The sequence below is a fragment of the Geovibrio ferrireducens genome (assembly GCF_026226615.1).
Taxonomy (GTDB): domain Bacteria; phylum Chrysiogenota; class Deferribacteres; order Deferribacterales; family Geovibrionaceae; genus Geovibrio; species Geovibrio ferrireducens.
On record NZ_JAJAPB010000008.1, the window covers coordinates 1 to 57671 of the forward strand.

The 57671-nt window shown below is 47.8% G+C and carries 47 protein-coding genes (1 of these 47 running past the window's edge); 16 read left to right on the plus strand and 31 right to left on the minus strand.

From position 1 onward, the window contains the following. Nucleotides 1–80 precede the first annotated feature (80 nt). Nucleotides 81–3671 (minus strand): pyruvate:ferredoxin (flavodoxin) oxidoreductase, encoded by a 3591-nt coding sequence (gene nifJ / locus OSQ85_RS09430; protein ID WP_265822667.1) that lies wholly within the window; start codon nucleotides 3669–3671, stop codon nucleotides 81–83. Between the two features lie 229 nt (nucleotides 3672–3900). On the opposite strand from nifJ, the gene OSQ85_RS09435 reads away from it, so the two are divergent. The 7 genes from OSQ85_RS09435 (at nucleotide 3901) to OSQ85_RS09465 (ending at nucleotide 10101) form a co-directional block, all read left to right on the plus strand. Beyond that, a complete protein-coding gene (locus OSQ85_RS09435; RefSeq protein ID WP_265822668.1) occupies nucleotides 3901–4689 on the plus strand; it encodes an MlaE family ABC transporter permease in 789 nt (262 codons plus the stop codon). Continuing rightward, nucleotides 4686–5213 (plus strand): P-loop NTPase family protein, encoded by a 528-nt coding sequence (locus OSQ85_RS09440; protein WP_265822669.1) that lies wholly within the window; start codon nucleotides 4686–4688, stop codon nucleotides 5211–5213. The genes OSQ85_RS09435 and OSQ85_RS09440 overlap by 4 nt, the downstream gene beginning before the upstream one ends. After that, on the plus strand, nucleotides 5174–6157 hold the full coding sequence (locus OSQ85_RS09445) for an MlaD family protein (protein ID WP_265822671.1): 984 nt from the start codon (nucleotides 5174–5176) through the stop codon (nucleotides 6155–6157). Before OSQ85_RS09440 ends, OSQ85_RS09445 begins: the two co-directional genes overlap by 40 nt. Further along, nucleotides 6154–6843: a hypothetical protein gene (locus tag OSQ85_RS09450; RefSeq protein WP_265822672.1), complete on the plus strand. Its 690-nt coding sequence runs from the start codon at nucleotides 6154–6156 to the stop codon at nucleotides 6841–6843. The genes OSQ85_RS09445 and OSQ85_RS09450 overlap by 4 nt, the downstream gene beginning before the upstream one ends. Before the next feature lie 217 nt (nucleotides 6844–7060). Further along, nucleotides 7061–7399 (plus strand): P-II family nitrogen regulator, encoded by a 339-nt coding sequence (locus tag OSQ85_RS09455; RefSeq protein WP_265822673.1) that lies wholly within the window; start codon nucleotides 7061–7063, stop codon nucleotides 7397–7399. 36 nt (nucleotides 7400–7435) lie between these two features. After that, a complete protein-coding gene (gene glnA, locus OSQ85_RS09460) occupies nucleotides 7436–8845 on the plus strand; it encodes a type I glutamate--ammonia ligase (RefSeq protein ID WP_265822675.1) in 1410 nt (469 codons plus the stop codon). Between the two features lie 431 nt (nucleotides 8846–9276). Further along, nucleotides 9277–10101, plus strand: coding sequence for an MBL fold metallo-hydrolase (locus OSQ85_RS09465; RefSeq protein ID WP_265822677.1), 825 nt, complete (start codon nucleotides 9277–9279; stop codon nucleotides 10099–10101). On the opposite strand, the gene OSQ85_RS09470 is transcribed toward OSQ85_RS09465, so the two are convergent. The 8 genes from OSQ85_RS09470 to OSQ85_RS09505 form a co-directional block, all read right to left on the minus strand. After that, on the minus strand, nucleotides 10098–10370 hold the full coding sequence (locus OSQ85_RS09470; RefSeq protein ID WP_265822678.1) for a GSU3529 family protein: 273 nt from the start codon (nucleotides 10368–10370) through the stop codon (nucleotides 10098–10100). The genes OSQ85_RS09465 and OSQ85_RS09470 overlap by 4 nt on opposite strands. Nucleotides 10371–10498: 128 nt before the next feature. Beyond that, entirely contained in the window at nucleotides 10499–12058 is a 1560-nt protein-coding gene (locus tag OSQ85_RS09475) for an ABC1 kinase family protein (protein WP_265822680.1), read from the minus strand. Further along, nucleotides 12059–12337: a phasin family protein gene (locus OSQ85_RS09480; protein ID WP_265822681.1), complete on the minus strand. Its 279-nt coding sequence runs from the start codon at nucleotides 12335–12337 to the stop codon at nucleotides 12059–12061. It lies immediately after the preceding gene. 234 nt (nucleotides 12338–12571) lie between these two features. Beyond that, complete coding sequence (gene cimA / locus OSQ85_RS09485; protein ID WP_265822684.1) at nucleotides 12572–14149, minus strand: citramalate synthase; 1578 nt, start codon at nucleotides 14147–14149, stop codon at nucleotides 12572–12574. Between the two features lies 1 nt (nucleotide 14150). Continuing rightward, nucleotides 14151–15365 carry an aspartate kinase gene (locus OSQ85_RS09490; protein ID WP_265822685.1) on the minus strand — a complete coding sequence of 405 codons (1215 nt, stop codon included), beginning with the start codon at nucleotides 15363–15365 and terminating at the stop codon, nucleotides 14151–14153. Between the two features lie 11 nt (nucleotides 15366–15376). Next, entirely contained in the window at nucleotides 15377–16549 is a 1173-nt protein-coding gene (locus OSQ85_RS09495) for a cofactor-independent phosphoglycerate mutase (protein WP_265822687.1), read from the minus strand. A gap of 92 nt (nucleotides 16550–16641) precedes the next feature. Next, on the minus strand, nucleotides 16642–17964 hold the full coding sequence (locus OSQ85_RS09500; protein WP_265822688.1) for a homoserine dehydrogenase: 1323 nt from the start codon (nucleotides 17962–17964) through the stop codon (nucleotides 16642–16644). A 160-nt stretch (nucleotides 17965–18124) separates the two neighbouring features. Next, nucleotides 18125–20941: a DEAD/DEAH box helicase gene (locus OSQ85_RS09505; protein WP_265822690.1), complete on the minus strand. Its 2817-nt coding sequence runs from the start codon at nucleotides 20939–20941 to the stop codon at nucleotides 18125–18127. Nucleotides 20942–21051: 110 nt separating this feature from the next. Between OSQ85_RS09505 and OSQ85_RS09510 the strand changes: the two genes are divergently transcribed. After that, on the plus strand, nucleotides 21052–23511 hold the full coding sequence (locus tag OSQ85_RS09510; RefSeq protein WP_265822691.1) for a cache domain-containing protein: 2460 nt from the start codon (nucleotides 21052–21054) through the stop codon (nucleotides 23509–23511). A gap of 72 nt (nucleotides 23512–23583) precedes the next feature. Here OSQ85_RS09510 and OSQ85_RS09515 read toward each other — a convergent pair whose 3' ends face one another. Next, nucleotides 23584–27204 (minus strand): beta strand repeat-containing protein, encoded by a 3621-nt coding sequence (locus OSQ85_RS09515; protein WP_265822693.1) that lies wholly within the window; start codon nucleotides 27202–27204, stop codon nucleotides 23584–23586. 131 nt (nucleotides 27205–27335) lie between these two features. On the opposite strand from OSQ85_RS09515, the gene OSQ85_RS09520 reads away from it, so the two are divergent. Further along, nucleotides 27336–27761, plus strand: coding sequence for an ATP-binding protein (locus tag OSQ85_RS09520; RefSeq protein WP_265822694.1), 426 nt, complete (start codon nucleotides 27336–27338; stop codon nucleotides 27759–27761). 129 nt (nucleotides 27762–27890) lie between these two features. Here OSQ85_RS09520 and OSQ85_RS09525 read toward each other — a convergent pair whose 3' ends face one another. Continuing rightward, nucleotides 27891–28262 carry a hypothetical protein gene (locus tag OSQ85_RS09525; protein WP_265822696.1) on the minus strand — a complete coding sequence of 124 codons (372 nt, stop codon included), beginning with the start codon at nucleotides 28260–28262 and terminating at the stop codon, nucleotides 27891–27893. A 312-nt stretch (nucleotides 28263–28574) separates the two neighbouring features. Between OSQ85_RS09525 and OSQ85_RS09530 the strand changes: the two genes are divergently transcribed. After that, nucleotides 28575–29969 (plus strand): sigma-54-dependent transcriptional regulator, encoded by a 1395-nt coding sequence (locus OSQ85_RS09530; RefSeq protein ID WP_265822698.1) that lies wholly within the window; start codon nucleotides 28575–28577, stop codon nucleotides 29967–29969. 2 nt (nucleotides 29970–29971) lie between these two features. On the opposite strand, the gene OSQ85_RS09535 is transcribed toward OSQ85_RS09530, so the two are convergent. The 3 genes from OSQ85_RS09535 to OSQ85_RS09545 all read right to left on the minus strand — a co-directional run bounded on the left by OSQ85_RS09535 (nucleotide 29972) and on the right by OSQ85_RS09545 (nucleotide 31982). Next, nucleotides 29972–30397, minus strand: coding sequence for a PAS domain S-box protein (locus OSQ85_RS09535; RefSeq protein ID WP_265822699.1), 426 nt, complete (start codon nucleotides 30395–30397; stop codon nucleotides 29972–29974). 78 nt (nucleotides 30398–30475) lie between these two features. Then, nucleotides 30476–31489 carry a hypothetical protein gene (locus tag OSQ85_RS09540; RefSeq protein ID WP_265822701.1) on the minus strand — a complete coding sequence of 338 codons (1014 nt, stop codon included), beginning with the start codon at nucleotides 31487–31489 and terminating at the stop codon, nucleotides 30476–30478. 151 nt (nucleotides 31490–31640) lie between these two features. Beyond that, nucleotides 31641–31982, minus strand: coding sequence for an ArsR/SmtB family transcription factor (locus OSQ85_RS09545; RefSeq protein ID WP_265822702.1), 342 nt, complete (start codon nucleotides 31980–31982; stop codon nucleotides 31641–31643). 68 nt (nucleotides 31983–32050) lie between these two features. On the opposite strand from OSQ85_RS09545, the gene OSQ85_RS09550 reads away from it, so the two are divergent. Genes OSQ85_RS09550 through OSQ85_RS09560 form a run of 3 tightly spaced genes read left to right on the plus strand, consistent with a single transcriptional unit; the run spans nucleotide 32051 to nucleotide 33945 of the window. Next, nucleotides 32051–33211, plus strand: a complete 1161-nt coding sequence (locus tag OSQ85_RS09550; protein ID WP_265822704.1) for a permease — start codon at nucleotides 32051–32053, stop codon at nucleotides 33209–33211. 10 nt (nucleotides 33212–33221) lie between these two features. Beyond that, the gene (locus OSQ85_RS09555; protein WP_265822706.1) at nucleotides 33222–33521 is read left to right on the plus strand and encodes a thioredoxin family protein; all 300 of its coding nucleotides are present in this window, start codon (nucleotides 33222–33224) and stop codon (nucleotides 33519–33521) included. 1 nt (nucleotide 33522) lies between these two features. Further along, nucleotides 33523–33945, plus strand: coding sequence for an arsenate reductase ArsC (locus OSQ85_RS09560; RefSeq protein ID WP_265822708.1), 423 nt, complete (start codon nucleotides 33523–33525; stop codon nucleotides 33943–33945). Here the strand turns inward: OSQ85_RS09560 and OSQ85_RS09565 are convergent. The 8 genes from OSQ85_RS09565 to OSQ85_RS09600 all read right to left on the minus strand — a co-directional run bounded on the left by OSQ85_RS09565 (nucleotide 33942) and on the right by OSQ85_RS09600 (nucleotide 45213). Then, nucleotides 33942–37529, minus strand: coding sequence for a response regulator (locus OSQ85_RS09565; protein ID WP_265822709.1), 3588 nt, complete (start codon nucleotides 37527–37529; stop codon nucleotides 33942–33944). The two genes, OSQ85_RS09560 and OSQ85_RS09565, sit on opposite strands and share 4 nt — an antisense overlap. A 2-nt stretch (nucleotides 37530–37531) precedes the next feature. Next, complete coding sequence (locus OSQ85_RS09570) at nucleotides 37532–38557, minus strand: HD-GYP domain-containing protein (RefSeq protein WP_265822710.1); 1026 nt, start codon at nucleotides 38555–38557, stop codon at nucleotides 37532–37534. 138 nt (nucleotides 38558–38695) lie between these two features. After that, nucleotides 38696–39409 carry a FadR/GntR family transcriptional regulator gene (locus tag OSQ85_RS09575; protein WP_265822711.1) on the minus strand — a complete coding sequence of 238 codons (714 nt, stop codon included), beginning with the start codon at nucleotides 39407–39409 and terminating at the stop codon, nucleotides 38696–38698. A gap of 83 nt (nucleotides 39410–39492) precedes the next feature. Beyond that, complete coding sequence (locus tag OSQ85_RS09580) at nucleotides 39493–40728, minus strand: (Fe-S)-binding protein (RefSeq protein ID WP_265822713.1); 1236 nt, start codon at nucleotides 40726–40728, stop codon at nucleotides 39493–39495. Further along, nucleotides 40729–42102: an FAD-binding oxidoreductase gene (locus tag OSQ85_RS09585; protein ID WP_265822714.1), complete on the minus strand. Its 1374-nt coding sequence runs from the start codon at nucleotides 42100–42102 to the stop codon at nucleotides 40729–40731. It lies immediately after the preceding gene. A gap of 13 nt (nucleotides 42103–42115) precedes the next feature. Continuing rightward, a complete protein-coding gene (locus tag OSQ85_RS09590) occupies nucleotides 42116–43441 on the minus strand; it encodes a TRAP transporter large permease (protein ID WP_265822716.1) in 1326 nt (441 codons plus the stop codon). Then, entirely contained in the window at nucleotides 43438–43938 is a 501-nt protein-coding gene (locus OSQ85_RS09595) for a TRAP transporter small permease subunit (RefSeq protein ID WP_265822717.1), read from the minus strand. The genes OSQ85_RS09590 and OSQ85_RS09595 overlap by 4 nt, the downstream gene beginning before the upstream one ends. A 138-nt stretch (nucleotides 43939–44076) precedes the next feature. After that, a complete protein-coding gene (locus OSQ85_RS09600; RefSeq protein WP_265822718.1) occupies nucleotides 44077–45213 on the minus strand; it encodes a TRAP transporter substrate-binding protein in 1137 nt (378 codons plus the stop codon). Nucleotides 45214–45500: 287 nt separating this feature from the next. On the opposite strand from OSQ85_RS09600, the gene OSQ85_RS09605 reads away from it, so the two are divergent. The 3 genes from OSQ85_RS09605 (at nucleotide 45501) to OSQ85_RS09615 (ending at nucleotide 49663) form a co-directional block, all read left to right on the plus strand. Continuing rightward, the gene (locus tag OSQ85_RS09605; RefSeq protein WP_265822719.1) at nucleotides 45501–45980 is read left to right on the plus strand and encodes a LutC/YkgG family protein; all 480 of its coding nucleotides are present in this window, start codon (nucleotides 45501–45503) and stop codon (nucleotides 45978–45980) included. Nucleotides 45981–45986: 6 nt separating this feature from the next. Next, complete coding sequence (ldhH, locus tag OSQ85_RS09610; protein WP_265822721.1) at nucleotides 45987–48095, plus strand: L-lactate dehydrogenase (quinone) large subunit LdhH; 2109 nt, start codon at nucleotides 45987–45989, stop codon at nucleotides 48093–48095. A 224-nt stretch (nucleotides 48096–48319) separates the two neighbouring features. Further along, nucleotides 48320–49663, plus strand: coding sequence for an alanine/glycine:cation symporter family protein (locus tag OSQ85_RS09615; RefSeq protein ID WP_265822723.1), 1344 nt, complete (start codon nucleotides 48320–48322; stop codon nucleotides 49661–49663). Nucleotides 49664–49833: 170 nt separating this feature from the next. On the opposite strand, the gene OSQ85_RS09620 is transcribed toward OSQ85_RS09615, so the two are convergent. The 9 genes from OSQ85_RS09620 to hutW all read right to left on the minus strand — a co-directional run. After that, on the minus strand, nucleotides 49834–51186 hold the full coding sequence (locus tag OSQ85_RS09620) for a radical SAM protein (protein WP_265822725.1): 1353 nt from the start codon (nucleotides 51184–51186) through the stop codon (nucleotides 49834–49836). 80 nt (nucleotides 51187–51266) lie between these two features. Beyond that, nucleotides 51267–51413, minus strand: coding sequence for a Com family DNA-binding transcriptional regulator (locus OSQ85_RS09625; protein ID WP_265822726.1), 147 nt, complete (start codon nucleotides 51411–51413; stop codon nucleotides 51267–51269). A gap of 133 nt (nucleotides 51414–51546) precedes the next feature. Beyond that, on the minus strand, nucleotides 51547–52308 hold the full coding sequence (locus OSQ85_RS09630) for an ABC transporter permease (RefSeq protein WP_265822727.1): 762 nt from the start codon (nucleotides 52306–52308) through the stop codon (nucleotides 51547–51549). Beyond that, complete coding sequence (locus OSQ85_RS09635; protein WP_265822729.1) at nucleotides 52292–53137, minus strand: ABC transporter ATP-binding protein; 846 nt, start codon at nucleotides 53135–53137, stop codon at nucleotides 52292–52294. The genes OSQ85_RS09630 and OSQ85_RS09635 overlap by 17 nt, the downstream gene beginning before the upstream one ends. After that, entirely contained in the window at nucleotides 53134–53931 is a 798-nt protein-coding gene (locus OSQ85_RS09640; protein WP_265822731.1) for an ABC transporter ATP-binding protein, read from the minus strand. The genes OSQ85_RS09635 and OSQ85_RS09640 overlap by 4 nt, the downstream gene beginning before the upstream one ends. Continuing rightward, nucleotides 53928–54935 (minus strand): FecCD family ABC transporter permease, encoded by a 1008-nt coding sequence (locus tag OSQ85_RS09645; protein WP_265822732.1) that lies wholly within the window; start codon nucleotides 54933–54935, stop codon nucleotides 53928–53930. The genes OSQ85_RS09640 and OSQ85_RS09645 overlap by 4 nt, the downstream gene beginning before the upstream one ends. Continuing rightward, entirely contained in the window at nucleotides 54932–55846 is a 915-nt protein-coding gene (locus tag OSQ85_RS09650; protein WP_265822734.1) for an ABC transporter substrate-binding protein, read from the minus strand. The genes OSQ85_RS09645 and OSQ85_RS09650 overlap by 4 nt, the downstream gene beginning before the upstream one ends. Beyond that, complete coding sequence (gene hutX, locus OSQ85_RS09655; RefSeq protein WP_265822735.1) at nucleotides 55843–56340, minus strand: heme utilization cystosolic carrier protein HutX; 498 nt, start codon at nucleotides 56338–56340, stop codon at nucleotides 55843–55845. Before hutX ends, OSQ85_RS09650 begins: the two co-directional genes overlap by 4 nt. A gap of 9 nt (nucleotides 56341–56349) precedes the next feature. Beyond that, on the minus strand, nucleotides 56350–57671 hold the 3' portion of the coding sequence (hutW, locus tag OSQ85_RS09660) for a heme anaerobic degradation radical SAM methyltransferase ChuW/HutW (protein ID WP_265822736.1). It continues 76 nt past the right edge of the window; the window shows 1322 of its 1398 coding nt (coding positions 77–1398); the start codon falls outside the window, past its right edge; the stop codon is at nucleotides 56350–56352.

A 57671-nucleotide genomic window follows, 5' to 3' on the forward strand; every position in this document is an offset into this window, starting at 1 on the left:
GCAAAGCGACGCGGCAGTCTCAGTTTTATTGTCCCTGATAAAAAAAGCCCTCCGTTTCCGGAGGGCTCTGTAATCGGTTATTATTTGCTGCAGTCCATCTTATCAGCAAGCTGTTTGTAGATGGAGAATCTGCGTTTTACTTTCTCGTCCGCGATTTCTGCGAGTTCTTTCGCTTTTTCGGGGAACATTTTCTGAACAACTTTGAACCTGTTCTCTGTAGCCATGAATTCTTTCAGGCTCATTGAAGGATCTTTGCTGTCGAAAGTAAGGGGGTTTTCTCCCGCCGCGAACTTGTCGGGGTGGAAGCGGAACAGAGGCCAGTAGCCGGAGTTTACAGCCCTTTTCTGAGCGTCAACGCCGCTGGTCATATCTATGCCGTGCGCAATGCAGTGTGAGTAAGCAATGATGATAGAGGGACCGTTATACTGCTCGGCCTCAACAAATGCTTTGATACACTGTGCAGGGTTAGCGAGAGAAACTTTCGCTACGTATATGTGGCCGTATGTCATGGCTATCATGCCGAGGTCTTTTTTCTCAGGCACTTTACCGGAGAAGGCGAACTTCGCGGCAGCGCCGATAGGCGTTGATTTTGAAGCCTGACCGCCTGTGTTTGAGTAAACCTCAGTATCAAGAACCAGAACGTTGATGTTCTCTGTTGCCGCAAGAACATGGTCAAGACCGCCGTAACCTATGTCATATGCCCATCCGTCACCGCCGAGAATCCATACGGATTTCTTAACGAGGTAATCAGCAAGGGATATAAGGTTTTTGGATTCTTCCGTACCAATCTTCTCAGCCTGAGCTTTAAGTTTTGCAACCCTTTCTCTCTGCTGTTCGATCTGGAGCTGGTCTTTCTGCTCTGCGTTCAGGATTTCAGCAATAAGAGCCTTGTCCAGCTTACCGCTGAGTTTTTCCATAAGCTCTTTCGCCTGAAGCTCAAACTGATCAACAGTAAGTCTCATGCCGTAACCGAACTCAGCGTTGTCCTCGAACAGGGAGTTTGACCATGCGGGTCCTCTGCCGTCGCACCTGACAGTGTAGGGTGTGGTGGGCAGGTTGCCTCCGTAAATGGATGAGCAGCCTGTGGCGTTGGCTATGATAGCTCTGTCACCGAAAAGCTGTGCAAGCAGTTTTACATAAGGAGTTTCGCCGCAGCCTGCGCATGCGCCGGAGAACTCAAACATATGGGGAGAAAGCTGGCTGCCTTTGAGTGAGTTTTTGTTATATTTATCAACAGGAAGCTCAGGAATAGTGAGGAAGAATGCGAAATTTTCCGCTTCCTGCTCTCTGATTTCGTGCTGAGGTTTCATGTTGATAGCTTTTATTGAAGGATCGGTTTTGCTTTTCGCAGGGCAGTTGTGTACGCAAGCGCCGCAGCCTGTGCAGTCCTCAGGAGCAAGCTGTACAGTGAACTTCATTCCTGCGAACTCTTTTCCTCTTGCATCGCCGGATTTAAAAGTTTTGGGAGCTTTGTCAAGTATGGCAGGCTCGTAAACCATTGTCCTGATCGCAGCGTGGGGGCATACGAATGAGCAGATAGCACACTGGATGCAGAGCTCTTCTTCCCACACGGGAGCGTTGATTGCGATGTTGCGTTTTTCAAACTTAGCTGTTCCTGTGGGGAAAGTTCCGTCAATAGGAAGCTTGGAAACAGGAACCTCGTCCCCTCTGTTGGCGACAAGCACGCTTGTAACCTCTTTAACAAAAGGAGTCGCGTCTTTATCTGTCACACAGTTGTTGACGATGGGGAAAGGGATAACTTCGTTTTCTTTAACGCCGAGTTTGTCCTCTTTTGAGTAATCAACTTCGAAAAGCTCCGTGGAACCGGCTTCAACAGACTTAAGGTTCATGTTGACGACTTTCTCGCCGTATCTGCCGTATGATTTTTTAATTGCATCGCTGATCGCTTCCACTGCCTTATCAAAGGGAAGAATGCCTGATTCCTTGAAGAATGCAGTCTGGAGGATAACATTGTATCTTGAGCCCAGACCTATTCTCTCAGCAGCATCAACAGCGTTGATTACAAAGAACTTAGCCTTTTTAGCGATTATCTGCTTTTTGACTACCTCAGGCAGATGGCTCCATACAGTGTCCTTGTCAAACTGGCTGTTGAGAAGGAATGTTCCGCCGGGTCTGAGGTATTTAAGCATCTCATATTTATCGAGGAATGAGAAGTTGTGGCATGCCACGAAATCAGCTTCCTGAACAAGATATGAGCTTTTTATATCCTTTTTGCCGAAACGCAGGTGTGATGTGGTCATTGAGCCTGCTTTCTTTGAGTCATAAACGAAATACGCCTGAACATTGTTGTCAGTGTATTCGCCGATGATTTTGGCTGAGTTTTTGTTAGCGCCCACAGTACCGTCTGAGCCGAGACCGAAGAACATAGCGTTGTAAACGCCGTCTCTGGGAGTAAGCCAGTTAGGATCGTAAGCAAGGCTTGTTTTGTTGAGGTCGTCCTCTATACCTACGGAGAAGCCGTTCATAGGCTCGTCTTTATCGAGGTTGTCAAAAACAGCTTTAACCATGGAAGGCGTAAACTCTTTTGAACCGAGGCCGTATCTTCCGCCGACTATCACGGGGTAGCCGTCGAACTTGAACATTTTCTTCTGCATAGCTTCGCCGATAGCAGTGCGGACATCAAGGTACATAGGCTCGCCTATTGAACCGGGTTCCTTCGTTCTGTCAAGAACTGCTATCTTTTTCACTGTTTTGGGAAGTGAGCTGATGAAATCAGCAAGGGGGAAAGGCCTGTACAGTCTGATTTTTACTATACCTACTTTCTCGCCGAGTGATGTCATGTACTCAACTGTTTCCTCAGCGACATCAGCACCGGAACCCATGATGATGATTACTTTCTCAGCATCAGGAGCGCCGAAATAGTCAATGAGTTTATATTGTCTGCCCGTAAGGTCGGCAAATTTGTTCATCTGATTCTGCATAATGGCGGGGAAGTCGGTGTAGAATCTGTTTGCAGTTTCGCGGCTCTGGAAGAATACGTCAGGGTTCTGCGCAGTGCCTTTAATAGTGGGACAGTCAGGGGTAAGAGCTCTGGCTCTGTGGTTGCGCACAAGCTCATCACTGATCATTGATCTCATATCTTCGAGAGTAAGCTCTTCGGTTGTGCGGATTTCGTGTGAAGTCCTGAAACCGTCGAAGTAATGGAGAACAGGAATTCTGCCCTCAAGTGTGGCAGCCTGAGATATGAGAGCGAAGTCCATAACCTCCTGAGGGTTATTGGAACAGAGCATTGCCCAGCCAGTCTGGCGGCAGCTCATAACGTCAGAGTGATCGCCGAAGATGGAAAGAGCGTGTGAAGCTATGGCTCTGGCGCTTACATGGAAAACAGTGGGAGTAAGCTCACCGGCTATTTTCAGCATGTTGGGAATCATAAGAAGAAGGCCCTGCGAAGCAGTGAAGGTTGTAGTGAGTGCTCCGGTCGAAAGTGCTCCGTGAACAGTGCCTGAGGCTCCGCCTTCGGATTGAAGCTCAACAACTCTGGGAACAGTGCCCCATATGTTAACTTCGCCTACGGCGCTTTTCTCGTCTGCAATTTCGCCCATTACGGAAGACGGAGTTATGGGGTAAATCGCTATGACTTCATTGGTTGCATGGGCAACATGGGCGGCAGCGGTATTACCGTCGATGTTGACTTTTCTTCTGGTAGCCATTATTCCTCCTTGGTTTTGAGTATTAGACAAGATCCTTACGGTTGCAGAATATAGAACCTGAATAATAGACCTGATTTAAATCTTCTAAAGTTTATAACAATAATTCAAAAACGCGTCAACCGTTTTATAATCACGCTTCCAGTTGGTTTTTTATAAAAAAAATTAATGGTGAATTAAAACGTTTTGATGATATTGGTTGATTTTCGCAGCAGATTTTATATAATTTTGTATGGAAAGTTTTATAAGAAAATTAGGCCGTAATTTTATTGATCTTGCCGTTTTTTTTCACGGTTTCACAATCTTCTCAAACAAGGTTATAAAAACCTTTTTTAAGCTTAAGTTATTTAATCCTGCTGTAGCTTTGGTCTTTGTCAGGCAGATATATTTTACGGGCGTTCAAATCCTTCCTGTTTATATTGTATTATCGCTCATAATCGGCGTTGCCATGGTGGGTTCGCTGATGCAGGCTGCGGATCTTGTCGGCGGTATAGACCAACTAGGAAGAATAATGGTGGTAATATCCTTCAATCAGATAGCCCCTCTTGTTACATCAATACTACTTGCCCTCAGGTCGGCTACTGCTGTCACTGCGGAAATATCATTAATGAAGATGAACAGAGAGATAGACACCCTAAAGTCGCTCTCGATAGATCCTTTTGAATATCTCTACCTGCCCCGCATAGCCGCTGGAGTTATATGTATGATGGCGCTCTCCACTATATTTGTATGTGTGTCTCTGCTCGGCGGTTACTTCATTCTCAGCTTCCTCCAGGACATGTCGCTGGACTACATGCTTACCACTATATTTGATAATCTGGAACTTTTTGATATTATCGCCTTTCTTATAAAGGTATTCTTCCTCGGCTTCGCCCTGATGAGTATACCTATATACACCGCACTTGAAACCAAAGAGGCCGTCACGGAAATACCCATCGCCCTCCTCAGAGGAATGATGAGGCTGTTTTACGCCTTCATAATCATACAGATATTCACCGTTATGCTGGGGATGTACATATGACAAGCACATTTATATATTACACCAGCGAACAGCAGAAGGAACAATGGCTGGCGAAAATCCTTGAGTTCACCGAACACGAACGGATAGGCATAGTCACAGGCAGGCTCCCCGTAATAGGAAACCTTTCCGTTTTCGAAAACATCATGCTTCCTGCCAGCTACCACTTCAACCTCAGCCTCAGGGAAGGCAGAAAGATGATCGAAAACGACCTCAAGCGTCTGGGCATTTCCCATGTGATAGACACAAGGCCTGACTTTCTCACTGATTATGAAAGGCTTCTGGTAAAATATCTGCAAGTTACATACCTGCAGCCTAAGTGGATAATCATAGTCAGCCCTAGAAGAATGTACGCCGCAGAATACGAAGAGAAGTTCAAAGATTTTTTGCGTTGTGAAACAAGGGATAATTCGGTTATTATCGATCATATAAACCACAGATATCTGTTTCAGGATCTCGAAAACTACACGGAGCTGGATTTTGAATTATGGCTGGAAATAAATTTGCGAACCTCGAACTCAAAGTAGGGCTTTTTGTTATTATATCAATCGCCCTTATGGCAGCGATAATTTTAACCTTTGCCATAAAGAAAAAACTGTTCATGCCAAAGATAAATGTCTCCATCCTTACGGATTCGGGTGACGGAATAACCAAAAGCATGCCTGTTAAATACGCCGGGTTCACTATTTCAAGGGTATACGAGGTGGAGCTTATGGATGACGGCAACGTTGTGCTCCACACCAGAATCCCCAAGCAGTACACCAAATGGATCAGGCAGGACTCCGTTGCCAAGCTTACATCCCAGAACATCATCGGTTCCAGCTTCATAGTTTTCAGCGGCGGTTCCGCGAACTCACTGGAAATAACCGACGGAACATCCTTCAACCTCACCCGTGAAGGCGGGCTGGCCGCACTGATGGAACAGGCTCAGCCTGTTATTGAGGATATTAAAGAGATCGTGAACAATGTTGCGAACATTACGCAGACAATTGAGGATCAAAGCGAAAATATAAACAGATTTTTCGGCGGTCTGGGTGATGTCGGGGACGATCTGCATAATAAAACGGGCTCTGTAGGCTACCTCGTCCGCAGCGACTATATAAAGGATGAGGTTAAAAATATTGTCGGGCGCATAGAAGTTCTCCAGATGCAGCTGAACGAAATAGCGGACAATGTGAATCTAAAAGTTGAACGCACGGATGAATCCATAGACAAGCTCAACAGCGCCCTCCAAGCCTTTAAGGAAGGGGTGCAGTCGATTGAGAAAGCTGTGGAAAGCGCTCAGCCAACCATAGACAATGCCAATAAAATATCGGGCGATGTTGCGGAGGCGACAGACAACATAACCGAGATTAAAAATCAGGCGGATTCCATACTCAAAACCTCAGACAGAATCCTCTACAACCTTGAGCAGAGGTGGCCTTTTAATGACGGTTCAGTGATTACCGGGGAAAAGGTGAAACTGCCATGAGAAAGCTTGTAATCTTAACAGCCCTTTTCATAGCAGTGACAGCATGCGGGCAAAAACAGAAAAGCTCCTCCGAATACATATATGCGGCCTCGCTGCATAAAAATTACTCGTCATATTACTACAAGGGGCAGCAGAAAATGGCTGACATCACCTTTTATAAAGCTCAGGATGCTTTTCAGCGCATGGATTCCGTGTGCAACGTATCACGCCTTTATATAACCAGATATGCGCTGGCGGAACAGGATGCCCTGCCTGCTGACCTCGCCAAGGCATCGGCTTATGCCGAACTGGGTGACTGCCCTGATGAAAAGCTCATCACAGCCTTTCTCTCCGGGGATAACCTGACCGACACGGGCAGTCTGGAAAAGCCGTTTTCCCTGATCGCAGAGTTTAAAAGGACAGGCAAATATTCAGCCCTTATCTCATACGCAGAGGACGGGGACACCATGAGCGACTCAACGGTCAGACTTTACAGACTGGTGGCCGCTGCGATAACCGATACCGAACCGGAAAAAGCCTATGAACTTGCGGAAAAAGCAAGGGTCATTGACAGTACATACGGATGGACACTGGGGCTCTCCAGAGACCTTGACATAATGATTAAAGCTTACGGAAAACTTGGCAGGGACACTTCCGCTCTCATTGAGAGAAAAAGGCTCATAGACGCAAAACTGACTAACAATTAATCACTTCTTGGTCAGTTTTTAACCGCTTCTAACCTGTTCAGCAGCTTAAAAGTGCTTTTTTATGAGTGATTGAGGGAGATTTTCAAAAACACTCTTCCCTCGCAAACCGAGACCAGCAAGGCTCATTTTGTCTGAAACCTTACAAAAAGAAATAAATGCAGGCGCTCTGCACCTTTTGGCACTGCAATTGCTTTAATTAAATGCGCGGAGGTTGAACTTGAAAAAGATTGAAGCAATCATCAAACCATTCAAACTTGACGATGTAAAAGAAAAGCTCACTGAAGTAGGAATCAGAGGCATCACTATCTCCGAAGTAAAAGGATTCGGCAGGCAGAAAGGCCACACTGAACTGTACAGAGGTGCAGAGTACGTAATTGATTTTATCCCTAAAATCAAAATTGAAGTTGTGCTCCCTGATGAAATGGTGGACGACGCGGTTAATATCATTATGGAATCCGCCAAAACAGGACGCATCGGTGATGGTAAAATTTTTGTCACCACAATTGATCAGATCGTAAGAATAAGAACCGGAGAAACAGGAGAGGAAGCCCTTTAACCAAGGGATTCTCTTCCATAGAATTTAGGAGGCAACATGACAGCTAAGGAATTGCTTAAAGTAATTAAAGAGCAGGAGATCAGACTGATCGACATCAGATTCTGCGATTTCCTCGGAACGTGGCAGCACACTACCATCCCCAGCCACCAGTTCACAGAAGACTTCTTCGAAGAAGGTCTCGGATTTGACGGTTCAAGTATCAGAGGATGGCAGGCCATCAACAACAGTGATATGATTCTGCTTCCTGATGCCTCAACCGCTTTCATAGATCCGTTTATGGATATTCCCACTATGGTTGTAACATGCAACGTTTTCGATCCCATCAGCAAAGAACGTTACACCAGAGACCCCAGAAACATCGCCATTAAGGCAATAAACTACCTTAAAGGCACAGGCATAGCCGACACTTCATACTTCGGACCCGAAGCTGAATTTTTCGTATTCGACAACATTCAGTATTCTTCCGGCAAAAATGAAGGCTTCTACTTCATCGACTCTGATGAAGGCGACTGGAACTCAGGAAGAGACGAAGGCAATAACCTTGGCTACAAAGTTAGACCGAAAGAAGGCTACTTCCCCTGCCAGCCCACTGACACCCTTGCAAACCTCAGAGCCGAAATGGTTCTGAAAATGGAAGAACTCGGCCTCACTATCGAAAACAGCCACCACGAAGTTGCAACAGGCGGCCAGTGTGAAATCGATATGAAGTTCTCTCCCATGGTTGAAATGGCTGACATGCTCATGAAATACAAATATGTAGTTAAAAACGTTGCCCGTCAGTACGGCAAAACAGCTACATTCATGCCCAAACCCCTCTTCGGAGACAACGGTTCAGGCATGCACTGCCACCAGTCTCTCTGGAAAGACGGTAAACCCCTCTTCGCCGGCGATTCTTACGCAGGCCTCAGCGAAATGGGTCTGTACTACATAGGCGGTATCATTAAACACGCCAAAGCTATAGCTGCTTTCACCAACCCCGGAACAAACTCCTACAAACGTCTTGTTCCCGGATTTGAAGCTCCTGTAAGCCTTGCTTACTCTTCAAGAAACAGATCAGCTTCCATAAGAATACCCATGTACTCCGCTTCTCCCAAAGCAAAAAGGATCGAAGTACGCTTCCCCGACCCCACATGCAACCCCTACCTCGCATTCACAGTAATGCTTCTTGCAGGTCTGGACGGCATACAGAACAAAATTGATCCGGGCGAGCCCATGGATAAAAACCTTTATGATCTTGATCCTATCGAGCTTTCAGCTATTCCCCAGATGCCCGCATCTCTCGGCGAAGCGCTTGACGCACTTGAAAAAGATCACGAATTCCTTCTTAAAGGAGATGTTTTCACTGAAGACGTTATCTCCTCATGGATCGAATGGAAAAGGGAAGAAATCACTGCTGTTAACAGCAGACCCCACCCCCACGAATTCTTCCTGTACTACGACGCGTAAAAAGTCAACTTCCGCAAGACTTTTCACGGGGCGCCCTGTTTTCGGGGCGCTCTTTTTTTATAATAGTTCAGAAAAACCTGCATCCATGCAGTTTTTCTTCACTCGCAGCCTGTGCGGTGAAACCGCTTGCTGCTCTGGTTACGCTTGCGCTCCTCGCATTCGCTGCGGTACGCGCTCCACGGGCACATCCTTCTTACAATAGTTCGCAGAAACATACCTCCTGTAGTTTCTGCTTTATAGGCTCCGCTTCGCACGGCGCAGTTCCGTCCTTGGAACTGTTTGCGTCATTGCGAACTCCGCAGGAGTGAAGCAATCTCTCAGTATATCCAGGGACTGCTTCGTTGCAGTGACATAGCAATGCGTCATTCTGAGGCTTTAGCCGAAGAATCCCTTTCTCTTCTATCTTCTTCAAAAATCAGCTATAGTAAAATATGATAAAACTTACAGTGGTTGCCGACAACTATACAGATTCGCTCAGCCTGTGCGCCGAACACGGATTTTCCTGCGTGCTGGAAACAGAGAAGCTCAGCATTCTGCTGGACACAGGTCAGGGAATGGCACTTAAAAACAATCTGTCAGCTCTGGGCTTCAATAACAGGTTTGACATAGCCGTCATAACCCACGGGCATTATGATCACACAGGAGGCCTCACCGAAGCCCTTAAAAACGGTGTTGCCCTTGCAGACAGGCTCTATGTCCATGAAAACATATTTGCCGGGCATATGAAGAAAAATCCCGACGGCACGTTCAGCTTCATAGGTGTGGATGCGGACGAAAATAACCTCGGAAACCTCTACTCCCTTACAAAAGTTAAGGGTAAAACGGAGATAGCCGAAAACATATTCCTTTGCGGCGAAATTCCCCGGTACACCGATTTTTCAGCCGATGAGAACCTGTATATCCAGACTCCCGCTGGCTGTGTGAAAGATCCTTTTGATGATGAGATTTTCCTTGTAATAATAGATGATGAAAGCCTTGTTGTGGTCACAGGCTGCTCCCACTGCGGAATAATGAATATAATCGAACATACGGAAAAGCTGTTCCCTGACTATAAAATACGCTCTCTTATAGGCGGATTTCACCTTTTCAGGGCTGATGAATCACAGACATCGCAGGTGGCGGATTATCTTCAGCGGAAAAACATATCCAACCTGCTGACAGGGCACTGCACCGGGATTGACGCATTCATGACAATTAAAAACACGCTGGGAAGCAGTGTGAATATGACCAAGGCAGGTCTGAAACGCCTTGTTTAGCTCCCCTTCACGCTTGATTTGATGTAGCCGACAACGTACTGAATATCGCTGGCAGATGCACCCAGCCTCTCACAGCAAGCTTCCGCATAGGTGTGATAATCCAGCACCATCTCAGCAAGGTCGCCCACTATTTTTGCTTTTGAGGCGAAAAAAGTAGGTCTGGAGGCTATCTCCATAACAGAATCCGCAATGTGATCCGGCAGGTCAAGCTCGTTCTGAGCTTTTATAACGGCTGATTTCAATCTCTCAAAAACATCGTTCTGTTCCATACTCTCACCGCAGCACTGCATAAAAACCCCGCACAAAACTAACGCATCAGAAAGGCGCTTATAGCTCACATTATAGCACAGTGTTCTCTTATTGCAAGAAGGCTGTTGTAAAGAAAGGCAAAGGGAGTCTAGATTGTAAAAATAACCTTAATCAAACCCGCTCCGAAGACTATACTGCCTATGAACGGGCTGTGCTCAAAGCCGAGGAATACTATAAAAAATCCCGTTATCATTGTGAGAATGCCGTATGCGAGGGGACGGTAATATATCCGTGAGCGTTCCCTTATGTAGTCTATGCTCTCACGCGAAAGCTTTATTTCCAGAGAATCATCGCTCATGCTGTTGATGATTTTCCTGATCTTCCTGTAGGTCATGGGGATTTCCATAACCTCGCCCTTGATCTGATCAAACATCCTTCCATCAAGCCCCAACGCCCGCGGAAGGTTCTCTTTAAGAATGGGGAGAATATCCTTTATCCCGTTGAAATTGCTTATATACGTGGTTCCGAGCCCCTCTATTATGGAGCTTACCCGCATAATATATATTGCCTCCTGCGGAAGCTTAAAGGGCATTGTCTTCACTGTGTTAAGCACCTCAAAAGCCAGAACCTGCATGCTTTTGGCATCGAGAGTTTCGTCAGAGAAAATATCAAACATCCTCTCCGCGGCTTCCTGAAGCAGGGCATCAGGGGCATCCGCTGCAACTATGCCCAGTTTCTTACAGGCACGGACATATGTCTCAAAGTCTCTCTCGTTGGCTGATTTGATAAGCTCTATTATTGAGCGTCTAGTGTATTCGCTGATCCTTTTCACCATGCCGAAATCAAGGAGAATAAGCTCCCCTTCCGCGGTAACAAGCAGGTTGCCGGGGTGCGGATCAGCATGGAAAAAGCCCTTCACAAGCATCTGCTGGGTATAGAAATATATCAGCTTGCCCATAATATCCTTTATGCTGATATTCAGACGGGTGAGAACCTTTCTGTCATCAAACCTGTAGCCGTGCTCAAAGCTCATGACAAGGGCATCGGATGAGCAGTATTTTTCATATGGGGTCGGAAACCTTATGCCGCTGTCCGGATAAATGGCTATGAATTTCTTGAGGTTGAGAAGCTCAGTATAGAGATCCACCTCTTTGCGGATCATGTCTGTAAATTCAGCTATCACCGCTTCCACAGAGTTTTTTGTGTATTCAGAGAACAGCGGCTTGAAAAGTCCGTTGAAGAAACTCAGTATTCGTATGTCCGCATTAACTACCTTCTCAATATTCAGCCTTCTCAGCTTAACGGCCACTTCCGTTCCGTCCATAAGCACAGCGTGGTGCACCTGCCCTATGGAGGCGCTGGCGATCGGGGTTTCCAGAAAGGTGACAAAGTGCTTATTATCACCGAAAGCGCGCCTGTAAACAGCGTCAAAATCGCTCTTGCTCATTTTCGGAATGTCGTCATGCAGATCCTTAAGCTCTTCTAGGTAGTCCTCCGTGAAGAAATCCGCTCTGGTGGCCAGAACCTGAGCCAGCTTGATGAAACTGGCTCCGAGGGCATAGATATACTGCTTAAGCCTCACAGGGTTAAGAGGTTTCATCAGCAGAAAGCTTTTTCTGTCCTTAATGATCAGAAAAACGGTGAGAAGCACCATGAAAACACGGTAAATTCTCACCGGGGAGTACAGGCTGAAAAAAGATGATCTCACTTATTTTTTCTCTTCAATAAGCTTTTTCAGCTCTTCCAGATCCTCTTTTGTGGCTACGCCAAGTTCGGAAAGTATTTTTTTTATCTTTTCTTTCAGCTTTTTATCAAACTCATCTTCAAAAGACTTGGCTTTTGCCTTCGCCTCTTCATATTTCTGCTTAAATTCTTCCTTTCCGCCCTTGCCTTTCTCTTTCAGTTCCTCAAGTTCCTTTTCCATCTTTTCCTTGGCGGTGAGTGCAGCCCCCAGACCTGCGTAAAAAAAGTCTTTGATTTCGTCCATGGAAAGCCTCCTTAAGTTAAAGCACACTGAATTGTCATATGATAACAAAATACACCCTGAGAGAGTAAATTGCCACGGATTGATTGATAAAGGATAAAAAAAATCCCGGCTATATGCTTTAAGGGGGGAGGAGGGATAAAGCATAGAGATAGCCGGGCAAGATTCTATTTAACTTTTACTTGTTACTAACTTAACAACCCTATTATACAGCAAAAAATTCAAGTTTCAAGTGTTTTACACATTCTCTCTGTCTTTCAGGAGTTTATACTCAATGGAGTCGATCAGCGCCTGATAGCTCGCCTCAATAATGTTGTGAGCCACGCCGACTGTACCCCATGTGTCACGCTCGTCCTTGGATTCGATAAGAACCCTTGTCAGCGCCTGAGTGCCTGTTCCAGCTGTGAGGATGCGCACTTTGTAATCCACCAGAGTCATGCTGTTTAAGTTAGGATAAAATCTGGAGAGAGCCTTTCTTATGGCGTTGTCCAGCGCGTTCACGGGGCCGTTGCCTGATGCCGCGGTGTGTTCCGTTTCGCCCTGAACCTCGATCATAACAGTTGCTTCCGCCGCTGAGCTGTCATCATTGTCCTTCATTTCATCAATAACCCTGAAGCTCATTGAATCGAAGAAGGGCTCAAACCTGCCCATAGCCTTGCGCATAAGCAGTTCAAAGGAGGCTTCTGCCCCTTCGTACTGGAAGCCTTTGTTCTCAAGCTCTTTCAGTTTCTCCACCACTTCGGTTATGGCCGGATCATTGCTGTCAATATCCAGACCGAAATCCTTTGCCTTGTAGATAAGGTTGCTCTTGCCCGAAAGGTCGGAAACCAGAACACGCTGGGTGTTGCCCACGAGTTCCGGTTCTATGTGCTCATAAGTGCGTGAGTTTTTCATAATAGCGCTTACATGCACTCCGCCCTTGTGAGCGAAAGCTGAGCGCCCTACATAAGGCTGATGGATGTTGTGCTTAAGGTTGCCGAGTTCGTTTACCAGACGGGAAAGCACCCTGAGTTTTTTCAGGTTTGCCGCCGGAACGCACTCAAAACCGTATTTAAGCTGTAAGTTGGGGATCACGGATGCGAGGTTGGCGTTTCCGCATCTCTCTCCGTAACCGTTCATTGTTCCCTGAACCTGCGTAATGCCGTGCTTCACCGCAAGTGTGGAGTTGGCAACTGCGCAGTCACTGTCATTATGGCAGTGTATTCCCAGCGGATAAGCGCCTACGTGTTTTTTCACGTCCTCGATTATCTCAACCAGACTGTCCGGCAGTGTACCGCCGTTGGTATCACAGAGAACAAGGCAGTCAGCGCCCGCATCTTTCGCGGCGAGAAGGGTTTTAATGGCGTATTCACTGTTGGCCTTGTAGCCGTCAAAGAAATGCTCAGCATCATAAAAAACCCTGTCCACCTTGCTCTTGAGATAGCTCACGGAGCTGTGGATAAGGTCAAGGTTTTCCTCAAGGGAGAGCTTAAGGGCTTCCCTTACATGGAGATCCCATGTTTTGCCGAAAATAGTGAGGTTCGGAACCTCCGCTTCAAGGAGAGCCTGAAGGTTTTCATCGGTCTCGCAGCTTCTCTTCGCCCTTCTGGTGCTGCCGAATGCGGCAATATTGTCAATGGGCGCGGAAGAGCTTTTGATAGCCTTAAAAAACTCAATATCTCTGGGGTTGGAACCGGGCCAGCCCCCTTCTATGAAACGTATTCCGAAATCGCAGAAAGTCTCTGCGAGCCTTACCTTATCCTTTACCGTGAAATTGACATCCTCAGCCTGAGTTCCGTCCCTCAGGAGGGTGTCATATATATCGACTTTAGTCATTCTAATCCTCTACAAAAGCCTCGTGGAGAACTCTAACCGCGAGTTCCGCAAATTTTTCATCAACAACACATGATACCTTGATTTCGCTTGTGGTTATCATCTGAATGTTAATGCTGTTTGCGGCAAGGACTTCAAACATCTTCGCGGCAACACCGGCGTGGCTTCTCATGCCTACGCCCACTATTGAAACTTTTGCGATGTCTTCGTCCGCCAGAACCTCCTTCGCTCCTATCTCTTTTGCAGTTTCTTTGCAAACCGTGAGCGAACGGCTAAGGTCGGTTTTTGATACGGTGAAGGAAAGATCAGTGTTTCCTTCCGTGCTGACGTTCTGGATTATAACGTCAACATTGATAGCCTCTTTTGCCAGCCTGCTGAAAATTGTGGCAGCAATGCCGGGTCTGTCGGGTACGCTTTTTATTGTAATTTTCGCCTGATTTTTATCGCTTGCTACGCCTCTAACTACTACCTGCTCCATTTCGTCGTCCTCCTTAGTAACCAAAGTTCCGGGTTTGTCTTCAAGGGATGAAAGCACCATTATGTCAACATTATAGTTCATGCCGAACTCAACGCTTCTTGACTGAAGCACTTTTGCGCCGAGGGAGGCAAGTTCCAGCATTTCGTCATAGCTGATTTTGTCAAGTTTTTTGGCTTTTCTTACTATTCTGGGGTCGCCGGTGTATATGCCGTCAACATCCGTATATATTTCGCATACATCAGCCTTAATAGCTGCTGCGATCGCAACGGCGGAGGTGTCTGAACCGCCCCTGCCGAGGGTTGCTATGTCATTGGTAACAGGGTTGTAGCCCTGAAATCCGGCCACGATGCAGATCTTGCCTTCGGCAAGCTCTTTTTTGATTCTTGAGCCGTCAATCTTCATTATGCGGGCTTTGGAGTGAGCGTGATCCGTCTCCAGGCCTATCTGAATTCCGGAGAGAGAAACGGCCTTGTAACCCATTGAGATAAGAGCCTGAGCAACAAGGGGGCAGCTTGCGGATTCACCCGTGGAAACAAGTGCGTCATATTCCCTCAGATCATAGTCCTTATCGATTTCCTTGAGAAGACCGATCAGTCTGTCCGTTTCGCCGGACATGGCGGAGGATGTAACTACGACATCATGCCCCTGATCCTTTTTCTTTGCGATAATTTTGGCAACATTCTTAATCCGTTCGATGGAACCCACACTCGTTCCGCCGAATTTCATCACTACAAGGCTCACTTTACCCTCCTTTAACCCTTTATAACGGCAGATTTCAGAAAATACTGCGCTATTTTGTAACCTTCTTCCATGAAGAAAGCGGGCTTGACAAACTCATTATACTCAATATTAGAGTCGGCTTCCACGCCGGAGCCGTATATAATCGCCGGAACGGGCTCATTGACGTGGGTACGGATTTTAACGGGCGTCGGATGATCGGGCGTAACCAGAATCCGGTAGTCGCCGAAGGAACGAAGTCCGTCCAGCAGGATGGGAAGCATTCTGCCGTTTATATTCTCCACTGCGCGCACTTTTTCCTCTATGCTGCCCATGTGTCCCGCCTCATCAGGGGCTTCAACATGGAGAAAAACATAGTCGCACTCGTTAAAGGCTTTAACGGCGTATTCCGCCTTGCCTTCAAAATTGGTGTCGATGAACCCTGTTGCGCCGGGAACGTTGATTATGTTCATGCCCGCAAATGTACCTATGCCCTTGATAAGGTCAACAGCGGCTATAACGGAGCCTTTCAGCCCGTACATATCCTTAAACAGCGGAAGCATCGGTCTGCCGCCCTCACCCCAGAGCCAGATGGCGTTGGCGCGGCCGTATGTATTCTTTTCAAATACTTCCGATGCCTTAGTGAGTATAGCATTGATTTTATCAGAACCTTTGCCTGCGGGAAGATATTTTTTTATTTCCTGCCCCATAATATCATGGGGAGGGGTTGTTTTGAGTTCAAAGTCCGCATCACGGATAACCATAATGTTGCGGTAGCCCACACCGGGGTAAAACTCCGCACCGTCATCCTTAAATAGTTCATTAAGAGCGGCAACGGCTGACTTTGCGGTATCGCCCGGAATATGGTGTGCGCTGAAATCATCCATAACAAGGTGATCGGGCGTGAGGGTGACAAGGTTGCAGCGGAAAGCCATATCCTTCTCACCGAGGGTGATTCCCATTGCTCCGGCCTCAAGGGGGCTTCTGCCTGTGTAATATTTAAAGGGGTCATACCCCATAACGGAGAGGTTGCATATATCGCTGCCGGGGTAAAGCCCGCCGTGTGCAGTGCGTATGAAGCCGCATGCACCGCCCTTTGCCATAAGGTCAAAGTTCGATGTATCGGCGTACTGCATCACGGTTTTATCACCGAGTTCTGCGATTTTATGGTCGCTCATTCCGTCGCATAACAGAACAAGATATTTCATTTAAAACCTGCCTTATAAAACATTCATTTGGTCTGCAAACAGCGAAGCAGCCTCCTTCAAGCTCCTTCACCGGGTTCAGGCTGGCGAATATGTCAGTCTTCCAGACCTTCAACCCTGATGACCACGGTTTTGTCACGCACAACGCTGAGGTTGTTGATCTCATTGACCGCGTGCATAACCTTGCTTCCTTCCGTCAGATGAGTCATGAACACAAGCGGAACAGTTTCACCGCTGCTCTGTTTACTGCTCTGGATAGCCTGATAGATGCTTATGCCGTATTTTGCGAGCACACTGGCTATTCTGCTCAGTGAACCGGGCTCATCCACCGCAAGGAAACGGAGATAAAAGCTGGACTGTATTTCTTTAATATCCCTTACAGGATAGTAGTAAGTGAGCTCTTTGGTGAACCCCAGAACAGGAACCCTGCGCTCCGCACCGGACATAATGTCGCGCGCTATGCCGATTATGTCCCCCGCAACTGCACTTGAGGTGGCCTCACCGCCTGCGCCTCTGCCGTAGTGGAAGGTATCGCCCACTTTATTCCCTTTAACGCTGATTGCGTTAAAAACTCCGTTAACCTGCGCCATAAGGTCGGTCACGGGGATCATTGTGGGATGAACCCTTACTTCTATATCATCGTCATGTCTTTTCGCTATGGCAAGGAGCTTTATGCGGCATCCGAGTTTTTTGGCGAAATCTATATCCACCTGCTTAATGCTTGTTATGCCTTCCACAAAAACCTTTTCAAAAGGAACAAGCGTGGCAAAGCCTATTGAGGCAAGAATCGCAATTTTATGCGCGCTGTCGTGCCCTTCCACATCAAATGTGGGGTCTGCCTCAGCATAACCGAGAGCCTGAGCCTCTTTCAGAACATCGCCGAACTCTTTGCCCTCCTCTTCCATTTTGGAGAGAATGTAGTTCGCAGTGCCGTTTATGATCGCTGTTATCTCAAGTATGCGGTTTGCGGCAAGGTCTTCCTTAAGCACATTCACTATGGGGATACCGCCGCCCACGCTGGCCTCGAAGCCGATGGTAACACCTTTGGCCTCTGCCGCCTTGAAGATCTCAGCCCCGTAAACAGCAAGAAGAGCCTTATTAGCAGTGACAACATGCTTGCCGTTTGCCACAGCAGCGAGAATGAAGCGTTTTGCCGTTTCATAACCGCCGATGAGCTCGACAACTATATCTATCTCAGGGTCATTGATAATTTCCATTGCGTCCGTCGTTCGTACCGGAACAGTCTGAAGAAGCGTATCGTTCGTGTAATCGTTAATGCGGAGATCGGCAACAGCCCTAACGTTAATGTCCAGCCCCGTTTTAACGGCTGTGCTTTTAACATTATGCTTTAAAGTTTCCAGAGTGCCTTTGCCCACGGTTCCGTAACCGATGATGCCCACATTAATTTTCTTTTCCATCAAATACCTCCGAAAAGATTACCTAAAAACGAACGCTTCGCTTATTTATTTCAAAATAAGTCTGCAATGATACTGTATTAAACATACCAAGTCAAGACAGGGAAGGTCTTAAAATAAGGGTAAATTTACTAAAAAGTGATTATTGTTTTAAAAAGCGCGATCACAGGTAGGATGCGAGTATCTCCTTCCATTTCACAGGGATGCGGATCAGGCTTCCGTCTTTTACAGGCGCGTGGATAAAACCGTTGTTTACCCCGAAGAGGAAAAGATCCCTCGTCACCTCCACATCCTTTATGCAGTATTCCTCTATGAGGTCAAAGCGCCCCTCCTTAAACCATTGAAGCGCCATGAGCCCGTCAGCGGATTTGCCTGTATTCAGCGTGGCGGTGGCAAGCTTTTCCAGTGAGAAGCGCTGCCCGGTCAGGCTGCGGATGTCCGCCAGCATATCAAACACGAAAGTTCCCCTGAATGCGGGCATTCCGTAACCGGAGAGCACCTTGTTGTCAAAGCCTATGTTGTTAAAGCCGACAATCATCCGTGCGGAGGCGAGTCTTTCGGTGAGCTCGGTTATCTTTTCTTCCCTGTAGGCGCTGAACTCGCCGCTGTTCATGGAATAAACCACAGCAACGGACACGCCCATCTTATGGCTGTTGTTCCATCCGCCGACCTCGTCAGCCGAATATTTTGTCTCTATGTCATAAACCAGCACTTCGCCGCTGTTTTCGCATTTTATCACAGGCTTTTCCTCCTCATCCTTCAAATCCTCTTCCAGAAGGCGCTTTATCAGATAGACCGCCCCCTGTTTATCCAGCGGATAATTGCCGCTGCCGCATTTGGGCGAATATATACAGGCGGGGCATCCGTCCTCACACCCGCAGAATTTCACCTGATTCAGCGTGGTTTCCAGAAGCTCCCGTATTCTTCCGAAGGCTCTTTTCACTATCCCAACACCGCCCGGATAGCCGTCATAAACAAACACGGCGGAGCTTTCAAGCTGCGGATGGTAAGGGTACGATATGCCGCCCACATCATCCCTCGAACTCAGAACCACAGTGGGAAGCATGGCTATAACCGCATGCTCAAAGGCGTGGATAGCGCCCATGTAGTTCAGCCCCTGAGCTTCGATCTCCTGCCTGAAAGCTGGAGGGATGAGGAAATACATCCCCTTGGTCTCAAACATGACCGGGTCTTCCTCAAGGTCAACATCCTGAAGTTTTTCCCCTGTGCGGGCAGAGATTTTGGAGTAACCGATAAGCCTTTCCGTAACCCGCAGGTCGCTGAAACACGCCCGCATGTTCCCTTCCGTTTTTCTGTCCCGCTCATGCAGAACAGATGTCTGCTTTTCGGTAAGGGGTACGGTAAAATAGTTGCCGTTAAACGGCTGGAGTTCTATCTCCCGTTTCTGCCTGTCAGTATCAGTCACTATGAACTGGCTGCCTCTGTGCAGGTAGACCGCTCCCTTGAAATTCTCGGTGTAAACACGTCTGCCGGAGTTGGTGGCTATCATTATTTTGGAGCAGTTCAGGGTGTAGCTGTCCCCCGCCATGCGGAGATCAATATCACCGTAAGGGTATCTGCCCAGAGCAAACAGTCTGCCGCCTCCCGCTTCCTCAAACAGCCTGCCTTCCGCCGCCAGTTTCTCTATCTGGACTGCGTTCTCTTTATAGTAAGCCTCATCCCTTGAAACGGGCTTTTCATAAGCGGCGCAGATGATGTGCCCCTCATTTATCTCGGTGTTCTCCCTGTCCACTGCCAGTTCCTCAAACCTGCCCTCAAACAGAAGCTCAGGCTTGCGCACATAGTACTGATCCAAAGCGTCATTCCCCGCTATGAGGATTATGAGGCTGTCCTTAATGCCCCTTCCGCTGCGCCCTGCCCTCTGCCAGAGGCTCATCATTGAGCCCGGATAACCGACAAGAATCGTGGAGTCCACCCCGCCTATGTCAAGCCCAAGCTCAAAGGCGGATGTGGAAATAACGGCTTTCAGTTTACCGTCAGAGAACTTTTTCTCTATTTCCCGTCTCTCCTCCGGCAGAAAACCCGCCCTGTATGAACTGAGGGCAGAGGCATATGTCGGGTCGCCGGATATGGCTCTGGCGAATATTGTTTCCGTCTGCTTGCGGGACTTGGTGAAGCAGATTGTCTTGACTCCGGCCTCGATATTAACTTTCAGAAGATAGTTAGCAAGTGCCGCCGCAGGAATATCCGGGTTGAACATCAGAAAATGCTTTCTGCCGGACGGGGCTCCGCTTTTTGATACATGGGCAAACTCACGCCCGAAAAGCTGTGAAGCAAACTCCGCCGGGCTCCCTATAGTCGCCGAGCAGGAGATGATGCGCACATGCGGGTAAAGCCTCTGAAAACGGGCAAAGAGATTGTAGACATGGCTTCCGAAAACGCCTCTGTATGTGTGGAGCTCGTCCACCACAAGGTATTTCAGCCCGCTCAGGAAGCCGTCCCACTCCTCACGTTTTGCCAGCATAGAGTAATGCATTATGTCGGGGTTGCTGATTATTATATTCGGCTGATCTTTCAATATCTTACGGCGGAGTTTCTTATCTGTGTCCCCGTCGATGACCGCTGTTTTTATTCCGCCGCCGAGGGGGATTTCACTGATGAAATTTTCCAGACTCTTCTGCTGGTCATGCCCCAGAGCCTTAAGAGGGAACAGATAAAGCGCCTTCACGCCTCTGTTATGATAAATATCTTCTATTACAGGGAGATTATAGCAAAGGGTCTTCCCGCTGGCGGTAGGCGTGGTGACTATAATGTCCCTTCCTGCCCGCACATGGCGGTAGCTTTCAGCCTGATGGGTGTATAATTTATCTATACCCATATCTCTGACGGCGTTTCGTATAATGTCCGACTCTATTATGTTCAGTTCTTCGAATTCCGCATCTCTGGGCGGGATAACCCTCTCATAGTTAAGGGATGCGGCGAACTGTCCCTTATGCAGGTGCTTTATGAGTTTTTCCATAGCCCTATCTATATCACATCCACCGTCCGGCGCAATATATCAATATCATTCATTATCATCATTGATTATGACGGCATTTTAAAATATACTTTTATAAAGGATTATTAATAATGAGAAATATTTTCACCAGCTTGACGAGCGTTATATTTACGTGCCTTCTGGCGGCAGGGCTTGCATCTGCCGTGCCTTTTGCGCTGGTATTTTTTAACGAATACATAAATACAGCAGAGAAACTGACCGAAGCGGAAAGAACCAAAGCTTCGGAGATAAAAAAAGCCGAACTCAAGCATGATACCGAGCTTTTCGCAGGTTATATCAGGTTTCTGAGAGAAAGCAGCGAAGCAAAACTCAGGCAGCGTCTTTCTGATGCGGCATCAAAAGCTTACCTCATCACGTCTGACATATATTCCGAACACGGAACAAAAGAATCAAGAGACAGAATTATCAGACTGGTGAGCACTCCGCTTTTTCAGCTCCGTTTCCTGAACGGCAGCGGCTATATATTCGCCGTGGACAGAGAAGGGAAAACGCTGTTTTCGCCTTTTTCTGCCGATCTGCGTAAAAAGCTTGACCCGCAGAAACTGAAAGAAGCTGTCACAGATTCGGAAGGCTTTCTTAATATTCTCAGCAATAAAAACGGCCTGAGCGAAGCACCCCCGCTTTTTTCCAAGAGGATTCATGTCCGTTATTTCAGAGAACTGGATTTGTACATCTGCTCCGCCATATATTTTGACGACTTTGAGAAGGATCTGATGCGCAGTGCCGCCGATTTTGCGTCCTCTCTGGAAGCACCGGAAGGGGAAAAGCTTTTCATAGTGTCTGATGCCGGAGTACTGCTCACGGGGAAGAATGCCGGGAATAATCTTATGGCAGTCAATGACCCGCAGGGCAGAGATGTGCTCAACAGTCATATGGAAACTGCCCGCAGAGGCGGCGGATTTGTGAAATACACCCTGAACAGCTATGAAAACGGGGGAACACTCAGTAAAATATCCTATGTTATGCCTGTGGAGGGCTGGAACTGGGTGATAGGCAAGACAGCCGAGATCCCATCATTAACAGACACGTCCACGCCTTTTACAGCAAACGTAAATACGGTTCCTGTGTACTCCGCCCTTTTTGCCGCCTGCGCAGGCCTGTTTCTGATCGCAGCTTACCTCAGATTTAAAATACACAGCGGCTTCAGAAAGATTGAGGAATATGTGAGTAAATCCTTCGAAACAAAAACAGCAGAGCCGGAACCACTCACGGATTTACCGGATGAATTCAGAAAACTGGCTGAAACTATCCGTCCTCTTCTGGCAGTTCTATTTGATGAAAGCAGACAAAAGAAAGAACAAAAGCTCTTCTACAGCAAAATAACAGACAGCATCCCATTGGGCATCTATACAAAAAGCATAAAAAACAGCCACAGGTTCTCCATCTGGAACGAAGCCATGACTTCCATGTTCGGCGTACCATCCTCCTCAGCAATCGGCAAAACAGAGGATGAACTCAGGGACGAGTTTCCCCTTCTCCCCGTTTTCCGCGCAACGGACAAAGATGCGGAACTGATGAAAAGCTTCATCATTACCAAGGAGACTGAGGTTCAGACCACTAAAGGGAAATTAATAGTCACCGTTACCGCCATTCCCGTTTTCAATGAAAAAGGCGATGTTGAAACCATTCTCGGCATTGTGGAAAACAAAACATCCGGCAGGAAGCTTGAGAAAGAGCTGACTGCCAAAACAGCCCAGCTTGAGGAGCTTAATCATAACCTTGAGGAAGCAATAAAGGCCGAGACGGAAAAACGCAGGAAAAACGAGCACCTTCTCTTTGAGCAGTCAAAATTCACTGCTATGGGGCAGATGATAAACGCAATAGCCCACCAGTGGAGGCAGCCGATAAACGCTCTGGGGCTTTACATTCAGGACTTTGAAGACTCCTTTGAAAGCGGCGAAATGAATATGGAATATGTGAAAAGCATGACGGAAAGCTGCATGCACCTGATTGTTTATCTCTCTAAAACCATTGACGATTTCAGGAACTTCTACGCTGCAAATGAGGCGAAAGTGCGTTTCAACACCGCAGAGCTTGTATTTGAAAGCCTCGGAATGATCACAGCGAAGGCGGAATATGCCAACATCGAACTTTTTGTCGTTATGAACAGTTCCGAGCCGGTGCCTGTTTACGGACATATGAAAACGGAAGACTGTAAAAATACGGCATACGAGGCGGAAGGCTTCCCCACCGAATTCAAGCAGGTTCTGCTGAACATTTATCACAATGCAGTGGAAGCCATATCAGAAAACAAAAAATCAGGCAAGGCACCGAGAACAGGAACAATTGTCACCCGCGTAATCGGCGGCAGCCGGGACGTGACCGTGGAAATAAAAGATAACGGCGGCGGCATACCTGAGGACATAATGCCTGATATATTTGACCCCTATTTCACCACCAAGGAGCAGGGAAAAGGCTCCGGCGTGGGTCTCTACATGTGCCGCACGGTAATTGAAACCAATATGGGCGGAAAAATATCTGCCCGGAATGAAGAGGACGGCGCAGTTTTCACCATCACCCTTCCCCGCTGAACAGAAACCCAGTTATTCAGAGCAGCCGGATTGCGGCAGAGGACTCTGTCAAGCCCCCTGCCCCGGTACTTTTTAGTTAACCGTCAGTGTGGCGGTCTCTGATATTCCTGCTTTATTAACAGTTATAGTAACTGTTCCGTCATTTACCGCATCTCCGGTGGCAAGCCCGGTTGCGTTTATGGTTGCCACGCCCGTATTACTGCTTGACCATGTAGTACCCGCCGCGTTTGTTATGTCCTCTGTGGAACCGTTGGTGTATGTGGCAATAGCCGTGTACTGCTGAGTAGCCCCGTTGGCTATTGTCGCTGCCGGAGGGGTGAGTGATATTGATGTAATGGCATATCCTGTCACGGTAACGGCGGATGAACCTATAACCGCGCCGACAGTTGCCCTTATTGTTGTGGAGCCTGCAACAACACCTGTCACCAGTCCTTTGTCAACCCCCGCCGTATTACCGACTGTGGCGCGGGAAGTCATGAGAGATGTCCAGTTTGCAGTTTCCGTTATAATAGACGTGCTTCCGTTGGAGTAATGCCCTATTGCCGTAAGCTGAACGACCTCACCCACAACCACGGAGAACGGAGCCGGGGTAACGGTTATGTTTGTAAGTGTTGCCGGGTTAACCGTCAGTGTCACAGACGGAGAAGTCACGCTGCCGAGTGTGGCTGTGACAGTTGTTGAGCCCTGAGCCACAGAAACGGCAAACCCTCTGGAGCCTGCCGTGTTGCTTATGGAAGCTATGGAGTAGTCACTGAGTGTCCATGTCACCTGCTCTGTAATATCCGCCGTGAAGCCTGTGGAGTATGTTCCGGTCGCGGTGAACTGCTGGCTGTTGCCCAGAGCTACAGAAACGCCCGCAGGAGTTACTGCAATTGATGTCAGCGTAGCCGCATCCACCTTGAGTGTTGTTGAGCCCGCTGCGCCTGAAAGGTAAGCGATTATGGTAACAGGTGTCGCGTTATTGGCTATTGCGGTCGCAAGCCCCTTTGTTCCGGCAACGTTGCTGATTGAGGCAACGGCGGGGTTATCAGAAATCCATGTGACTGCCGAAGTTATATCCCCGCTTGTACCATCAGTATATACGCCTGTCGCAGTGAACTGAACAGTTGTGCCTTCATAGGCGGAAGGAACCACAGGGGTAATATTTATCGCAGTGAGGGTAGCAGGGGTTACCGTAACAGGCGCATTGGCAGATGTAACAGAGCCTATGGCGGCGGTAATGTTTGTCAAACCTGCTGATATTGCCGTCACAAGCCCTTTGCTGCCGGCGGCGTTGCTCACTGTTGCCCTTGCTGTTACGCTTGAGCTCCATGCGGCAATGGCAGTTACATCCATGGATGAACCGTCGGAATAGTAGCCAGTAGCAAGGAACTGCCTTGTGCTGCCCACAGGGAGACTGTTCACCATAATGGGGTTAAGGACAATAGATGTAAGCGCCGCAGGGTTAACAGTCAGCGATGCTGTTCCCGTTACCCCGCTGTATGATGCCGTCAGAGTTGCAGTTCCTTCCGCAATTCCTGTCGCAAGCCCCTTAGTTCCCGCTGCATTGCTCACGGCAGCGACTGACGCGGCGGAGGAGCTCCATGTAACAAGCTCAGTTATATCCTGAGTTGAATAATCGGAATATATGCCGATCGCCGTCATTTGTCTGGTGGCGCCGAGAGCCACGCTTGAAGAGGCAGGGGTTACGGATATGTGGGTCAATGCAACAGCCGTGACTGTAACCGCTGAGGTTCCCGTCACGCCGCTGAGAGAGGCCGATATTGTCGCCGTTCCTGTGTTGACAGCCGTCACAAGCCCGTTTGTGCCCATGGCGTTGCTTACGGAGGCTGATGCCGCATTTGTGGATGCCCAAGTAACGGATGAGGTTATGTTAACATTCGTGTTGTCTGAGTATATGCCCGTTGCGGTGAACTGCTGAGTGCTCCCTTTGGACATGCTTGCGGTAAGGGGAGTAACCTGAACAGTATTCAGCACGGCGGGTGTTACGGTAAAGTTAGTGGTATCGCTCAATCCGCCCAGAGTTGCGGTGATAACCGTTGAACCCTGCGCAAGAGTATAAGCCATGCCTCTGGTTCCCGCTGCGTTGCTTATAGAAGCAACGGGGCTCTCCACCGACCATGTCACAAGGGCGGTCACATCCATCGTGGTGTTATTGGAGTATGTGGCTGTAGCCGTAAACTGCTGGGTAAGTCCAAGCGGAACGGACGGTGCTTCGGGAGTTATCTGGATAGACTGCACAGTGGCAGGTGTCACAGTGAGGGTTGCTGCCCCGCTGCTTATCATACCCACTGAGGCGGTTACCTGTGTTGAACCCGCTGCGAGAGAGGAGGCAAGCCCTTTTGTGCCCGCCGCGTTGCTCACCGTGGCTGCTGCGCCGTTTGAGGAATCCCACACTGCGGTTTCAGTTATGTCCGCCGTGCTGCCGTCTGTATATATCCCTGTTGCCGTGAACTGCTGATCAAAGCCGTTCGCTATTGAAGCCACAGGCGGGGTTATCTCTATTGATACAAGTGCGGCGGCAGTTACCGTAACAGTGACTGAGCGTGAAACAGCGCCTACTGTGGCTGTTATATTAGCCGTTCCGGCGGATACGCCGGTCACAAGACCGCCTGAAACAGTCGCCCTCGCGCCGTTTGATGTTGACCATGAAGCATAAGAAGTAACGTCCTGCGTGCTGCCGTCAGAATATGTGCCTGTGGCGGTAAGCTGAACCGTTGTGCCGGAGGGGAGGCTCACCACTGCGGGAGTTATATCTATGGAAGTAACGCTGATAGGCTCAACGTGAATTGTTGTGGTGTCCGTGATGGAGCCTACTGCAGCAACAATTACGGATGTTCCCACAGCAAGCGTGTTTACAAGCCCTTTGGAGCCTGATGCGTTGCTCACTGTTGCCACATTCGTGCTTTGGGAAACCCAAGTGGCATCAGCAGTTACGTTTCTCGTAGTTCCGTCTGAGTAATACCCCACAAGGGTAAGCTGCCTTGTGGCGCCAGCGGCGTTCACAGGTTCATCCGGCTCGATCTCCACCCTTTGCAGTGTTGCGCTGCTCACGGTTATGACAGCCGTGCCTGTAAAACCGCCGAGAGAGGCTGTGACATTTGTTGTTCCGGCAGATGCGGAAAGCACAAAACCTTTGCTCCCGCTGTTATTGTTAACACCTGCAACTGCCGGGGCGGAGCTTTCCCAGACTGCGGTTGCTGTGACATCCTTGGTTACTTTGCCGAGGGCAGTGTTATGATAAACTCCGGTTGCGGTAAGCTGGTTTGATGAACCGAGTGAAAGAGTCGGTTTTGTGGGGGTGACTGCTACACCTATGAGTATTTCACCGTCCCCAACAAGGACAGTTGCTGATTTGGTAACATTTTTATATTCAACAGTAATCGTTGCTGTTCCGTTTGCATACCCTGTGACAAGCCCGGTCTGGCTTACTGTGGCTATGGCGTTGTCGGATGATCTCCAGTCGGCTTCCGGGTTGACTGTTATATCAACGCTAGTGTCATCCGAGTAAAGGGCAACAGCCTCAAGCTGAACCGTGCGCCCTATTATTATACTGGCGGAAGGAGGGCTTATTACGATATTCTCCAGCCGGACTTTTCCGTCATCCCCGCCGCCGCTGCTTCCTCCGCTGCAAGCAGCAAGCACAAGCATCAGGGCGGAAAGTATAAATAAAAGGGTTTTTCTGAGACTCACGGCAACCTCCTGGAACCAAAGGAACATAAAACTAAAATAAGACTAATATTCAATCGTAATACAGCGATAATATCTTTAACATTAAACAATACCCTTTTCACCTAAAAATAACAACTGCCGCGGGCACAATTATGAAAAATACAATAAAACTTTCTTTCAGGCCGGATATTTCCGTGATTGCCGATGAATGTGAGAAGCTTGAGTCTGTTTTGACAGAAACCGGAATAGAGGCTTCCCCTGCGCTCAAGGTGCGCTGCATAGCCCATGAGATTCTGGTAAATGTAGTCAGACACGGCAAGCTGCGCGGTGAAACAGGGAACATAACCCTTGATATAGATATTCAGGAAAACAAAATAGAAATGCTGTTCATAGATAACGGTGCAGAATGGATGCCTGATAATGAAGTTATCAGACATCCTTTCCGCTACAGCTCCGAGGAAGAACTTTACGCCCCTTCGGGCAAAGGACTCAGGCTTATCGGAGCCATGTGCCGCACTTACCGTATGGTCAGATATAACGGCAGGAATCACACGTCTGTTTCAGTTGAACTGAAATAGTCCTGCCTGTCAGATTTAAAGTGGGCAGGGCCTAAATACCGCAGGCCAGCCGCGGCAGCCCTGCCCGTCAGATGTATATGATGAACGGGGTCTCAAACTGCCCGGAGGCAGCCCCATTCGTCAGATGTGTCAGCAGAGCTCCACAAGCCGTTTCAACTGCTCAGGATTAACATCCCTGCTGACAACAAAATCCGCTTCGGTCAGATTATCTGCAAACTCGCTCGGCTTCGTCACGATTATCACCGAGAGATCTTCTTTTTTGCTCTTCATCTTGATCAGAAATGCATTAAGCACTTCAGCCGGAATCCTGCCGGGGTTTATATCAAGAAGAAGAACATCCACATCTATGTTGTCCAGTATGGACGACATATCACTCAGGCTTCTTCCTATGGTGAGTCTTTTTATCCTGTTTTTTACTGAAAGGATAAATTCTTCTGAAATATATTCACCTTCGCAGAAGTAAAGCAGACTTACGTTTTCGAATTTAGTTTCGGCGACCATAAACCACCTCGTAAAATAATGATGCACTTTTTGTGTCTGCCTAGGTATAGTGCAAGAGGTGTGCCAATTTGTGTTTTTTTCTTGTTAGGAATTTTTATTATTTTCATAAACTATTGTATATAAAGCCGTTTATTCTTTCATCTATAACAATTATGACACACGATTGCCAAAATAACAAATTAACATGCTAATAAAAAATGCCTTAAAACAATACAAAGCACATCTCTTTATAAAAAATATGTGACACATTTTGAAACAGCGCCAAACGGGTTTGCTTGCAATCACAGAAGAAACCCAATAAAATAAAGCATTATGGATACTTACAAAATAATGCTGGTCGATGATGACCTGTCACACCTTGAATATACAGCACGTATCATAGGCAAGAGCTTCACCCAGAAGCCTGTCTGCATTAATGACAGCCGTGAGGTTCTCACCACTCTTGAGGAAGGCGGATTCTGCCTTATCCTGCTGGATATTAACATGCCTCATATCAACGGGCTTGAGCTTCTGACCGACATCAATTTCAGGTTCCCGGAAATCCCTGTGGTTATAGTGACCGCCGCGGAAGATTCCGAAACAGTTGTTTTCGCCGTGCGTCAGGGCGCTTTTGACTATGTTACGAAAGCATCCGGCAAAAACAGGCTGGTAGCCGCCGTTACCAAAGCTGTTAAACACTATTTCACCATGAAGGAACTGGATAAGCTTAAGGAAGATTTTTTTGATCCGGCTGACCACAGCATGATTTCTCAAAAGTTTGTCTCAAACAGTCCAAGAATGGCGCGTGTTTTCGGCTACATGAAAAATATAGCCCCCACCCCTACCCCTGTTCTCATCACCGGGGAAACAGGAGTCGGTAAGGAATTGATAGCAGAGCTTATTTATGATATGTCCGGTATGAAGGGGCGTATGGTAAAGGTTAATGTATCAGGCCTTGATGACACTGTGTTTTCCGATACCCTTTTCGGCCACGTTAAGGGCGCTTTTACCGGAGCGGACGGAATGCGGGAAGGTTTGGTGAAATCCGCGGAAAACGGGGTGCTTTTTCTTGATGAAATAGGCGATCTGGAACAAAGCTCACAGGTTAAGCTTCTCCGGCTTCTTCAGGATAATTCATACTACCCTCTGGGCTCGGACACTGTACGGCAGGTGAACACCAAAATTGTCGCCGCAACAAACAGAGACCTGAAAACAATGAGCGAAACAGGAGAGTTCCGCAAGGATCTCTACTACCGCCTCATGTTCCATAATATAACCATACCTCCGCTGAGAGAGCGCAAGGAGGATATTCTCCCTGTAACGGAGCACCTGCTTGCTGAAATTGCGGAAAAATACAATACGCGCAAGCCGGTTATAACTGCGCCGGCTCTTATACTGATGACCGGGTACGAGTACCCAGGCAACGTGCGGGAGCTTGAAGGCATACTCCATGACATGGTGGCGGAGTCACATCCTGAGATCATAGATGACAAGCTGGTTGCAGACTATTTCAGAAGAAAAGGGCTTAAGCTTGCAGTGCAGATCGAGATCCCCGGTCTCGCAGACAGGCTTGAGATTAGCTACAGGGGCGTTTTCCCAACCATAAAAGAGGTCAGTGATCACCTCATACAGATGGCGCTGGACGAAGCGGAAGGAAATATTTCAAAGGCGGCTCAGCTTCTGGGAATAAACAGGCAGACAATCTACAGACACCTTTCCGAACAGTAGGCTCAGCCTGTCGCCCGGCCTGTGTCTGTAATATCCTTGATTTCAGAAAGAAGATACCTCTTCCCGTCAAATAAATGAGTCTTTGAAATAACCTCCACATCCCTCACTCTGCCGTCAGCAAGTCTGTGGGGGAAAATAAAGTTGCTTCTGCTGTTTTTAGCAGCTTCCAGCCTCTTCTTCATCACCACAAAGTAAGGCAGTGTGTTTATCTCGGTTATCTTCATGGAAATGAGACGCTCAAAAGGATAACCGTAGAAATGGACGGCAGCGATGCTGGCATCAAGAATATGCCCGCTCAGGGAATCTATAACAAGAAGAATACGCTCTGAAAAACGCTGTTCATCATTCAGAATTTTTTTAGATAATGAAGGCTGCTCCGGAGAGAGCCTGAAACCGGCTTTGTCTGCATTGCCATTGCGGCTGTCCATAAATCATTCCTCAGGAATATTGTGTATATGTATTACTATATCCTGTGAAGGTAATATGCACAACCGTTTTACAAAAATTTACGTTTGTGCCTCTTTTTCGGCCAGAATCGTTCTTGCGGCTGCAATTGCCCACATATCGAAGAAGGTGTTTTCAAGATACTCAAGCTGATGGCTGTCCAGCTTTTTGAGCCCCATTCCCTGAATAACGGAAGACATAAGAGTGTTAAAGCGCATGTAAAGCGGATGACGCTCACCTATCACCCTGCGCATAACAGTATTCACATTTCTGCGGAACTCAATCACATCCTTATTTTCCAGAGCCAGAATGTGGTTAATGGGATATTCCTCCGGCTTTTTCTTATAACCGAACCAGAATATAAACCTGAACATCCAGACCAGATTGGCTGTTTCTATTATCCTGCCGCCTGAAGCGTGTATGTAGTCAGAATTGTACTCGCTGGCGAACTTCCGGTTATTATACTTTCTTCTCAGCGAGTAGCCCGTGCTGATTGCTTCCGCACAAACCCGGAGCAGACGCTCCACTCCGCGGTAAAGCTCCTGAAGAGCCTCCTTGCTCCCCTCAACAAGGTCTGAGTTAACTGTATGTATATCATAGCAGTAGTTATATATGCCGCTGATAGTCTTTTTCAGGCCGGAGGCAGTGTTTATAAGATCATTAAGATACTTTCTGTCATCATCATCAAGAGTCACAAGCATTTCAGACTTGCAGAAAGTTACAAGGCTCTTAAGGTACGATATGCTTGCGTTGTAATATGTGAACACACCTTCGGAAGGTTTGTCAAAGGAAAGAGCCTTTCTAACCGGTTCATCCCACTGGGTGAGATCCCTGTTGCAGTCCGCAATCCAGCCGTAGAACTCTTTTTCAAGCTTTTCAGCCCATTCCACGCAGTTATCAGCTATGGATATAACATCAAGTTTAATATCCATTACCTGACTATGCTTCATATCAGCCCTGTGCCACTTGCTTTCAGGGCTGAAAACATCACGCTGAACCCGTTTTGACAAAACAAGATCAATGTTTTTAACAAAACGCAGTGCCTGCTCGTCCACGCATCTTAGAGGAGAATACACGTTCGGAACCCGACCTCCTGTTTATCAATAAATATCTGTCAACAATAAAACTCTGGAATATAAGATATAAAGAAAGAATCATAGCGCAACAAAAAATGTGAAAATTCACATCAAAAACTGAACATTTGCATATCAGTGTGTGCCGGAAAGCCTATTCATAAAGCTTTTCAGCACACATAACGCGATCTGCCGAGGCAAGTTTTTTCTTTTCCTCAGAAAAGTCTATTCCCTCCGAGCAGATATTCAGCAGCCTTATGCAGTAAGGATCATCCGTGAGAGTGTAGGTTATCCACCTCCCCTCTTTTTTATCAAAAATAAGCCCTGCTTTTTTAAGCACTTTGAGATGAGCCGAAATAGTGGAAAGGGCTATATCCATCATATAATTTATCTCACACACGCACAGGGGGCGTATATTAAGCAGCATCAATATTTTAAGCCTGCTTTCATCCGCAAACCCCTTAAGTATTCTTACTCTTGATTCAGTATTTTCCATTTTTATATCCATAAAAATATATTGACTCGCCTGTTAAAAAAATATACTAATCCTTTCAGAGGTAAAACATGAAAGAACGAAATATATTCCTTATCTTAGCGGCCATGTTCGGGTTCATTTATTTTGTGCCGTTTTCCTCTCCGAAAGTCTCCGGAGCCATACTGGAGGCCTTTTACCTTCTTCAGGACTATGTCAGGGAACACACCCTCACCTGCCTTATCCCCGCTCTTTTCATAGCCGGAGCTATGAGTATTATGATCTCTCAGGCCTCTGTGGTCAAGTATTTCGGTGCTGAGGCAAAAAGAGTTACGGCGTATGGAGTTGCATCTGTTTCAGGAAGCATACTTGCTGTCTGCTCCTGCACCATTCTGCCTCTGTTTGCCGGAATATATTCCAGAGGTGCGGGCATAGGCCCTGCCATTGCTTTTGCTTATTCCGGTCCGGCAATAAATATACTCGCAATTGTACTCACCGCAAGAGTGCTCGGCGCTGAAATGGGTATTGCACGTGCGCTCGGTTCTGTGGTGTTCGCGGTGACAATCGGGCTGATAATGGCTCTTATCTTCAAAGATGAGGCAAAAACGCAGAGTGCCCCCAAACGGGCTCAGGCTGCCCGTTCATCACGCTCCGCAGGCATGACAGTTCTCTTTTTTGCGGTGATGAGCGCCGGGCTGGTATTTGCCACGTGGGCGAAACCTGACTTTGAAAGCGGCAGACTTTTTTCGCTTATTTATTCACTAAAATGGTATCTTGCTGCTGTTAGTCTGCTTTTAACGGTTTACCTGTCTTTCAGGTACATGAAAAGCGATGAACGCAGAACATGGATGACAGAAACATGGTCATACTCTAAAATGATAATTCCGCTTTTGTTCATAGGAGTTTTTGCTGCGGGTTTCCTTCTGGGCAGACCGGGGCATGAGGGTATAATTCCCTCACTGTACATAGAAAACCTTGTTGGCGGAAACAGCCTGAGGGCAGTTCTCACTGCATCGGTGATAGGCGCTTTCATGTATTTTGCCACTCTTACGGAGATACCTATTCTTCAGGGACTCATAGGTGCAGGTATGGGCAAAGGCCCCGCTCTGGCTCTTCTGCTGGCTGGTCCGGCGCTGAGTCTGCCCAGCATGCTGGTTATCAGGAGTGTTATAGGAACCAAAAAAACTGCGGTGTATGTTCTGCTGGTGATAGTGATGTCCACAGCCGCAGGTATGATATACGGAAAATTCTAAGAGGTGACATATGATTATAAAAGTTCTCGGACCCGGATGCCACAACTGCCAGATTGTTCACGAAAACGTGCTCAAAGCAGTGGAAGAGCTTGAACGCACTGATATTACAGTGGAATACGTGAAAGATACCGCGAAAATATCAAAATACGTCATGGCTACCCCCGGTGTAGTGATAGACGAAGTTGTGGTTCATGAAGGAAAGCCCCTCCCCACTGTGGATATAATCAAAGAGATGATAATAGACGAGGAATACGACTTCGGCGACGGCGAAAGCTCAGGCGGATGCGGTTGCGGCGGATGCGGATGCTGATATGAAAAAAAGTGTCCTTTTTGTATGCATTCACAACAGCGCCAGAAGCCAGATGGCCGAAGCCCTGCTGAACAGCATGGCTCCCGATAAATTCATTGCCGAAAGCGCAGGACTGGAACCGGGTAAGCTTAACCCTTTCGCAGTGCGTGCTATGGCGGAAATAGGCATAGATATTTCGAAAAACAGCACAAATGCAGTGGCAGACTACCTTAAGGAAGGCAGACAGTATGACTATGTGATTGCTGTCTGCGATAAGGAGGCTGCCGAGCAGTGCCCGATATTCCCCGGAACGGGTGAAAAACTCCACTGGGCGTTTGCAGATCCCTCATCATTTAAAGGAACGGATGAAGAAACACTGGCATTCGCAGCATTTGTAAGGGATGAAATTGAGAGCAGGATTAAGGAGTGGCTCAGCGGTTTCTAGCTGTGCTCACTCCTGAGTATTTTGAGAGCGTCATCAAACTCATAGCTGTTTATGGCCTTGTGCAGCCTTTTGAACTCCTGATCGCTGAAAAAAGCCGAGGCCTGTTCACGGACACTCATAAAATAGTCCACAGTCTCGCTGTCGTCATCTTCAAGCAGGCTGCACATCTTTTCCATAATGCGCTCAAAATCCTCTCTGGAAACAGTCTGAACCGGTTCAGGCTGTTTTGCAGGTGCTGATGATTTAAGAGCGGCAGTAATAGCAGAGGTAAGCCTGCTCGTTTCTGCGGCGAACTCTTCCGCAGCGGTCTGATAGTTCCCTTCATCAGCAATCAGTTTTTCAAGCGCTCCTGACAGTTCGTACAGTTTGTCCGCACCTATATTGCCGGCAACACCCTTGACAGTGTGTGCTGTGATTTCAGCAGTTTTAAGATCACCTTTTTCAAGTTCTGACAGAAGTTTTTTGCCCGTGTCCGTGTTTGATGCGGCAAATTTTTCAAGCATCCTAAGGTAAAGCCCTGTCTTGCCTGCCACAGTCCGCAGCCCCTTCTTAAAGTCAAGGCCTTCAACAGGCGGAATATCAGGTTCATTAAGCGCACTCCCCACGGAAACACTGCAAATTCCGCCGAACTCACCGGTTATGCAGAAGCTTTTCATGCAGCTGTAAAGTTCTTCGGGCATCAGAGGTTTTGTTATATGTCCGTTCATGCCCGCCTCGCGTGTTTTCCTTCGCTCCTCATTGAGAGCATGGGCAGTCATGGCTATAACAGGAAGCTCAGCAAAATGCGTATCGGCTCTTATAATCTTTATGGCCTCGTATCCGTCCATTTCCGGCATCTGGAGATCCATGAAGACTATATCGCACCTCTCTCCGGATTTCAGGAAAGAAACAGCCTCTTTACCGTTTTCGGCCTCAAACACCACCGCGCCGGTATCTTCGAGAAGCTCAACAGCTATCTGACGGTTTATCTCATTGTCATCAACCACAAGCACACGCACACCGCTGAAATTCTCGGCTGTGACGGCTGCTTTTATATCAACCTCATATCCGGACTTGAAAACAACTGATGTGACACCGTCAATCAGAGAGGATGCTGTCACAGGTTTCAGGATAGAGCCATGCGCTCCGTGCAGTTCAACTGTCTTACGGTCAAGCTCCCTGCCGAATGCAGTAACAAGAATCACATAGGGCTTATTTTTTATTTTATGGTCGTTTGCGATAATGCCCGCAGCTTCCAGACCGTTCATATCCGGCATCTTCCAGTCCATAAGCACTATTTTGTATGGTTCGCTGGCATCATGCTCTTTTATCATTATCAATGCATCCTCTGCGCTGCCTGCCTCATCGGGCTCAAAGTCCAGATTTTGAAGTATTTCCATTATGATCTGCCTGGCTGATGAATTATCATCCACAACAAGAAACTTCATATCTTTAAGATGCTCCTGACCGTATTTCAGCCACGGAGCCACAGCGGTTCCGGTCTCAAATACTGCACTGAAAGAGAATGTGCTCCCTTTGCCGTACTCACTCTCAACCTTTATTGAGCCGCCCATGAGCTCTGTCAGTTTTCTTGATATGCTTAAACCAAGTCCTGTTCCGCCGTATTTTCTGGTGGTTGTTCCGTCTGCCTGAGCAAATGCGGCGAACAGTCTGTTTTTCTGTTCCTCGAAGAGCCCCACCCCTGTGTCCCGCACAGCAAAAGCTATTTCGGCCTTATCGTCAATTTTTCTAATCAGCCTGACACTGAGCTCAACCTCTCCCTCTTCGGTAAACTTGATGGCGTTGTTCACAAGGTTAATAAGCACCTGTCCCAGCCTGAGAGGGTCGCCTTTTATCACGGCAGGCACATCCGAGGCGACATGAAGCAGAAACTCCAGCCCCTTCTCCTCTGCCTTCTGGAACACCACAGTAACAATGTTCTCCAGAACGGAATCAAGCTCGAACTCAATATTCTCAAGCTCAATCTTGCCCGCCTCAACTTTTGAGAAATCGAGTATGTCATTTACAATGGAAAGCAGCGATGCCCCTGCGTTTTTTACTTTCCTTATGTAGTCTGCCTGTTTCAGAGTAAGCTCTGTTTTCAGCGCCAAATCACTCAGACCTATAATGGCGTTGAGCGGTGTGCGTATCTCATGGCTCATGTTGGCAAGGAAGATAGACTTCGCTTCTGTGGCGCTTTCCGCTGTCAGTCTGGCTGCTTCAAGCTCCTTCATCACCCGTTTTTTATCGGTTATATCCTCTTTGATTCCCACGAAGTTTGTAATTTCCCCTGCACTGTTTTTCACCGGGGATACTACAACTGATTCCCAGTAGGAGCCGCCGGATTTTTTCCTGTTCAGAAACTCACCGTGCCACTCATTACCGGCAAGAATAGTATCCCACAGGGAGCGGTAAACAGCATCATCAGTGTTTCCTGATTTCAGTATGGAAGGCGTACTGCCCTTTGCCTCTTCAAAGCTGTATTCAGTAAGCTCGGTAAACTTGGGATTAACATACTCTATCCGACCTTCAGCATCGGTAATCATAATGGAAGCCGGGCTCTGCTCAACAGCTTTGAAAATTTTGCGGTTCTGCTCTTCCGCAGCCATTCTCATCTTTCTGTTGCCCAATGCCACATAAACCATACCCAGAACTATCAGAACCACAGAAAACACAACCCAGAAAACAGAATACCTGACCACCGGAGGAAGAATATTTTCCATTTTGACAAGGTAAGCTATCCGCCATGTACCCTCAAGATCATGCCAGTCAACAGGGTGAGTTTTGACCAGATATTTCTCTCCTTTCAGTGTTATATCTTTTCCGTCCAGAACAGCACCCAGTTCCTCTGCATCCCGTTCAAAAGAAGCACCGAACCTCCTGAGAGAGGACAGCATTTTTTTCTTCTCCTGATTCAGGCTGCCCGCTACCTTATAAAGATATTCCGGCCTGTTGGATGCGAAAATAACGCCATGGGGGGAAACCATAAAGACGGGATCCTCATATCTGCTCATGAAATCCTCAAGGTGTTTGATGGAATCCTTAACCACTATTACGCCTATGATCTGAGAATCTGATCTTTTATCCGCATATACGGGTGTGGCGATGTAAAGACCTCGCGTTTTGGAAGAAATACCCTGCGCAGCAAAAACGTTCTGCACACCCTTTATAGCCTGAATAAAATAGGGACGGAAACTGAAGTTCTGACCTGTAAGAGTTATGGGGGATATGTCCGAATAGGAAACAACTATTCCCTGCTTATTCAGGATATAAACTGCCTCAGCGTCATTTTCTTTAAGAACCACCTCCTGAATATCAGTAACAAGAGGGTGATCATAAGGCAGGTCACCGAGAACTATAGATTTGATATATATATTTATTATGCCGAGAATGTTTGCTGCGCCCATGCTTTTGCTGTAAATGGTTCGGGAGTGAATGTTGTCAACTATTTCGGAAGCCCTTATCTGTATTTCAGAGCGCTTTTTGAATATGAATATTTTTTCAGTGACCTCAACCGCAACGTAGGCCGTTGTGAGAGATACGAAAAAAAGAGCGGAAACAACTGCAAATAATTTTAAAAATCCAAGTGCTTTTTTGCGTTTCATTTTCAGTCACCGAAGTTCTCTTTAATGTTCAGTACATCCGGCATGCATTTCAGAAAGGCTTCCGCCATTCTGGGGTCAAAGTGCCTGCCGCTTTCGCTGCGGATGTAATCCACAGCCTTTTCTATGCTCCATGCAGCTTTGTAAGGCCTCACACTGGTGAGCGCATCAAAAACATCCGCAACAGCCGCTATACGCCCTATTATCGGAATCTCCTCCCCTTTTAACCCATCCGGATAACCGCTGCCGTCCCATTTTTCGTGGTGCGTAAGTGCAACAGTAGCCGCAGTTTTAAGAAGCTCGGAACCGTGACCGCCGATAATTTTAAACCCGATCTTAGAGTGCTCCTTCATCAGCCGCCACTCCTCCGCATCAAGAGGTCCGGGTTTCAGCAGTATATTATCAGGTATGCCTATTTTACCTACATCATGCATGGGGGCAGCGGTGAGTATAAGTTCCGCCTCAGAGTCCTTCATGCCGATTTTCTTTGCAATAAGCTGGCAGTATCTGCTCATACGGATAACGTGCATTCCGGTTTCGTTGTCTTTATATTCAGCGGCAAAACCAAGGCGTCTGATTATCTCAAGTCTTGTTTCCTGCAGTTCCTTTGTGCGTTCGCGCACCATATTTTCAAGCATGCGTTTGTTATCATACATAGCAAGCTGCGTTTTGACTCTGGCAAGAACAATGGGAGCACTCACAGGTTTTGTGATATAGTCCGCTCCTCCGGCACTGAAACCTTTAGACTCGTCTTCTACCTCACCTTTGGCGGTTATGAAAATAACAGGAATTGAACGGGTGATTAAACTGGACTTGAGCGCACGGCATACTTCATAGCCGCTTATTTCGGGCATCATGACATCAAGCAGGATTATATCAGGCAAATCCTTTTCTGCAATTTCAATTGCCTTGCGCCCGTTGATGGCTACCTTAACCTTGAATTCAGGTTTAAGTATATTACTGAGAATGTCTATATTCTCAGGGACATCGTCCACAACGAGAACAGTCTGTCTTCTGTCATGGTCATCCATAAGATACCCCGCATAAGCACAGTTATTTTGTCCGTATTAGATAATAACACAGCTTGCAGGGATAATGACAAAAAATAGTATATAAAAATTACATTTTGTGCAGATTTCTAACTAAAGAAGTTGGTTTCAGGAATCAGACTATTTATTAGTTCTGACTATTTCATTAACTTCATCAACAACATATTCCATATGTTCAAGCATAGCCTTGTACGCCTCCTCAGGATCACGGGCGTTTATACCTTCGTAGATCTTCTGATGCTGGAGATAAAGCCGCTCGAAACGTTCATTATCAGTGTAAAGACGTGAACGAACCTCATAGCTTACCTTTTCCACCCACTGGTATATTGTGTTCATGATGTGGATCAGCAGTATGTTGTTGGTGGCGTATGATATTGTGTTGTGAAAATTTGCATCGGGGATGTGTCCCACCTCTCCTTTGTCAAGAGCTGAGCGCATTTCATCCAGATACTCCTTCATATTGGCTATCTCTTCATCGCTGGCACGCATGGCGGCAGTTTTGGCAGCCCATGTTTCAAGGATTTTGCGCACTTCCATCAGGTCGACTATGGCATCCTCACGCTTGATGAACTCCTCCATAGCCTTATCGATGGTCTGGGAAGTGAGGGATTTTACATAGGTTCCGTCACCGTGGTTCTGGGTCAGAAACCCCTGCGCCTCCAGCTTGTGGAGAGCCTCTCTCAGTGACGGACGGCTTACGCCAAGCTGCGCGGCAAGCTCCCTTTCCGATGGAAGCCTTTCCGCCGGGGCAAGCTGCGCAGTGAGTATCATTTTCTTTATCTGTTCATAGATAATGTCACTTATCTTTTTCTGTCTAATCTTTTCAAACTTCATTTCCACGGCCTTTAACAGTAAGTAGCATTGAAAGAGTATATATTAAAAATTACATTTTTCTAATATATTTTTTGCGTGGAACACTATTTTATTTCTTTTATAAAATTATAAAGTTCCGTCACAGGATGAGTGACTTCCGCATCAAGCCCCTCTCTCGCGGCAGCATCAGCAAGCTGCATGGCGCAGCCCGGACAAGGGATGTATACCTTGTCTGTTTTTTTGTCCTTCATTTCCTCAATTTTTGAACGTGAGAAACCTTTTGAGCGCTCATAGTATTTTATGCTGAAAGTACCGGCAAAACCGCAGCAGCTTTGGTTATCAAGCTTCATGTACTCAGTGTTTGTGCTGCTGCGCACAAAGTTTTCCACCAGACCTTTTTTGCTGTCCTGATAGTGACAGGGAAAATGGATTGTGCTTCTGCCTTCTGCCCCGGTTTGCAGCCTCACGCTGAGGATCTCCTCAAGGAAAACCAGTATATCAACCACGGTCAGCGGGCACTCGGCTCCTGTCTGCTTGGGACCCATCTCATACAAGCCGTATCTGCATGTGGGGCAGCTTGTGATTATATAAGCAGCGTCTTTATACACTGCCAGAGCATCGTAGTTGGCTTTAACAGCGTTTCTGTACATTTCAAGCTCGCCCATGGAGGCGGCAGGTATTCCGCAGCAGATGTTTGTTTCCGGCACATAAACAGATACGCCGAAGTGCCTGAGCACCTCCACCACAGCGGTTCCCCACTCGGTGTATATGAGGTTTACCGCACATCCGGGGTAAAATACAACACGCATAATTTCATTGTCGGCTCTGTTAAGCCCGCCGTATTTTTTTACGAAGGCCTCACTTTTTATCTCGACAACGTTTCTTCCGCCCAGACCCGGAATCATGGGTCTGTAAATTCCGTCCTTAATCTTTTTGCTGCCGAACTTAAGTCCCATGTGCATAAGCGGAGCCATTCTCGCCATAAGTTCCGGCTTTTCCATAGCAGTTTTAAGTATAAGTTTCTGCCATTTGGGCAGTTTTTTTATCCTGCGCAGCACTTCCCTTCCGCGCAGGAAGATCTCATCGGTTTTTACGCCGCTGGGACACGCCTTAAGACACCTAGTGCAGAGAAGACACTGATCCAAATGTTTCAGTATTCTGCCTGCATTCTCTATGCGTCCTTCATATACAGACTGAAGCAGCGATATTTTACCGCGCGCAACCGATGATTCCCTTCCGTCAGTGCGGTAAAGCGGGCAGTCCGACTGGCACGTGCCGCACTTCATGCACTGGAGCATCATTTCCTCAAGCTCATGGAGCTCTTTTAACAGCTCATCCATCTACAGCCCCATTTTGTGAGGATTAAGAAGATTTTTCGGATCAAGGCCGTCTTTCAGCTTTTTCATAAAGCGGATTGTTCCGGCCCCGACCTCACTTTCAAGATACTTTGCCTTTGCCGAACCTATTCCGTGCTCGCCGCTAATTGTTCCTTCCAGCTTAAGGGCTGAGGCGAATATTTCGTCAATGGCTTTCTCCACCCTTACCATCTCATCCTTGTTCCTTTTATCGGTGAGGATTGTGGGGTGGAGGTTGCCGTCTCCGGCGTGACCGAAGGTTCCCACCGTAAGATCATACTTAACGGTGATGTCTTTGATGCACTGCATCATCTCCGGTATACGGCTTCTGGGGACAGTGGCATCCTCAAGGATCAGCGTGGGTTTAAGACGCGCAAGGCTGCTGAGAGCCTTTCTGCGCGCCTCCCAGAGTTTGTCTCTCTCTTCCAGAGTTTCAGCGATGTGCACTTTTCCGCCAAGTTTGTTACAGATCTCTTTGATCTTGGCGTATTCGTCCTCTACCGCTGCGGGGTGGCCGTCCACCTCTATGAGAAGAAGTCCGTCAGCATCGGTGGGCAATCCGATTCTGGTTCCTTCCTCAACAGTCTTAATTGTAAACCTGTCCATAAGCTCCAGAGTCGCAGGAGTTATCTTCGCCCCGATTATTTCCGACACTGTCACGCTGGCCTTCATAAGGTCATCATAAATAACAAGCATCGAACGCGAAGCCTGCGGCTGAGGCACAAGCTTAAGTGTATGTTCCGTCATAACGCCGAGCAGACCTTCGGATGAAATCATCAGTCCGCTGAGATTAAAGCCGGTCACCATTTTAACGGTTTTACCACCGGCTATCACGGCGTTTCCTTCAATATCAAAAAACTTAGTACCCATAACGTAGTCGCCGGTAACACCGTACTTGAGAGCGCGGAGCCCTCCGGCATTTTCGGCGACATTTCCGCCTATGGTGGACATTTTCATGCTTCCCGGATCGGGCGGATAAAGAAGCCCTTTCGCACTGACAGCCATAGCCAGATCAGCAGTAATCACGCCGGACTGAACCACTGCGTACATATCCTCTGTGTTTATTTCCAGAATCTTATTAAGCCCTGACATCAGCAGCACACAGCCGCCCTTTATGGGCAGCGTTCCCCCGCTGAGGTTTGTTCCTGCTCCTCTCGTAACGAGAGGAATATTCTCTTCGCAGCATAGTCTGACTATTCTGCCCACCTGTTCGGCAGTTTCGGGTTTAACAACAATTTCGGGTACGCACATTTCGCCGAAGGAGGCATCATATGCGTAGCACATGAGATCCTCCTCTTCTGTCCAGACATTTTTACCCGCTATTTCGGCGAACTTAGCTATCAGGTTCTTGGAAAGCATTTTGTCCTCACTCTTATTTAAACACTGCGTTAGGCAGCCATGTGATAATGTCGGGGAATACCACGCACAGTATCAGCGCTATAAGCTGGAGCAGCACGAAAGGCAATATCCCTTTGTATATATGGCTGAGTTCCATTCCTTCCGGTGCAACCCCTTTGAGATAGAAAAGTGCGTAGCCGAAGGGGGGCGTAAGGAACGACATCTGGAGGTTTACGCAGACAAGTATCGCAAACCACAGCGGGTCAAAACCAAGCTGGTTTACAGCTATGGGAGTGAATATCGGCACGCAGAGAAGAAGAATTCCCAGCCAGTCCACAAACATTCCAAGAAGGAAGATGATGAACATCATAACCGCAAGTATCACATACCTGTTGTCACTCACTGCAAAGAGGATATTGGTGAACACCTCTCCGCCGCCCAGGCCCATGAAAATGGATGTATAAAAGTTTGCGCCGACAAAGATAAGCATAACCATGCAGGTTATTTTCAATGTGGCGTAGGAGGCATCCTTAAAGAGTTTTATATTCACCCTGCGGTTGAAAAACGCAAGAATAAGTGCGCCCACACAGCCGAGACCCGCCGCCTCAGTAGGTGTTGCGATACCTGCGGAAATACTTCCGAGTACAGCAAGTATGAGGAACAGAGGAGGGAAAAGAGACTTGCACATCATGACAAATTTCTGTCCCATAGTATGAGTTCTCTCAGCTTTGGGGATAGGAGGACCTGCGTTTGGTTTTACCTGACAATATATAAAGGCGTATACAAGATACAGAAACGCAAGGAAAAGACCGGGAACAACAGCGGCCATGAAAAGCTTGCCGACGCTCATTCCTATCAGACCGCCGTACACAACAAGCATTATCGACGGCGGAATAAGTATTCCCAGTGTTCCGCCCGCAGTGATAACCCCCGCAGTGAGCGAAAGATCGTACCCCTTCTTAACCATTGAGGGTGCGGCAAGGAGACCCATTGCAACAACCGAGGCTCCCACTATTCCCGTTGTGGCGGCAAACACTGTGCACACAACTATAGTAGCAAGCGCCAGCCCGCCTTTGATCGAACCCATGACAACATACATTGTTTCATATAGTTCGTCCGCCACTCCGGATTTGTCCAGAAACTGCGCCATCAATATAAAAAGCGGAATAGCCACAAGAACATAGTTGGTCATCAGCCCGTAGCTTTTATTAGCAAGGATAAAGAATGCCGTGGGGCCGTAACCGAGTATTCCGAAAACGATACCCAGCCCGCCGAGTGTTATTCCGAGGGGGTGACCAAGGAACACAGCAACGAGGAGGATAACAAACATCGCTACAGATAAAAATTCAGGGTTCATCATACTCTGACTCCTCTGATCTGCTGAATCGCCTTAAGAAACTCTGCTACCCCCTGAAGGAGCAGAAAGCCGAAACTGACGGGCAGAAATGTTTTGAAGTGATACACAGGAGCGCCCCATGGGGACTGAACGCGTTCAAGCCCCTGCCATGACTGCATGGCAAATACGCTTGAAGCCTTAATAGCTATTATCAAAAAAGGGAAGAAGAGCACGAGGTAGCTCACCGCAGCTATCCACCCTTGAACCTTCGGGTTAAGTTTTGCTGTTATAATATCTATACCTACATGCATTTTATGCTTCAGCGTGTAGCCGAAGCCCATGAGGAACATCACTCCGTAAAGCATGTTGCTCAGGTCGAATGCCCACACTGTGGGTTTTCCGAACAGTTTCCTGCTTATAACTTCGTAGACGACAACCACAAGCAGCAAATAAATGGAAAAAGAAAATGCCTTTCCCACCCACTCTGTTACTGATTCTATCAGTTTGATTAACTTTTCCATAAATGCTCCGAAAAATGACTGCAACAATACTGTGCGGATTTTAACCGCCTGTTCCATATACGTAAGATGCTTACAGTCCGACCTAAAATAAAACAGCACAGGGCGGGCAGAGCCGCCCCATGCCGTCAGATTGATATATTATTCGTAGTGTTTGCCCGCAAGATACTGATCTTTCGGGAAAGCAGCAACTCCGCCTCTGAGGTCTTTCCACACAGAGTATTCCTCTATGAAGCTGTTCTGAGAGCCGAGTATTTTATCAAGCAGAGGGTTTTTCGCCCTGATCTGCGTGAGGTAAGCGTCAGTGGTTTTCCTGAGTTCGTTAAGAGAAGCAGGGTCAAGCTTGTTGAACTTCACGCCTTCAGCCTGATATTTCAGGATAGCCTCAGCATTTTTCTTTTCGCTTCTTGCTATGTCCCACATCTGTGTTTCATAGGAAGCTATAACAAGAGCCTGCTGAAGGTAAGGGGGAAGAGCATCATATGCCTTCTTGTTTACAGTGAACATGTTCTGTACGCCTGTCTGGTGCCAGCCGGGAAGCATTACGTTTTTAGCAATTTCCTGGAAGCCCATGGGGTAAGTGATGAAAGGAGTTGAGAACTCTGCTGAGTCAAGAACGCCTCTTTCAAACGCGAGGTAGATTTCGCCGCCGGGAAGCGGAGTAACGGAAACACCCATTTCTTTAAGGATGTCTGCCGCCCAGCCCACTGTTCTGATTTTCATGCCGGAAAGCTGTTTAACATCAGTAACGGGGTTTTTGGTGAAGAAGCCCATCTCCTGACCGGAGTTACCGCCCATGAGAGGTTTAAGACCGAAGTTGCCGTACAGCTCATCAGCAAGGGCTATACCGCCGCCTTCCATAAGCCATATGGAGTATTCGATGTTATTAAGACCGAAAGGAACAGAAGCGAAAGCAACGAAACCTTCATCTTTGCCTTTCCAATAGCCGGGCCAGTCGTGACCCATTTCCACAACGCCGTTTCTCACAGCGTCAAACACCTCGAAAGCGGGCACAAGCGCGCCATCGGGGAAAACTTTGATTTTGAGCTGGCCGTTGGTGATTTTTTCAACGGTTTCAGCAAAGTGTACAGCCGTATCGTGCCAGGGAATACCTGTCGACCATGTTGTAGCCATTTTCCATTCATAGGTTTTGGCTGCCGCTGCTGCTTCCGGAGCGGCTGTTGTTTCAGCTTTTTTGTCCTGACCGCAGCCAACTACGGCGAAGATCATTGCTGTGAACATCACACATGAAATTAAAAGTTTGACCAGTTTTTTCATACTTCCTCCTGACTGAGAGAACACTAACCAGTAAGTGGTAAATTTTTCAAACCACTTACAAGGAGTATACCATAGGAACGTCATTGTCAATCTTTTTTATCGCATATTTCATAAACATGTTATAATCAAATCAGACCTTTGAAACCCTTTATTAAAGCCATTATTCATAGGTTTAAACATGAGGTTAATTTTTTAGATAATGCTAAATAATGCCCATAAAAAACTGTTGACTTAGATTTCATGGAAATATACGCTATTGGTAAGACCACTAAAAAGGTGACACTGAAATGAACGTACTGACAGAAACCTTTATTAAATATTCCGAAAGTGTAAGCAATAAAAACCTGCTCCTCTCTTTCGAAGAGTTTTCAGAGGCACTCTGCAAACATAATTTTGACTATGTAAGCCTGAAAACGGACGCACTCCCCGAAAAAATTATCACTGCCGGAAATGAAGGCATAGGTGATGCCCTTGTTGAGGCTGATTTTGCCATTGCAGAAACCGGAAGCGTGGTAATTGAAAGCACTGATGAGAGACTGAGGAAGGCAACCTGTCTGGCGGAAAGGCTTCATGTGACCGTACCTGCGTCCAGAATAGTTCCCATGCTGGAGGACGTGGCTGATTTCCTTGAGGAAAAGTCATCTGACCCGGCATCCTTCACCGCTTTTATCACAGGCGCAAGCCGCACGGCAGATATAGAAAGAGTGCTCACCATCGGCGTGCACGGCCCATGCGAAATGACAGTATATATAATAACGGACAGGTAGGCAGACATGAGCGGAAAAAACGGAATAAAACGCAGCCTGAACGACAAAATCCTCTACACCAACCTTAAAAACTTCGCCTCAGCATATAAAGCATCAAAGGCAAACGCTTATGCAGGGCTCGACTTCCCTGCTATGGCAAAAGAGATGAACTCCCTGAAAGCCCTCACCAGGGAAAGAGCGGAAAACCTCTTTGAGGAGTTCAAAGCAAACGCGGAAAAAAGCGGGGCAACCGTTTACAGAGCGGCAGACAGCCTTGATGCCTGTCGCTACATAGAAAAAATATGCCGTGAAAAGGGCGCAGGCTCCGTGGTCAAATCAAAATCCATGACCAGTGAGGAGATCAAGCTCAACGCTTATCTTGAGAAAAACGGCATAAAACCTGTGGAAACAGACCTCGGCGAATGGATTCTCCAGCTTGCCGGGGAACACCCTTCCCACATGGTTATGCCCGCCATACATAAAAGCCGCGGTCAGGTGGCAGATTTGTTCAACGCCCTCCTCAGCGCAGGGCTTGACAGGGAAAACATAGCAGCTATGGTGAAAACCGCCCGTCACGCTCTGAGAAACTCCTACTTTGAGGCGGGAGCGGGGCTCACCGGAGCTAATGTTGCAGTGGCATCCACCGGAACCATAGGACTGGTGACTAACGAAGGCAACGCAAGGCTTTCCGCCACTGTTCCCCCTGTTCACTTTGTGCTTCTCGGCTATGAAAAGCTTGTGCCGGATTTCAGAACAGCGCTGAAAGTAATAAGAATGCTCCCGAAAAGCGCAACCGGACAGCGAATCAGCACATACACCACATGGATAAAAGGTCAGGTTCCCAGCGAAGCTTCCTCAACGGGTCATAAAGAGGTTCACTATATTTTCCTCGACAACGGAAGGCTCGCCTTCCTTGACCATCCTCTGTTCGCGGAAGCGCTGAAATGCATGCGCTGCGGAAGCTGCGCCAATGTCTGTCCCGCCTATGAAATGGTGGGCGGTCACGTTTTCGGCCATGTTTATCTGGGTGCAATCGGCCTCATAATGACGGCTATGTTCCACGGTGAGGAAAAAGCCCGCGACATCCTTAAGATGTGCATCGGCTGCCGCGCCTGTTCAACAAACTGCCCGTCAGGGATTGACCTCCAGAAGATAATAGCCGAGCTCAATGTGAATATGGGCAGTAAATTCGGCCTGAATCCGCTTAAAAAATTCCTTTACAGCAACATATTAAGCAGCGGTAAACGCTTCCGCGTGATAATGAAGGCGGGCTCCATCCTCGCAGCTCCGCTGACAGCGGGCGGCAGAATAAAGAAAATCCCCTTTGCGGGAAGAGAGATAAACTTCCGTGAGCTTCCCTCAATCAAGCAGAAAACATTTACAGATATTAACGGGCAGAGGGTAAACCCCTCCGCAGCAAAAGGAAGAGTATTCTTCTACCCCGGATGCGCTGTGGAATACTTCTACCCGCAGATGGGAACAGCACTGGTAAGCTTCCTTGAAAAACAGGGGTATCAGGTTGATACTCCTGACAAAGCCACCTGCTGCGGCCTCCCCGCAATCCACGGTGGGGACGGGGAAGGCGGACGCAAGACCATCTCTGCCTGTCTCGCACAGATGAAAAACCCGGATGACTATAAGGCGTATCTAGTTCTCTGCCCAAGCTGCGGTTTTGCAGTGAAAGAGGACTTCAAACACTACACTGAAGATAAGCCGGAGGATTTCAAAAAAGCCGGACTGATCTCAGACAAGGTTAAGTCCCTTGCAATGTTCATCAAAGAAGAAGGTCTGACCAATATCCCGTTTAATAAAGGGGCAAAAGTCACCTACCATACACCCTGCCACCAGAAACGTGGGCTTGGTTCCTCAGCAGAGGAGCTTCTCACCTCGCTTCTGGGTGAAAATTTCATCCCCATGACAGACAGCGACGTATGCTGCGGCTTCGGCGGCTCATGGTCGGTGGAATATCCGGGCATATCAGCGGGAATACTCGATAAAAAAACAGAAAATATAGATAAAACAGGCGCGGACACAGTTCTTACCGACTGCCCCGGATGCGTTATCCAGATCGCGGGCGGACTGGGCAAAAAAGGGAAGAATATAAATGTTATGCACCTGTCGGAGTTTCTGAAATAGGCTTTCTACCCCTCTCCTAACTTATCCTGTGTCCCCGCTTGATCTTCAGCGGGAAAAAGCGGGGACGCAGAACACCTTAAACCGCCGTTACATTAATCCGCCCTTAACTGCACTGAAACCGATGCGGACTCCGCAGCACTCAGGCTCATAACGTAAAACAAATGTTTGAAAATAATGAAATTACATAGTATTATCTCCACTTACAACTTTATTGGGGGTAAACAGTGGAGCAATTTCAAAACCTTCTTAATGCGGTAGGCAATATAGTTTGGGGCCCGCCGCTTCTGGTCTTACTCGTGGGCACGGGAATCTGGCTCACAATCAATCTCAGGTTCCTTCAGTTCACAAAACTTTTTCACTCACTCTGGCTCGCTCTCATTAAAAAGAGAGAGAAAGACGACCATCCCGGAGACATCACACACTTTCAGGCGCTTATGACTGCTCTTTCCGCCACGGTGGGAACGGGTAACATAGCGGGTGTTGCAACAGCAATAGCCATAGGCGGCCCCGGTGCGATGTTCTGGATGTGGATGACCGGCCTTGTGGGCATGGCAACCAAATACGCGGAAGCCGTACTCGCAGTTAAGTACCGTGTTCAGAAAGCCGACGGCTCAATGAGCGGCGGACCTATGTACTATATCTCAAACGGTCTGGGCTGGAAAAAACTCGGTATTCTTTTCGCAGTCTTTGCTGTGGTGGCTTCATTCGGTATCGGCAACATGGTTCAGTCAAACTCGGTTGCTGACGCTATGAGAAGCACCTTCGGCATACCTGCGCATTATACCGGCATCACGCTGATGTTCATCACGGCGCTGGTTGTTCTCGGCGGGATTAAAAGCATAGGCAAAGTTACAAGCGTACTTGTACCTATCATGATTGTTTTCTATGTATTAAGCTCAATCGCTATCCTTGTTATGTACGCAGGTCACATTCCCGGTGCTTTTGCTCTCATATTTGAGAAAGCCTTCTCCCCCACAGCCGCCACGGGCGGTTTCGCAGGAGCAGGTGTTATGCTCGCCATCAGGATGGGTGTCGCAAGAGGCGTTTTCTCCAACGAATCAGGCCTCGGAAGCTCACCCATAGCCGCTGCTGCTGCGCAGACGAAACACCCCGTTACTCAGGCTCTTGTCTCCATGACGCAGACCTTCATCGACACTATTATAGTTTGTACGATGACTGGCCTTGTCCTCATAGTAACAGACACATGGGCAAGCGGCAGAAACGGCGCTGACCTCACCACATTCGCTTTCTCCACCGGTTTTTCCGGCGGTGCGGTAGTTGTGGCGGTAAGCCTTGCACTTTTCGCTTACTCAACCATCCTCGGCTGGTGCTACTACGGCGAAAGATCAATGGAGTATCTCTTCGGGCTTAAGTCCATACCTGTTTACAGATACGTATTCATCGTATTTGTCGGTGTGGGCGCAATCTCAAAGCTTGATATTGTTTGGCTGCTTTCAGATGTTTTCAACGGACTGATGGCAGTGCCCAACCTTATAGGTCTTCTGGGACTTACCCCTGTGGTGGTCAAGGAAACCAAAGACTACTTCGCTAAACTCGGCAACGAATAACAAAAATCAGACAGGCGTGCTCAGACTGGGCACGCCTTTTTTAAGATTGCTTCACTTCATTCACAATGACAGTAAGTTACGTCACTGCGAGGAGCAACAGTGACGCGGCAGTCTCACTTTTTTCCCAGACAGCAAGCTTGAGACAGACTCAACCCGGTACGTCTTTTCTTTTATATATACTCCTGCAAGCCTTCTTTTACCTCTTCATAGGCGGCAAGCCTGACGGGCATCACTCCGGTTCCGGCGAAGCATGCGGCCTCATCAGCCTCAAGGACAATGTCATCACCAGTGCGGTAACGCTCCACGGTTATCTTCTTGCTCTTTGTCACCTTCACTTCGGTAAACGGGTTATGGTAGCTCACGGAGCCGAGCTGGCGCGCTGCTGAGTAACGCACTGTCATTTGCAGGCCGGATAAATCAAGCCCTGCAAGGAGTGAGGGGTGTATAAAAAGCTCACTGCCGTTCAGCGTGAACTGTCTGCTGTCCGCCAGCGATGCGGCAATTCCCTCTGCCCTCTCCCCTTTGAGGCTGACAGTCCTTATATGCCCGCTTCCGGTGAGTGTTTCATAATCCTTCATGATGAATTCGGCGTTGCGCCTGCGGGCGCCCACTGCCTGAAAACGGTTTTTATAAACGAATGAGCAGTAATTGACGGGCAGATTAATGTTATTCTCTTTGCCGTATTTGATAAGCTCCAGCGCAGTCAGTTCAGACTCCAGAACAGTTACCCTTTCGCCGTGTATGTACGTATAATTTTTCTTAATGAGCTTTTCAAAGTTGTATGGGGTAAGCCTAAGCTGATGCAGGTTAAGGTGCTTCACACCGCATTCCGCAAGCTCAGGCATAAGCTTCTGCAAAAGCTCCTTTTCCTCCGGGACAGCGGGAATCTCGACTGTGACCGTGGGGATAATTCCACAGGCACGTTTCAGATTGTCCAGTTTGTAGGATGTGGCTCCGATGTCAAAGCGGATCTCATCAAGTCCTGCATCTCTCAATTGAGCCAGTATCTCCGAATCAGCCAGTGTGCCGTTGGTGTACATCCAAAGGTATATATTGCTCCCGAAGGCTTTTTTTATGGTGCGTATGAAGGCCAGAGTGAGCTTAGGCGTGAGCAGAGGCTCGCCCCCGCTGATGCTTGCGCCCTTGAAGCCGAACTTTTTGAGATAGGCGGCGTATTCCTCCGGTGCGGGAAAGGTAACTGTGTTAGTGGCGGGAACGCCCTTCTCATCCTGGGATGCCGGGCAGTAAAAACAGGCGCAGTTGCATTTGTTATTGATAAACAGGCATGACCACTCACCGCTTCCGCAGAGGCGGCAGCCGGGGGAAAGGTTTTCAGAGTCCGCCTTTGTTCCGGCATAGTCCCACTTGATTTTATCTTTCAGGCTCTCAAGAAGCTCTTCTCTTTTTAAAACGGCCGATACGGCCTCATCAGGTGTGAGAAAACGGAGGGAATCATACCGCTCCCCGTATTCTTTTTTTGCTGAATCTACAAAGCTGTTTAAATAATTGGCATCCACGCCCATCTGCCCTCCCCTGAGGAAACACGGGGATAATAGCTTATACGGCGGAAGAAATATACAGGAATTTTTGACCTTTACTGAACCTATCTCTTAAATGTGACAATGTTTTTGCAGCGTGGGCATTTGATCTGGACAAGGTTGACATCCCCTTTCATCAGAAGTTTGCTGCAGTTCGGGCATCTGTATTCCTTTTCATTGTCCGCAGGTTTTACAGTCTGTTCTTCCTTCATCAAATTTAACCCCTCCCAAAGCTGATTTCTGAAAAGCATACGAGTTTATTAGCAGTATCAATTAAAGTTTTAAACTTCTAACTCGCTTGCGGCGTGTTGTCAATCATTTTCGGATAAACTTCCGCAAATTAGTTCACTCGGAATAGCGGTTAAGCATCAGCACACCGCACAGAAAAGCGGCGACAGTAAGAACAATCAGGGTTATCAGAGACATAATGACAGAGGAGTCCATGTTTACGGCACGTATAATAATATTCGTATGAGTGAGCGGAAATATATAGACCAGCTTATTAAGCAGGGAAGGCAGATTATCGACAGGGTAGAACGTGCCTGAAAAGAAGTTCATGGGCATGATAAAGAAATTCATTATCATTGCATTTGCTTCCATATCCTTGAGATACAGGCCTATCATAACCCCCAAGGAAGAGAAAAAAAGCAGATTGAAAAATATGGCAACTACGGAGTAAAAGCCGAACGGGAAAACATCAAACAGCAGAAACCCCGCAGACATAACCACAACGGAAGCCATAACCCCTCGCAGAATGCCCGACATCACAAGCCCGGTCATAACAGAAAGCGCTGAAACCGGGGATGTTATGATATTCTGAAAACTTTTAGTGTACAGTCTGCCGAAGCTGACCGAGGTCATTACCAGATTGTATGAGTTCATCATTGATGTCATGCAGACTATCCCCTGCACAAGGAAATACTCATACCGCACCCCGTCAAAACTTATGCGTGAACCGAACCCGAACCCGAATGCCGTAAGAAATATAAGCGGCGATACAAGGGAGTAAACAACGAAGCCGAACTTTTTAAGCTTATTTTTAAGGAGAAGCATTTCCCGAAGAAAAACAGCCCATGTTCCGTAAGCAAAGTCATACACCGTGTTCATTAATTCCCCCTTCGCTCACCACAACATCCTCAAGACGGGCATCCCTCACTGTGTAGCCCGCTGTTCCGTTTTCTCTTACGGCGGCATCAAGCTCATCTCTGCTGCGGACAATGCGGAAAATGCGGCAGCCGTCTGACCCGCTGGTTTCAAGAACATACCTGCCTGTCTCGCTTATCAGTTCCTCCGGTGTACCCATGCGCTTTATCTTTCCTGCGGACATAATCGCCACCCTGTCGCACAGGTTTTCCGCTTCTTCCGTGTAGTGAGTGGTGAGGAGGATGGATTTGCCCCTGCTTTTTATCTGGGCTATCAGGTTCCATATTTCCCTGCGGATAGACGGATCAAGCCCAAGCGTGGGTTCGTCCAGAAGAATAAGCTCCGGATCAGCCAGCATCACCCTTGCTATTATCACCCTTCTTTTCTGTCCGCCGGAGAGCTTGTCCACCGGCTCATTCTTTTTGGAAATTATGCCGAAATGCTCCATAACATCCGTAATTGCGCTTCGGGAACAGGGAACCCTGCGCAGAGCGGCATAAACACGCAGATTATCATAAACGGTGAGTTCACCCTCCAGATTGTTTTCCTGCGGCACAACAGCAACAGACTGACGCACTCCGCGCCTGTCTCCCATTACATCACACCCGTTTACCTCAATGGAGCCCGAATCTGGTCTGGTCAGTGTGGAAATCATTTTGATAACGGTTGTCTTACCAGCTCCGTTGGGTCCGAGAAGGCCGAAGATCTCGCCTTTCCTGATGTGAAAGCTCACTCCGTCAACAGCCTTTACGTTCTTATAAGATTTATGAAGGTTTTCTATTTTAAGAATCAATGTCTTACTCCGAGGGGGACGGCCACTGTCTTTTCTATTCCTTCCTCATTTATTCTGATAATTTTTGAGCGGATATTGAAAACACGGCTTATATTCTCCGCACACAATACATCTTCCGGTGCTCCGTCCGCAACTGTTATGCCGTCCTTAAGGGCAGTTATTCTGTGGCTGAACGCAGCGGCGAGATTCAGATCATGCAGAACCATGATTACTGTCAGCCCATGCTCATCATTAAGCCTGCTTAAAAGCTCCAGAACCTCAAACTGGTGGTGAATATCCAGATAGGTTGTAGGTTCATCCAGAAGTAGAATCTCCGGTTTCTGAGCAAGGGACATGGCTATCCAAGCCCTCTGCCTTTCCCCGCCGGAAAGCTGACCTATGCGTTTAAAGCGCTTGTCAGCAAGCCCTGTGGCCTCTATAGCCCAGTTTACCGCATCCCTGTCCTCATCCGTGTAGCGGTTCATAAAACCGTGATGCGGTGTGCGCCCGAACGCCACAAGACAGTGAACAGGCAGATCCATAGGCGCTGAAGGCGACTGCGGCAGTATGCCTATCTTTTTTGCTATGCTCCTGTCATCCATCTCAGAAATAGCTTTCCCATCAAGGAGAACCTGACCTGAAAAGGGTTTCAGCAGCCTGCCCGCCGTTTTCAGCAGAGTGGATTTACCCGACCCGTTGGGGCCGATGACAGTTGTTATCCGCCCCTTTTCAAAACATAGGGACACGCCCCTGAGAACCTCTTTTTTTGCATATCCGGCACGCAGTTCGTTTACACTCAGGCATCCGGTCATCATTTTATGCCTCTTGTGAGAAGATAAAGGAAGAACGGCGCACCCAGAAATGCCATCAGTATGCCCACAGGCAGTTCGTATGGAGAAAAGAGTGTTCTTGCAGCCGTGTCCGCAAATATTACGGTCACTGCGCCGAAAAGAGCGCTGAACGGAATGAGAAACCTGTTGTCTGAGCCGATTATAAGTCTTGTTATATGAGGAATAATCAGCCCCACAAACCCCAGAAGACCGACTGCCGAAACTGCTGATGCGGCAAGGAGAGCGGCCAGAATGGTAAGCATAAATTTTGCTCTCTCCACATTAAGCCCCAGACCGCGGGCTATGTCATCGCCAAGAGCGAGAATATTAAGATATTTTGCCCCGAATACAGCACCGAAAAGCCCCACCGCGGAATAAGGGAGAACCATGTAGAAATGGTTCCAGCTTTTTCCGTTCAGCGCTCCTGCCATCCAGTTTACCGTGCCCTGAACCCTGTCGCTGAAAAGCACTGTCAGGGCGGACATAAAAGCTCCGAGAAATGCTGAAAGCGCAACACCCGCTAGCACAAGGCGCAGTGTGTGCGCTCCGCCGTCATAAGCAATAAAATAGATTATAAGAGCGGCGCCCACCGCCCCCAGAAAAGCCGCAGGAGGAACCACAGCCGACTGGGACGGAAACAGAATCATAACCGTCATGGCGGCGAGCCCCGCTCCGGCGGAAATTCCTATTATGCCGGGATCAGCCAGCGGGTTTTTGAGTATTGACTGGAGTATGGCTCCGGAAAGAGCAAGGTTTATCCCAACAAGTCCGCCTACCAGAATGCGCGGCAGACGGATGTTCATTATCACCTGATATATGCCCTGATTCGCATCTGCGGAGGTGAATACCGCAAAAAAGTCTCCGGGGCTGATGCCCACAGAGCCTTTTGCGATACTGAGAATAAGCCCGCAAAGAAGGAGCCCAGCACCGAGAAAGGCGGTGAGAAAGCGTTTTCTGGTTTCGGGATCGGTTACAGCATCATATTTCATTTATATTTTTCCGGGTAAATCAATGCGGAAAGCTCAAGCACGGCCTCGCCCAGACGCACAGTGGGGTTTATTCCGTAGGTATCAAACGGGAGGCTGATCACTTTGCGGTTTTTGACAGCGCGCAGGGCGCTCCATGCCGGGTGCTTAGTGAGCTGACTGTCCTCTGAGGGCATTCCCATATTGGCGTGGGATATGATGAAGATCATATCGGGGTCGGCCATTGTCACATATTCCAGACTGACCGGAACAAACCCGCTGTACATGCCTGTACCGCCTTTCATATCCTTCCCGGCTATGTTTATGCCGCCTGCGAGCTCAGCTATCTCCCCTATGAAACTGGCGGGAAGCGCCATGCTGAAACTCTCCGGGGTTCCGTATACCATGAGTACCTTTTTCGATGGCTTACCGACGGTTTTTGCCGCTTTATCAATTTCCGAGCCTATTGACGCAACCTTTTTAAGAGCAGTGTCAGGTTTGCCCGTTATCTGTCCGAATACCGCCATTTTCTCAGTGAGATCCTTCCTGTCCTGCACTCCGAAAACCGCCAGAGGTATTCCTGCCTGTTTCAGGGAGCCTTTGAGGGAGATGTGGAACGGGAAATTCATCCCTATCACCAGATCAGGCTTCATCGCTACAATACGCTCAATGTCAGGGCTCTGAACCTTCCCGACCGAGGGGAGGCCTTTGATATACTCTTTGAGGTATGCAGGCATTGTACCGCTTTCCCCGTATGCTGCTGGTTTTCCACCGGCAGCGATGAAAAGCTCAAGGTTTGAACTGTTCAGCACCACGACCTTCTCCGGTGTTTTGTCAAAAGTGTAGCTGTCGCCGGCATCATCTTTGAAGGTGAAGGCAAATGCGGATGACGCAAGCAGGCAGAGTGCTGTAATGGTCAAGAGAATACGCTTCATGCCATGCACCTCTTTTTAAGTTTTATAAAATCCGCCTTCTGGCATTCGAGAACTTTTCCGCATGCATCGCGGCCGAGGTACACCTTGAAGGAGCATTTGCCGTTTTTATCAAAAAACTGAACAGAGTGGCTCTCCTTACCCATGAAAGGCCTGCTGACAAAAAATATACTCTCTATCTCCTCAAAGGAGATATGTCCGCCTAGGGGGCTTTCATCCGAATGCAGATTAAAAAAACCTCTGGCATACTGCCCCACAGGGACGGAGGTTTTCATCTCAATAATTGCCGAGTCATTGGTTACAATAACAGTAACCGCTCCCCAACCCGCAATTTCTTTCATTGCGGAGTCAAAAAAGCTGCCGCTGACTTCGGTTATGCCGTCATCATCTATATTGCGCAGAATCTCTCTCTCGGATACGCCAAGCTCACGCGCGGCGAAAAGTGTGGGAACATTTTGATTTTTGGAAAGATAATCTGTGATTTTTTCCGTCTGCATATAATCCTCCTAGCCCTGAGCGGCTATTTTGTCCACAGAGGGCTCGTAAACCCCTTTGCTGTGCATTATTTCCAGAATATCAAGCAGTGCCTGAGTCATATTCACGTACCAGAACTGCCCCGCTGGAAGCAGTTTCATTGTTTTATCACCCACAGATGCAAGCCCGCGCTTCTCCCAGGAATCGGTGAGGGGTTTGAAAATTGATTTCAGTTCCAGCCCGAACAGCCTCTCTGCCGAGTCAAAACGGAGGATTCCCGTATCCATCTGACCGTTAATAAATTCATAAAGTCCGCTCATAAGGTTTTTCTCTGAAAGCCCCATTACAGGCTTAACCCCTTTTGCTCTCATCATATTGTAAGGAGTCACGGCAGGGTGTATGAAGTAACCGTAATTTTCCGTTCTTCCGCCTGCTCCCGCACCGAAAGCGTGAAGGATGCAGCCTGATTTTGTGAAACGGTTGTAGATGCTTCTGTCCAGCGTTCCGTTTACCCAGTGGGACATAGAAAGCTGCGAATAGCCCATGTCAGTGAGCATTTCATATGCGGCAGTGTGGTATTCGTACTGTCTGGCGGTTTCGGGCACAGCTTCGGTTTTTCCGCTTTTTATCCCCTCATCCATCTTCCCGCCCTCGAAGACATTAAGCTGGTAAAGCGCCATACCGTCGATGCCGAGGCAGTCGGCTGTCTGAATATCATTCAGGAATGTTTCCACAGGCTGGTGGGGCAGACCGAAGATAAAATCGAGGGAAACGCATGCCTCTTTCAGTTCAGTGAGCTTATGAACCATCTCCATAACCTTTTCGCCGGAATCAACCCTGCCTATAGCACGTCTCGCCTTGGTATCAAAAGACTGAACACCCAGAGAAAAACGGTTAACTCCGTTCTCAATGCAGGCTTTTATCTTATCATCACCGAACTGGTAAGTTCTCGTCTCAAAGGTTATTTCACAGTCGTTAGAAAGAGGCAGACTTTCGCCCACCGCTTTCAGCAGGCTCTCTATCTGCCTCGCAGAAAGTGTTCCCGGTGTTCCGCCGCCGATGTACACTGCTCTTACCTTTCCATGGGAATACAAAGGTGAATCCTTTGCGCTTCTTATCTCCCCCGTGAGGGATTCGGTGTAGTCATCAATAAGCGCCGCATCTGACAGGTTCTTGAAGAAGCCGCAGTAGGTGCACTTGGTCTGGCAGAAGGGAATATTGATATAAACACATGCATCCTTAAAGGAAGGTCTGCGCCCGGTTTCTGTCTGCCATACGGACATGGTTTTATCTGCGTCCACGCCTCTGCCTCTTATTCCGGCGTGAACAGTGCGTTTTTTGTCATAAGCCTTCG

Excerpts from the sequence above, each read along its gene's own strand:
- nifJ (WP_265822667.1), bottom strand. The coding sequence starts at position 3,671 with ATGGCTACCAGAAGAAAAGTCAACATCGACGGTAATACCGCTGCCGCC.
- OSQ85_RS09435 (WP_265822668.1), top strand. The coding sequence starts at position 3,901 with ATGGAAAGTTTTATAAGAAAATTAGGCCGTAATTTTATTGATCTTGCC.
- OSQ85_RS09440 (WP_265822669.1), top strand. The coding sequence starts at position 4,686 with ATGACAAGCACATTTATATATTACACCAGCGAACAGCAGAAGGAACAA.
- OSQ85_RS09445 (WP_265822671.1), top strand. The coding sequence starts at position 5,174 with ATGGCTGGAAATAAATTTGCGAACCTCGAACTCAAAGTAGGGCTTTTT.
- OSQ85_RS09450 (WP_265822672.1), top strand. The coding sequence starts at position 6,154 with ATGAGAAAGCTTGTAATCTTAACAGCCCTTTTCATAGCAGTGACAGCA.
- glnA (WP_265822675.1), top strand. The coding sequence starts at position 7,436 with ATGACAGCTAAGGAATTGCTTAAAGTAATTAAAGAGCAGGAGATCAGA.
- OSQ85_RS09465 (WP_265822677.1), top strand. The coding sequence starts at position 9,277 with ATGATAAAACTTACAGTGGTTGCCGACAACTATACAGATTCGCTCAGC.
- OSQ85_RS09470 (WP_265822678.1), bottom strand. The coding sequence starts at position 10,370 with ATGGAACAGAACGATGTTTTTGAGAGATTGAAATCAGCCGTTATAAAA.
- OSQ85_RS09480 (WP_265822681.1), bottom strand. The coding sequence starts at position 12,337 with ATGGACGAAATCAAAGACTTTTTTTACGCAGGTCTGGGGGCTGCACTC.
- cimA (WP_265822684.1), bottom strand. The coding sequence starts at position 14,149 with ATGACTAAAGTCGATATATATGACACCCTCCTGAGGGACGGAACTCAG.
- OSQ85_RS09495 (WP_265822687.1), bottom strand. The coding sequence starts at position 16,549 with ATGAAATATCTTGTTCTGTTATGCGACGGAATGAGCGACCATAAAATC.
- OSQ85_RS09500 (WP_265822688.1), bottom strand. The coding sequence starts at position 17,964 with ATGGAAAAGAAAATTAATGTGGGCATCATCGGTTACGGAACCGTGGGC.
- OSQ85_RS09505 (WP_265822690.1), bottom strand. The coding sequence starts at position 20,941 with ATGGAAAAACTCATAAAGCACCTGCATAAGGGACAGTTCGCCGCATCC.
- OSQ85_RS09510 (WP_265822691.1), top strand. The coding sequence starts at position 21,052 with ATGAGAAATATTTTCACCAGCTTGACGAGCGTTATATTTACGTGCCTT.
- OSQ85_RS09520 (WP_265822694.1), top strand. The coding sequence starts at position 27,336 with ATGAAAAATACAATAAAACTTTCTTTCAGGCCGGATATTTCCGTGATT.
- OSQ85_RS09525 (WP_265822696.1), bottom strand. The coding sequence starts at position 28,262 with ATGGTCGCCGAAACTAAATTCGAAAACGTAAGTCTGCTTTACTTCTGC.
- OSQ85_RS09530 (WP_265822698.1), top strand. The coding sequence starts at position 28,575 with ATGGATACTTACAAAATAATGCTGGTCGATGATGACCTGTCACACCTT.
- OSQ85_RS09535 (WP_265822699.1), bottom strand. The coding sequence starts at position 30,397 with ATGGACAGCCGCAATGGCAATGCAGACAAAGCCGGTTTCAGGCTCTCT.
- OSQ85_RS09545 (WP_265822702.1), bottom strand. The coding sequence starts at position 31,982 with ATGGAAAATACTGAATCAAGAGTAAGAATACTTAAGGGGTTTGCGGAT.
- OSQ85_RS09550 (WP_265822704.1), top strand. The coding sequence starts at position 32,051 with ATGAAAGAACGAAATATATTCCTTATCTTAGCGGCCATGTTCGGGTTC.
- OSQ85_RS09555 (WP_265822706.1), top strand. The coding sequence starts at position 33,222 with ATGATTATAAAAGTTCTCGGACCCGGATGCCACAACTGCCAGATTGTT.
- OSQ85_RS09560 (WP_265822708.1), top strand. The coding sequence starts at position 33,523 with ATGAAAAAAAGTGTCCTTTTTGTATGCATTCACAACAGCGCCAGAAGC.
- OSQ85_RS09565 (WP_265822709.1), bottom strand. The coding sequence starts at position 37,529 with ATGAAACGCAAAAAAGCACTTGGATTTTTAAAATTATTTGCAGTTGTT.
- OSQ85_RS09570 (WP_265822710.1), bottom strand. The coding sequence starts at position 38,557 with ATGGATGACCATGACAGAAGACAGACTGTTCTCGTTGTGGACGATGTC.
- OSQ85_RS09575 (WP_265822711.1), bottom strand. The coding sequence starts at position 39,409 with ATGAAGTTTGAAAAGATTAGACAGAAAAAGATAAGTGACATTATCTAT.
- OSQ85_RS09580 (WP_265822713.1), bottom strand. The coding sequence starts at position 40,728 with ATGGATGAGCTGTTAAAAGAGCTCCATGAGCTTGAGGAAATGATGCTC.
- OSQ85_RS09585 (WP_265822714.1), bottom strand. The coding sequence starts at position 42,102 with ATGCTTTCCAAGAACCTGATAGCTAAGTTCGCCGAAATAGCGGGTAAA.
- OSQ85_RS09590 (WP_265822716.1), bottom strand. The coding sequence starts at position 43,441 with ATGATGAACCCTGAATTTTTATCTGTAGCGATGTTTGTTATCCTCCTC.
- OSQ85_RS09595 (WP_265822717.1), bottom strand. The coding sequence starts at position 43,938 with ATGGAAAAGTTAATCAAACTGATAGAATCAGTAACAGAGTGGGTGGGA.
- OSQ85_RS09600 (WP_265822718.1), bottom strand. The coding sequence starts at position 45,213 with ATGAAAAAACTGGTCAAACTTTTAATTTCATGTGTGATGTTCACAGCA.
- OSQ85_RS09605 (WP_265822719.1), top strand. The coding sequence starts at position 45,501 with ATGAACGTACTGACAGAAACCTTTATTAAATATTCCGAAAGTGTAAGC.
- ldhH (WP_265822721.1), top strand. The coding sequence starts at position 45,987 with ATGAGCGGAAAAAACGGAATAAAACGCAGCCTGAACGACAAAATCCTC.
- OSQ85_RS09620 (WP_265822725.1), bottom strand. The coding sequence starts at position 51,186 with ATGGGCGTGGATGCCAATTATTTAAACAGCTTTGTAGATTCAGCAAAA.
- OSQ85_RS09625 (WP_265822726.1), bottom strand. The coding sequence starts at position 51,413 with ATGAAGGAAGAACAGACTGTAAAACCTGCGGACAATGAAAAGGAATAC.
- OSQ85_RS09630 (WP_265822727.1), bottom strand. The coding sequence starts at position 52,308 with ATGAACACGGTGTATGACTTTGCTTACGGAACATGGGCTGTTTTTCTT.
- OSQ85_RS09640 (WP_265822731.1), bottom strand. The coding sequence starts at position 53,931 with ATGATGACCGGATGCCTGAGTGTAAACGAACTGCGTGCCGGATATGCA.
- OSQ85_RS09645 (WP_265822732.1), bottom strand. The coding sequence starts at position 54,935 with ATGAAATATGATGCTGTAACCGATCCCGAAACCAGAAAACGCTTTCTC.
- OSQ85_RS09650 (WP_265822734.1), bottom strand. The coding sequence starts at position 55,846 with ATGAAGCGTATTCTCTTGACCATTACAGCACTCTGCCTGCTTGCGTCA.
- hutX (WP_265822735.1), bottom strand. The coding sequence starts at position 56,340 with ATGCAGACGGAAAAAATCACAGATTATCTTTCCAAAAATCAAAATGTT.